General features: G+C 53.9%; 47 protein-coding genes and 1 riboswitch (2 of these 48 running past the window's edge). Of the genes, 28 read left to right on the plus strand and 19 right to left on the minus strand.

Going from position 1 to position 57671, the window contains the following annotated elements; all coding sequences use genetic code 11:
• The 6 genes from L1I42_RS02510 to L1I42_RS02535 form a co-directional block, all read right to left on the minus strand.
• Positions 1-65, minus strand: partial view of an ABC transporter ATP-binding protein gene (locus tag L1I42_RS02510; protein WP_236112925.1) — the 5' portion only. It extends 982 nt beyond the left edge of the window; the window shows 65 of its 1047 coding nt (coding positions 1-65); its start codon is at positions 63-65; its stop codon lies off the left edge, out of view.
• Between the two features lie 2 nt (positions 66-67).
• A complete protein-coding gene (locus L1I42_RS02515) occupies positions 68-904 on the minus strand; it encodes a carbohydrate ABC transporter permease (protein ID WP_236112926.1) in 837 nt (278 codons plus the stop codon).
• 2 nt (positions 905-906) lie between these two features.
• Positions 907-1839 carry a carbohydrate ABC transporter permease gene (locus L1I42_RS02520; RefSeq protein ID WP_236112927.1) on the minus strand — a complete coding sequence of 311 codons (933 nt, stop codon included), beginning with the start codon at positions 1837-1839 and terminating at the stop codon, positions 907-909.
• On the minus strand, positions 1836-3107 hold the full coding sequence (locus L1I42_RS02525) for an ABC transporter substrate-binding protein (protein WP_236112928.1): 1272 nt from the start codon (positions 3105-3107) through the stop codon (positions 1836-1838). The genes L1I42_RS02520 and L1I42_RS02525 overlap by 4 nt, the downstream gene beginning before the upstream one ends.
• Positions 3108-3263: 156 nt before the next feature.
• Positions 3264-4010: a FadR/GntR family transcriptional regulator gene (locus tag L1I42_RS02530; protein WP_236112929.1), complete on the minus strand. Its 747-nt coding sequence runs from the start codon at positions 4008-4010 to the stop codon at positions 3264-3266.
• 187 nt (positions 4011-4197) lie between these two features.
• Positions 4198-6906: a CHASE domain-containing protein gene (locus L1I42_RS02535; RefSeq protein ID WP_236112930.1), complete on the minus strand. Its 2709-nt coding sequence runs from the start codon at positions 6904-6906 to the stop codon at positions 4198-4200.
• Between the two features lie 242 nt (positions 6907-7148).
• On the opposite strand from L1I42_RS02535, the gene L1I42_RS02540 reads away from it, so the two are divergent.
• From L1I42_RS02540 to L1I42_RS02600, 13 genes are all read left to right on the plus strand, one after another.
• A complete protein-coding gene (locus L1I42_RS02540) occupies positions 7149-8396 on the plus strand; it encodes an ABC transporter substrate-binding protein (protein WP_236112931.1) in 1248 nt (415 codons plus the stop codon).
• Entirely contained in the window at positions 8393-10420 is a 2028-nt protein-coding gene (locus L1I42_RS02545) for an ATP-binding protein (RefSeq protein WP_236112932.1), read from the plus strand. The genes L1I42_RS02540 and L1I42_RS02545 overlap by 4 nt, the downstream gene beginning before the upstream one ends.
• Positions 10417-11781 (plus strand): sigma-54-dependent transcriptional regulator, encoded by a 1365-nt coding sequence (locus L1I42_RS02550; protein ID WP_236112933.1) that lies wholly within the window; start codon positions 10417-10419, stop codon positions 11779-11781. The genes L1I42_RS02545 and L1I42_RS02550 overlap by 4 nt, the downstream gene beginning before the upstream one ends.
• 168 nt (positions 11782-11949) lie before the next feature.
• A complete protein-coding gene (locus L1I42_RS02555; protein WP_236112934.1) occupies positions 11950-13284 on the plus strand; it encodes an ABC transporter substrate-binding protein in 1335 nt (444 codons plus the stop codon).
• Between the two features lie 63 nt (positions 13285-13347).
• Complete coding sequence (locus L1I42_RS02560; RefSeq protein ID WP_236112935.1) at positions 13348-15081, plus strand: ABC transporter permease; 1734 nt, start codon at positions 13348-13350, stop codon at positions 15079-15081.
• Positions 15082-15108: 27 nt separating this feature from the next.
• The gene (locus L1I42_RS02565; RefSeq protein WP_236112936.1) at positions 15109-16197 is read left to right on the plus strand and encodes an ABC transporter ATP-binding protein; all 1089 of its coding nucleotides are present in this window, start codon (positions 15109-15111) and stop codon (positions 16195-16197) included.
• The gene (locus L1I42_RS02570; RefSeq protein ID WP_236112937.1) at positions 16187-16855 is read left to right on the plus strand and encodes an HAD family hydrolase; all 669 of its coding nucleotides are present in this window, start codon (positions 16187-16189) and stop codon (positions 16853-16855) included. Before L1I42_RS02565 ends, L1I42_RS02570 begins: the two co-directional genes overlap by 11 nt.
• A 159-nt stretch (positions 16856-17014) precedes the next feature.
• Positions 17015-17338 (plus strand): hypothetical protein, encoded by a 324-nt coding sequence (locus L1I42_RS02575; RefSeq protein WP_236112938.1) that lies wholly within the window; start codon positions 17015-17017, stop codon positions 17336-17338.
• 88 nt (positions 17339-17426) lie between these two features.
• Positions 17427-18092: a L,D-transpeptidase gene (locus L1I42_RS02580; protein WP_439651484.1), complete on the plus strand. Its 666-nt coding sequence runs from the start codon at positions 17427-17429 to the stop codon at positions 18090-18092.
• Between the two features lies 1 nt (position 18093).
• On the plus strand, positions 18094-18573 hold the full coding sequence (locus tag L1I42_RS02585) for a c-type cytochrome (protein WP_236112940.1): 480 nt from the start codon (positions 18094-18096) through the stop codon (positions 18571-18573).
• Positions 18574-18723: 150 nt separating this feature from the next.
• Positions 18724-21216 (plus strand): heavy metal translocating P-type ATPase, encoded by a 2493-nt coding sequence (locus L1I42_RS02590; RefSeq protein ID WP_236114153.1) that lies wholly within the window; start codon positions 18724-18726, stop codon positions 21214-21216.
• Positions 21217-21224: 8 nt separating this feature from the next.
• Entirely contained in the window at positions 21225-22280 is a 1056-nt protein-coding gene (locus L1I42_RS02595) for a saccharopine dehydrogenase NADP-binding domain-containing protein (RefSeq protein ID WP_236112941.1), read from the plus strand.
• 218 nt (positions 22281-22498) lie between these two features.
• On the plus strand, positions 22499-23953 hold the full coding sequence (locus tag L1I42_RS02600) for an Nramp family divalent metal transporter (RefSeq protein ID WP_236112942.1): 1455 nt from the start codon (positions 22499-22501) through the stop codon (positions 23951-23953).
• Here the strand turns inward: L1I42_RS02600 and L1I42_RS02605 are convergent.
• From L1I42_RS02605 to L1I42_RS02630, 6 genes are all read right to left on the minus strand, one after another.
• Positions 23927-24952 (minus strand): serine hydrolase domain-containing protein, encoded by a 1026-nt coding sequence (locus L1I42_RS02605; RefSeq protein WP_236112943.1) that lies wholly within the window; start codon positions 24950-24952, stop codon positions 23927-23929. The two genes, L1I42_RS02600 and L1I42_RS02605, sit on opposite strands and share 27 nt — an antisense overlap.
• A 4-nt stretch (positions 24953-24956) precedes the next feature.
• Entirely contained in the window at positions 24957-25796 is an 840-nt protein-coding gene (locus tag L1I42_RS02610; protein ID WP_236112944.1) for a carbohydrate ABC transporter permease, read from the minus strand.
• Positions 25797-25799: 3 nt separating this feature from the next.
• Positions 25800-26765 (minus strand): carbohydrate ABC transporter permease, encoded by a 966-nt coding sequence (locus tag L1I42_RS02615; RefSeq protein WP_236112945.1) that lies wholly within the window; start codon positions 26763-26765, stop codon positions 25800-25802.
• Positions 26766-26769: 4 nt separating this feature from the next.
• A complete protein-coding gene (locus tag L1I42_RS02620) occupies positions 26770-27861 on the minus strand; it encodes an ABC transporter ATP-binding protein (RefSeq protein WP_236112946.1) in 1092 nt (363 codons plus the stop codon).
• A gap of 106 nt (positions 27862-27967) precedes the next feature.
• A complete protein-coding gene (locus L1I42_RS02625; protein WP_236112947.1) occupies positions 27968-29191 on the minus strand; it encodes an extracellular solute-binding protein in 1224 nt (407 codons plus the stop codon).
• Positions 29192-29410: 219 nt separating this feature from the next.
• On the minus strand, positions 29411-30262 hold the full coding sequence (locus L1I42_RS02630; protein WP_236112948.1) for a MurR/RpiR family transcriptional regulator: 852 nt from the start codon (positions 30260-30262) through the stop codon (positions 29411-29413).
• Between the two features lie 105 nt (positions 30263-30367).
• Between L1I42_RS02630 and murQ the strand changes: the two genes are divergently transcribed.
• The 3 genes from murQ (at position 30368) to L1I42_RS02645 (ending at position 34058) form a co-directional block, all read left to right on the plus strand.
• Complete coding sequence (murQ, locus tag L1I42_RS02635; RefSeq protein WP_236112949.1) at positions 30368-31318, plus strand: N-acetylmuramic acid 6-phosphate etherase; 951 nt, start codon at positions 30368-30370, stop codon at positions 31316-31318.
• Positions 31319-31324: 6 nt separating this feature from the next.
• A complete protein-coding gene (locus tag L1I42_RS02640) occupies positions 31325-32203 on the plus strand; it encodes a glucosamine kinase nucleotide-binding domain-containing protein (RefSeq protein ID WP_236112950.1) in 879 nt (292 codons plus the stop codon).
• A 220-nt stretch (positions 32204-32423) separates the two neighbouring features.
• Positions 32424-34058: a peptide ABC transporter substrate-binding protein gene (locus L1I42_RS02645; protein WP_236112951.1), complete on the plus strand. Its 1635-nt coding sequence runs from the start codon at positions 32424-32426 to the stop codon at positions 34056-34058.
• Positions 34059-34134: 76 nt separating this feature from the next.
• Here the strand turns inward: L1I42_RS02645 and L1I42_RS02650 are convergent, their stop codons facing one another.
• From L1I42_RS02650 to L1I42_RS02665, 4 genes are all read right to left on the minus strand, one after another.
• Complete coding sequence (locus L1I42_RS02650) at positions 34135-34977, minus strand: IclR family transcriptional regulator (RefSeq protein WP_236112952.1); 843 nt, start codon at positions 34975-34977, stop codon at positions 34135-34137.
• Positions 34978-35037: 60 nt separating this feature from the next.
• Entirely contained in the window at positions 35038-36153 is a 1116-nt protein-coding gene (locus tag L1I42_RS02655; RefSeq protein WP_236112953.1) for an NAD(P)/FAD-dependent oxidoreductase, read from the minus strand.
• 92 nt (positions 36154-36245) lie between these two features.
• Positions 36246-39461 carry a 2Fe-2S iron-sulfur cluster-binding protein gene (locus tag L1I42_RS02660; RefSeq protein ID WP_236112954.1) on the minus strand — a complete coding sequence of 1072 codons (3216 nt, stop codon included), beginning with the start codon at positions 39459-39461 and terminating at the stop codon, positions 36246-36248.
• Positions 39462-39623: 162 nt separating this feature from the next.
• Complete coding sequence (locus tag L1I42_RS02665) at positions 39624-40073, minus strand: MarR family winged helix-turn-helix transcriptional regulator (protein ID WP_236112955.1); 450 nt, start codon at positions 40071-40073, stop codon at positions 39624-39626.
• 127 nt (positions 40074-40200) lie between these two features.
• Between L1I42_RS02665 and L1I42_RS02670 the strand changes: the two genes are divergently transcribed.
• The 11 genes from L1I42_RS02670 to L1I42_RS02720 all read left to right on the plus strand — a co-directional run bounded on the left by L1I42_RS02670 (position 40201) and on the right by L1I42_RS02720 (position 51821).
• On the plus strand, positions 40201-41217 hold the full coding sequence (locus L1I42_RS02670) for a TRAP transporter substrate-binding protein (RefSeq protein ID WP_236112956.1): 1017 nt from the start codon (positions 40201-40203) through the stop codon (positions 41215-41217).
• Between the two features lie 3 nt (positions 41218-41220).
• A complete protein-coding gene (locus tag L1I42_RS02675; protein WP_236112957.1) occupies positions 41221-41715 on the plus strand; it encodes a TRAP transporter small permease in 495 nt (164 codons plus the stop codon).
• Positions 41712-43016 (plus strand): TRAP transporter large permease, encoded by a 1305-nt coding sequence (locus L1I42_RS02680; protein ID WP_236112958.1) that lies wholly within the window; start codon positions 41712-41714, stop codon positions 43014-43016. The genes L1I42_RS02675 and L1I42_RS02680 overlap by 4 nt, the downstream gene beginning before the upstream one ends.
• A gap of 783 nt (positions 43017-43799) precedes the next feature.
• Positions 43800-44507 carry a tRNA (5-methylaminomethyl-2-thiouridine)(34)-methyltransferase MnmC2 gene (gene mnmC2, locus L1I42_RS02685; protein WP_236112959.1) on the plus strand — a complete coding sequence of 236 codons (708 nt, stop codon included), beginning with the start codon at positions 43800-43802 and terminating at the stop codon, positions 44505-44507.
• Positions 44508-44529: 22 nt separating this feature from the next.
• A riboswitch (cobalamin riboswitch) is annotated at positions 44530-44745 on the plus strand.
• A gap of 45 nt (positions 44746-44790) precedes the next feature.
• Positions 44791-45840, plus strand: a complete 1050-nt coding sequence (cobW, locus tag L1I42_RS02690) for a cobalamin biosynthesis protein CobW (protein ID WP_236112960.1) — start codon at positions 44791-44793, stop codon at positions 45838-45840.
• The gene (gene cobN, locus L1I42_RS02695; RefSeq protein ID WP_236112961.1) at positions 45840-49553 is read left to right on the plus strand and encodes a cobaltochelatase subunit CobN; all 3714 of its coding nucleotides are present in this window, start codon (positions 45840-45842) and stop codon (positions 49551-49553) included. The genes cobW and cobN overlap by 1 nt, the downstream gene beginning before the upstream one ends.
• Positions 49550-50179, plus strand: a complete 630-nt coding sequence (cobO, locus tag L1I42_RS02700; RefSeq protein WP_236112962.1) for a cob(I)yrinic acid a,c-diamide adenosyltransferase — start codon at positions 49550-49552, stop codon at positions 50177-50179. Before cobN ends, cobO begins: the two co-directional genes overlap by 4 nt.
• Positions 50180-50518: 339 nt before the next feature.
• On the plus strand, positions 50519-50842 hold the full coding sequence (locus L1I42_RS02705; RefSeq protein ID WP_236112963.1) for a hypothetical protein: 324 nt from the start codon (positions 50519-50521) through the stop codon (positions 50840-50842).
• 6 nt (positions 50843-50848) lie between these two features.
• A complete protein-coding gene (locus L1I42_RS02710; protein ID WP_236112964.1) occupies positions 50849-51061 on the plus strand; it encodes a hypothetical protein in 213 nt (70 codons plus the stop codon).
• A 63-nt stretch (positions 51062-51124) separates the two neighbouring features.
• Positions 51125-51418 carry a GNAT family N-acetyltransferase gene (locus L1I42_RS02715; protein ID WP_236112965.1) on the plus strand — a complete coding sequence of 98 codons (294 nt, stop codon included), beginning with the start codon at positions 51125-51127 and terminating at the stop codon, positions 51416-51418.
• 10 nt (positions 51419-51428) lie between these two features.
• On the plus strand, positions 51429-51821 hold the full coding sequence (locus tag L1I42_RS02720; protein WP_236112966.1) for a rhodanese-like domain-containing protein: 393 nt from the start codon (positions 51429-51431) through the stop codon (positions 51819-51821).
• Between the two features lie 362 nt (positions 51822-52183).
• Here the strand turns inward: L1I42_RS02720 and L1I42_RS02725 are convergent, their stop codons facing one another.
• Positions 52184-52669, minus strand: coding sequence for an Lrp/AsnC family transcriptional regulator (locus L1I42_RS02725; RefSeq protein ID WP_236112967.1), 486 nt, complete (start codon positions 52667-52669; stop codon positions 52184-52186).
• Between the two features lie 110 nt (positions 52670-52779).
• Between L1I42_RS02725 and L1I42_RS02730 the strand changes: the two genes are divergently transcribed.
• A complete protein-coding gene (locus tag L1I42_RS02730) occupies positions 52780-56169 on the plus strand; it encodes an indolepyruvate ferredoxin oxidoreductase family protein (protein ID WP_236112968.1) in 3390 nt (1129 codons plus the stop codon).
• 503 nt (positions 56170-56672) lie between these two features.
• Here L1I42_RS02730 and L1I42_RS02735 read toward each other — a convergent pair.
• Entirely contained in the window at positions 56673-57005 is a 333-nt protein-coding gene (locus L1I42_RS02735) for a hypothetical protein (protein WP_236112969.1), read from the minus strand.
• Between the two features lie 255 nt (positions 57006-57260).
• Positions 57261-57671: the final stretch of a 2Fe-2S iron-sulfur cluster-binding protein gene (locus L1I42_RS02740; protein WP_236112970.1), read on the minus strand. It continues 669 nt past the right edge of the window; the window shows 411 of its 1080 coding nt (coding positions 670-1080); its start codon lies off the right edge, out of view; it ends in the stop codon at positions 57261-57263.

Below are 57671 nucleotides of genomic sequence, written 5' to 3' on the forward strand. Positions count from 1 at the left end.
ATATCTTTGAGCACATGCACCGGCCCAAAGCGTTTATTGATGCTGTTTAGCGTAATCGCAGTCATAATCAGCCTTTCACAGCGCCTGCGGTCAAACCTTTGACCAGGAACCGCTGGATAAGAATAAAGAACAAGCAGCTTGGGATTAGGGCGAGGGTGCCGGCGGCCATCATCTGCCCCCAATCCACTGCAAATTTCGATACGAAGGTTTTAAGGCCCACGGGGAACGTCATCTTGTCATCGGAGTTGATGAGCATCAGGGCAAAGAGCAGTTCACTCCATGCGGCCGTGAAGATGAAGCCCAAGGTGGCGGCTAGCCCCGGCAAAGTGAGCGGGAAGATCACCTTGCGCAGCGCGGTGAAACGGGTGCAGCCGTCAATCATCGCCGCTTCTTCCAGATCTTTGGGAATCCCGTCGAAAAAGCCCTGCATCAAGAAGGTGGCAAACGGCACGTTGAACGCGGTATAGACAATGATCAGTCCGGTAAGACTGTCCAGCAGGCGCAGCCCGGCCATGATCTTGTAGATCGGCGCAATGATCATCAGCAGAGGGAACATCTGAGTGATCAGCATCAGCGCAATGATGATTGCCTTGCCGCGAAAGTGAAAGCGGGAGAAGGCATAACCCGCTGCCGTTGCCACCAATGTGGTAAAAAAGGCAGTGCCTAAACTCACAATCATGGAGTTTTTGAAATAAACCAGAAAGTCCGTCAAAAACAGCACGGAGACAAAATTGTCCAGCGTGAAGGTGGAGGGCCAGATTTGAGTGCCTTCGGTATAAATCAGCCGATCAGGCGTCACCGCGATTTTGATCAACCAATAGATCGGGAACAGGGCGAACAGCACATAGAGCGCGATGGCCAAGTAGCGCAATGTGGCGCCAAGGGGGAACGCAGTTTTTTGCATGATTATATCCCCTTCACCAAATGTTTGCGCATTTTCAAAATCAGCATGGCGTAGGCCAGCAACAGCACCAGCAAGGCAATCGCAAGGGTGGAGGCATAGCCGAAATCAAGCCGACGGAATGCGGTGGTGAAAATATAAGATGAGATGATGTGCGTTGAGTTGGCAGGCCCGCCGCCGGTCATGATGTAAATCAGGTCCGCGAAGTTGGCGATCCAGATGGTGCGCAACATCACGGTGATGGCGATGGTTGGTGCCAGAAACGGCACAGTAATCTTGATAAAGCTCTGCCATAGGCTTGCGCCATCAATCGCGGCGGCTTCATAAAGATCGCGTGGGATGGATTGCAAGGCGGCCAGCAATGTGATGGCGAAAAACGGGATGCCAAACCAGATGTTGGCCACAATTGGTCCCCAGAGTGCCAGGTCAGGGTTGGCCAGAATGTTTTGCGGCTTCTCCATGATGCCCATTGCGGCCAGCCAGTGGGGAATGGGGCCGATGATCGGGTTGAACAGCCACGCCCAGTTCAAGCCAGATAGAAAGGCCGGCACCGCCCACGGCAGAAACACCAGACCTTGCACCAAACCGCGCCCGGCAAAGGGCTTGTTCAGCAAAAGGGCGAGACCCAAGCCTAAGAAAAACTGGAAGAATAGAGAACCCAAAGTCCACCAGAAGGTGTTGGTCAAGGCTTTCCAGAACAGGCGGTCCGCCCACAATTTCTCGAAGTTCGCCAAGCCAACCCAGCCGGTTGTAAACGGATCCAATAGGTCAATGGCCTGAAAGGCATAGGAGACGCCGACGACGAGCGGTACCAGCATCACCAGCGCGATCAGGATGATGGCGGGTGACAGATAGAGATAGGGCTCGATCAGCCATTGAAATCTTTTGAGGGGTCTCCCCCGGCCATTGCCGGAGGAGGATGTTTGCGCCATGGTCATTGTGCGGCTTTCCACGCTTGATATTCATTGGTGAGGAATTCAGCCCACTCATTGGCCAAATCTTCAGCTGAACGTTGACCGAGCAAAGCTTCTTGGCTTGAAGCTGTTGCCAACTCTTTGAACACGCCGAATTTCTTCAAATAAACAGGCATGATGGTCGGGATATATTCTTCCCCATTCAGCGTATCGAACCAGCCCTTATATTGTGGCGTGGAGAAGTGAGAGTCTTCTTCCGCACCCTCGTGGATCGGGATAACCCCGACCTGTTTGGTCCAGGTTAAATTCGCTTCAGGTGAAGAAAGGTGCTGCACAAGTGCAACCGCTTCGTTCTGATGCTCTGTGGTGTTAAACACAGACCAGCCCGCAAAGCCGATGGTGGGGAAGGCTTTGCCAGAAGGGCCAACAGGCATTGGCGTCACAGCAAAATCTTCAGGGTCCATGCGCTCAGCAACGGAGATCAACGCATCTGGATCTTGGTCCAAGAAGGCGCAGGTGCCGGAATAAAAGCCTGCAACGATTTCGTTGAAGCCCCAGTTCACGCTGGCATAAGGCGCATACTCGTTCTGATACATATCAATGAGGAACTGCAACCCTTCAATTGAACCGGGCTCATTGATGCGGCTCTGGCCATCTTCGGTGAAGAACTCGTTGGAGCCATTCATGGTGGCCGCATACATGATCCAGGCGTTCAAACCGCCGCCGCCACCGCGCAAGCAATAGCCATATTTACCGTCAAGCGCGGAGACCTTGCGTGAGGCTTCCATGAACTCTTCCATGGTGTGGGGTGGCTCATCTACGCCTGCTTCAGCCAACAATTTCTTGTTGTAGAACATGGCGCGGAGATAGAAGCCGTATGGAATGGTGTAGGCTTCGTTTTCAGCCAAACGAGCCATATCCAGCGTTTTTTGAGCAAGTGTGTCGCCATGTTCCCAATTGGCAATGGTGTCTTCCAGGCTGAGCAACATATCGTTGCCAGCATAGAGCGCCAGCCACGCATCCGGCATTTCCACCACGTCTGGAATTTCGCCGCCTGCAACCATGGTGGAGAGTTTTTCAAATGCTTCGCCCCAAGGCAAAGAGATGATTTCCACATCTACATCGGGGTTGTTGGCTTCATATTCAGAAACCAAATTGTTGAGTGTCTCTGTCCGCGCTGGGCTGGTGATCACCTCTACAAGTTTCAGTTTTGTTTCGGCCCATGCGGTTCCGGCAGACAAGGTGGCTGCAAGAATGGCGCTTGTGGCCACTGTACGGAATAAGTGTTTCACTATTTTCCTCCCTTTAAATTGCGCCGCGCATTTGCGGCGCTTCCCATCCGGTCGAAACCGGAAACTTGTTCAAAGATAAAACGTTATACTTTCGTGATACATCGTTGTACTTAGTGCTTTTTTAAAAAAAACAGCTGGGGCTGCTTCTTGTAAAAGCTAACTCAAAAGCTCCTTTGTTTGCTGTTCGGTGCTGTCGAGAATTTCTTCCATGGCCGCCACGGCCGCAGCGGCATCGCCCGCGATTACGGCCTCTGCCAAGGGCTTGTGCAGCGGGATAGATGGCAAACCGTAACTATCGTCCATAAAGGGTTCGATATAATGTTGGTGAAAGGCGCCATGGACCTGTTCGATCAATTGGGCAAACAGCGGATTGCCTGAAGCGGCATAGATGGCACGATGAAAATTGGCGTCCGCCTGCCGCCAGGGCAGGCCCTTATCCACCACGTCGAACAGGGTGTCGAGCGCGGATTGAATGGCCTCATGATCCTTCTTGCTGGCATGAAGCGCGGCGAGGTGCACCACTTCTTTTTCCAATGCGCGGCGCACTTGCTGGGTCCGCAACAGGCCCTCCGCCTCAAATTGAAGCACCACGGGCACATGCACTGAGTTTGGCACAATATCCATGGCCAAAATGGTGCCCGCGCTGGTCCGCCGTTCCACAATGCCAAGATTTTCCCAAACCTTGAGCGCTTCGCGCACGGTGGATCGACCAACCTGCAATCGTGACGCCAGTTCAGTTTCGGTTGGCAGCTTATCGCCTTCTTTCAGGCCGGCGTGCTCAATCATTACGGCCAGAGCTTCCAGCACTTCCACATCGCGTGTGCGCCGCTTGATCGGACGCAAATATTGCGAGGCGGTGCCCGATGCGGCGCTTGCACTTGTGGATTTAGACTGCGAAGCCATGATTAGCCTTTGATTGTTTATGTGTTTGTCCGACAAACAAGCATAGTCCAAGAAAGCTGTCAAGCGGTCAAACGCGAATATTGCGGAAGCGAAAACCGACAACAATTGTTGGTGCGGCTTGGCTCGAACTCATCCGGGCGCTAGGAGTGCCACAAACAAGCTATGCAAATCATGTTGATGTTTCAGACTAGGCGGTTTCCTCAAGGGGAAGCGTGACGTAAAAGGTTGTGCCTTCATTGTCGTTCGAATGAAAGCCAATCTCTCCTTTCATCGCGTCTACAAGTTCCTTGGAGATATAAAGCCCCAACCCGGCGCCGCTCTGGGCGCGGGTCGTCGAGCTATCAGCTTGCGAAAAGCGTGAAAAGATCTTGGATCGGAACGCTTCTGGAATACCATTGCCATTGTCCTGAATGGAGATTTTGGCGACACCTTCGAGTTTTTCGACCCTTATCCGGACTTCCCCGGGATCAGCCGAAAATTTTGAAGCGTTCGAAATCAGGTTGGTAATCACCTGCATCAAGCGCCCTTCATCCACATTCAAGCTAAGGCGCGGTTCGCAATATTCGATGGCAAGTGTTGTTCGATGCTGATCGGCGTAGGCCGCGTTTAGAGCAACAGACTGCTGGATGAGCGTTTCCAAGTCGACCTTCTTTGGGTGGAGCACCAAATTGCCGGACATGATGCCATTAATATCGAGCAAATCGTCCACCAGGTGGATCAGGCGATTACAGTTGGCGTTGGCGATGGATGCCAGCTCTTGCGCTTGTCGCGGCAGGTCAGCAATGACGCCACCATGCAGAATACCTATAGCCCCTTTGATGGAGGTCAGAGGTGTCCGCAACTCGTGGCTCACCGTTGCAACAAATTCGGTTTTGAGCCGATCGAGCTGGCGCATTTCTGTGATATCTTGCAAAGTACCGATAACGGTTGCGGGGCGGCCCTGCTCTGACAACACTTCAACATGCTGCAAAATGTCCTTTTCTCTGCCCTCACGACAATTGACGGTGTGACTAAAGCTGATGGGCCCTTCCTTTAATTTTTCAAGGCGCAGATTTTGTTGAACCATCTTGCGTTCATTTTCAGGCACGAGATCAACAGTAAAGTCGAGGCCGTGACCTGTTGGGATGTCCTCAAGATCTAGAATGTCCAGCACTTCGGATGAACACCAGATTTTTTCGCCTGACAAATCATATTCCCAACTACCGATCCGGGCGATTTTTTGTGCCTGCTGCAACCGGCGTCGACTTTGTTCCAACTCGCTTGTACGGGCGTCTACAAGTTGATTGAGGCGCTCGTGCCTGCCGCTTAAAACAAGCACAAATATGCCAACAATTGTGGTGAAAAGCAGCCCGGCAAACATGATGATAAATGAGTTTTGATATTGCCACGCGCGGGCCAGAAACTCTCGGCTAGGAACGATTTCTGCAACCCATCTCCGCGTTCCGAACTCAATAGGGTAGCTCTGCGTCATATCGATTTTTTGACCAAAGGGGCCATTGTCGTCAAGCCAACGCACGCCCTCAGCTTCTGATCGATTGGCATAAAGGAATTGTTCCGCTTCCGGCGCAGAGAGATCCTTCATGCTGAGTATAAAAGGCGATCCGTTGAACTCTGAAATGGCTGTTTGGGCAATGTCGCCAACTCGAAAAACGGCAACCATAAAGCCCTTGATCTTTTCACGACGCCCTTCAACAGTCTCAGGGACCTCTCCGCCATGATAGATTGGCATGGTGGCCAGAGCACCATATTGGTTTTCATTTTCCAAAATGAGGATAATGCGCTGGGTGGCAACCATCTCCCCGGTATCAATGGCCCGTTCAAATGCGGCGCGACGGACTGGGTTGAACCCTGCATCAAAACCTAAACCAATTTTGTTTGGTTCGAAGGGCTCTACATATTGAACCACCGCGTGGTCCGCACGATTTGCGGCCGGGATCATTTTTCCATCGGGTCCTGGCTCCACGATCATGAAGTTGTCAAATCCCTCGGCGCGCATCTTGGCTTCGAAAGCCGCGCGCTCATCCGCGCGCAAATATCGCATCCAGGTCAAGGCGGTCAGGCCTTGAGAATTGTCCAGAAAACGTTGGCTGAAATTTGAAAATGCTTCACTTGTAATATCGGTTTTGGTTGCCGCAAATCCTTCAAAATAATCCAGTATTCTTGTGTGATTGGTGAAGGCCTCAGAAATGGCTGTGCCGGCCAGATCTGCCACCGATTGGAATTCAAGTTGCATGCGATGGCGCTGCCAGTTTACGCTCATCGCCACGACAAGAATGGTCAACGCAAATGCAGTCAGGATTGACCCGGAAACCGTTAACGCACGGCGGCGCCAATTGCCGTTCTTCCTTTGGCTCCAAACCGCCAAGATAGGGGCGGCCACCGCCACACCCGCCGCATCTCCTGCCCACCAAATTATGACATTCATGAGATACTCATCTGGCAGGAGTTTGTTCGATTGCAACAAAACGGCTGAAGCCCAGATCGGATTAAGGAGGCATGATATCGCCCCGCCCCAAAGCAAAAACAGCAAAATGTTGCGTTCGTCGTTCAAAGGATTGGGGAAACCAACGAACCGACGGACAGCCCATCCACCCACAAGTGCCTGCAAGGCGGCACCACAGCCGATCAAAATATAGCCGGTCAAAGATTCAAAATTGGCTGCTATTTGCCCGGCAGTAGGCTCGAAATTAACTAGAACGGAACCCAAAACAATGGCCGGCGCCATCCGGTTGCCCCAGTGCAATACGGCCATCAATGCAAGACCGGAGGGGAGCCAGATCAGGGTGGCATGGCTTTCAGGCAAAGCCAACATTGTCCCGAACTTGCCAAGCAAACCATAAACGCTCGCTACCGCAAGCGTTTTAAACAAGAACTCCAACCAGCCTGGCTTTTTCATCGCTTTGTACCTAGATTATTCTCATTCTCGCATCTTATCCGACGAACAATTAATGAAATGCGTAATCAAACAGCAGCATTTGCAGAATAGATGGGATTGTTCGCCGTTCCGTGCGGCTAGGTTAACGATTGCGTTTCAAGCGCTCATTTAGCGGCACGCGAAATGAGTTGCGGCAATTGGCACTTTCGGTACAGAAGATATATGGACTGGCTTTATTGGGGCGCGCCGATTAAATTATGTCGATGAGTAAAACTCTCTTTGCCTTTTTCATGGTTCTGCTGGCTGGTCAGGGCATCTTTAATGCCAGCAGTGCCAATGCCACAAGCCCGACGCAATTGCGGGTGCTGACGTCGATGTCAGGGCGTGTGTTCGAGCCGTATGTTGAGAGTTTTGAGCGCGAAAACCCGGATATTGATGTGTTGGTGCTCAACAAGAACACAAACCATGCCCTTGGCGAAGTCGCATTGGGCAATGGGCGTGCTTTTGATATTTTCTGGGCGTCGTCACCAGAAGCGTTTGTTATGTTGGATGCGTTTGACCATCTGGCCCCCTATAAAGGTAAAAGATATCATGACTTTGCCCTTTCTGCAGTTGGGTGGAGCTGGAAGACTGATCGATTGACCAATGTGCCCAGCAGTTGGAACATGCTGCTCGAACCTCGCTTTGATGGACGGATCGGCATTGCTCGACCCTCCCGCTCCGGCACCACCCATCTGATTGTCGAGCAATTTCTGCAAGATCGCGGATGGGAGGATGGCTGGCAGTTTGTGCTTCAACTCAGTGCTAATTTTGCCACCATCACGTCGCGCAGCTTCGGGGTAATTGATGGCTTGAAGTCCGAACGATTTGATATTGGTCTCAATATTGATTTCCTCGCGATATCTGAAGAAGAATTGAGCTTTCAATATGGTCGCCCTGTTATGTTGGTGCCCGGCCGTATTGCCAAGCTCCGCGGCGGCGGAGCGCCCGACTTGGCGGAGCGATTTATTGATTTTGTACTCTCGCCCCGAGGACAGCAGATATTACTGAACCCAAATATCAATCGGGTGCCGATTGATCCGGAATTGCGCCAAACCTTATCTTACGAAAAATACCCCGCGCTCACAGCCGCCTTGCGCCTGAGCTGGGCCGCTTACGATCCGGAACTGGCCGCACGGCGATACTGGATGGTGAACGAAATATTTGATCAATTCATCACCAACCAGTTTGGGCGCCGCCGTGCCATTTGGCGCGATATTCGCGATATCGAAGCGAACACCGATCTGGCCCAGCGATACCGGTCCAAGATCGACCTGGCCAAAACCTATTTATTGACCATGCCGATCGAAGAGCATGAAGTGGACGTGATGCAGCCTAGCCCTATGCCCGGTCCCGGAACGCGCTATGCACCCATTACCGCGGAGCAAAAGAAGTTTCAGGTGCGTTGGCAGTCCCAAGCCGAGATGCTGCTGACTTTAGCAGAAAACGAACTGCGCGAGATCACACAATGAACGAAGCAGGTTCATTCAAAGACGGTTTTTTAAACTATTTGCCCGGAGCTTACAGTGTTTGGGGCCGCTTATTTGCGTCTTTTCTGCTGATTTCTGCCATTTTGGCGATCATTGCATTTGCCGCTGTATTGCGGTTCACCACCATAAGCCAAGATATGTCTGAGCTGGTGGAGCAGCAGATGCCAGAGATTGTGCAGGTCAATGAAGTCGCCACAGCTGTCACCGAGTTGGCCGCCCAAGCCACCATCCTGAGTGAGCCGCGCCTGCGAAAAGATCGCGCGGCCTATCAAGAAGCGCTCAACGCCCAATTGACCAATCTGTCTGACCGTATCAGCCGGGTGCGTGATCCTGAATTGATCACCGCACGCGATGAAATTGAAGAGCATATCCGCTTGCTGCTGCAATTTTCTGACAGGCAATTCAGCCTTGAGGAAAACTTAATCGCTAAGGGAGCGAGTTTGCGCTGGTTGCAGGCTGATTTCCAATCTGAGATTTCGCCGCTCTTGCTGGATATATCGTTCAATATCGACAATGCCGTTTCGCGCATCGAAGCGTCTCAGGGCCAGGAGGATTTTAGGCAGGCATTCAATTTGCTGAGCACCGAGAGCGCCAAACGCGATTTGGTGCAAGAAATTGGTCGGGAAGGCAGCTTTGCCATCAATGCCATGTTGCAAAGTACCAACGCGCAAAGCGCTGAAAGCCTGGCGCAGTTTGCCGATATTTCGTTGGAAAGCCTTGATCATGCCCGTCGCCTTTTAGATGAGCTAGGTGAAGCTGATACGCTGATTACCCTTGAGCAATCGCTTAACTCACTGCGCGATTTGGCCACATCGCAGTCGGGCATTTTTGCGGTGGCTCGGCAGTTGATCGAAGCGCGCAAGAATGTACTACTTGAGTTGGCCGCTGCGCAGCAAAGCCTATCTCAATTCCAAAAAGAACTGTCAGAAACAGGCGAAACACGGCGTGCAACCGCGATTGGTTTGGCCGATGAAGCCATCCGAGATATGCAGGATGCGAGTTTGCAAATTGTTGCGTTGACCATAACAGGGCTTATGGCCACATCCTTTATCCTGATTTTTTATGTCCGCCGCCGTGTGGTGGCGCGGTTGCAGGCTCTATCTCACGCTTTACGAGCTATCGCTCGTGGGGAGCTCAACCAATCTACCGCAGAGATGGCAGGCACTGACGAGTTGGGCCGCATGGGCAATGCCGTCGAGGTCTTCCGCCAATCGGTCATTGAACGCGAAGAAACTCTAAACCGGTTACAAAGCGAAATTAGAGAGCGCGAACGCACCAATAAAAAGCTGCAGCAAACACAAGTGGAGTTGGTGCAAGCCGGAAAGCTGGCTGCCTTGGGGCGTTTATCCGCCGGGATTTCCCACGAGCTTAATCAACCCATCGCCGCCACCCGCTATGCGGCGCACAATGGGTTGACCCGATTGGAGCAGGGGGCAGATGCAAAAACGCTTGAGAAACCGTTGCAAAAGATTGTGCGCCTGGCAGACAGGATGACGGCACTGGTGAAACAGTTTTCCCACTTTGCGCGCCGTTCAGATTATGACATCAAACCCATCGCTCTTTGGCCCGTGGTCGAACGGTCTATCGAGATTTTCCAGGCCAGACTGGTGGACATGCCTCACATTGAGATAAAAGCAGCCCAATCCAGCTTGGAACAGGATGTTCTGGGCGATCAGTTGCTGGTGGAGCAGGTTTTGGTCAATCTCATATCAAATGCGATAGACGCGATTGAGGACGCCAGGCCCATTACCGGACAGATTTGTATTTCTGGCCGCAATGATGGGTCCTATTTTATGATCGATGTGACCGACAATGGCGCTGGTTTGCCTGACCTTGACCACGACATTTTTGAACCTTTTGTCACGTCCAAAGAAGTGGGCAAAGGCACAGGATTGGGGTTGAGTATTTCTTATACAATCGCGCAGGATTTGGGCGGGGTGCTCTATTTGAAAAACAATGAGCAACAGGGTGCAACCGCAAGTTTGGGGCTGAAGACAGCGAGATGAGTAAAGCTACAAAGCAACATATCATGCTAATTGATGATGATCAGGATTTGCTTGAGGAAATCGCAGACACGCTCGAACTGGCCGGCCATAATGTGTTCAGCTTTGCCCGTGCCGACCTCGCACTGCCCCACATCACAAGCCAGTTTAATGGGGTGATTGTGTGCGATATTCGCATGCCGAAAATGAGCGGCCTCGAACTGCTTGAACATGCGATGCAGGTTGATCCGGAATTGCCGATCATTATGATTACCGGCCACGGGCAAGTCGCTGAGGCGACGATGGCAATGAAGGCCGGCGCTTATGATTTCTTGGAAAAACCGGTAGCACCAGAACAGCTATTGGCCACGTTAAGCCGCGCGCTGGAAAAACGCCAATTGGCACAGGAAGTGCGTGCCTTGAAGGGCATGGTTGGCGACAATGATCTCGCGACCCGTCTCATCGGCAACTCAAAAAAAGTCACTGCACTGCGTGAGCAGGTTACGACCCTGACGCCGCTCAATGTTGATCTGATTGTTCAGGGGGAAACTGGGAGCGGCAAAGATGTGGTGACACGCGCTTTGCACGACCTTGGCCCAAGGGCTGCTGGTCCATTTGTTGCCGTCAACTGTGCGGCGCTGCCTGAGACGCTGGTCGACAGTGCTTTTTTTGGACATGAAAAAGGGGCGTTCACCGGTGCAGACCAAAGCCATGTGGGCTATTTTGAGGCAGCGCATGGTGGCACCCTGTTTTTGGACGAGTTGGAATCCATGCCGCTAAATTTCCAGGTGCGCTTGCTGCGCGTTCTGGAAAATCGCGAGACGACCAGGCTGGGCGGAAACAAAAATATCAAACTTGATATGCGCGTGATCGCAGCGGTAAAAGGCGAGCTGGGTCAGTTGGTCAAAGCTGAGAAATTGCGTGCGGATCTCGTTTTTCGGTTGAACATAGCAGCAATTGATCTCCCGCCACTGCGGGCCCGCAAGAATGATGTGGAATTGCTCTTTATGCATTTTTGTGAGCGGGCTGCGGCGCTGCATCAATGCGAAGTGCCCCGGCTAGACGACAAGCTGCGCCAAAATCTAACCCGCTATAATTGGCCGGGTAATGTGCGCGAATTGAAAAATGCCGCGGAGCGTTTTGTGATTGGTTTGCCTTTGCAATGGTCTGCGGACGAACCGCCAAGCGACATCGCACTATTGAGCGGTTTGCCGCTTGATGATGCGGTCAATGCCTTTGAAAAATCCTATATTGAGGAGGCATTGGCGCGGCATCATGGCAATGTGACTCAAACGGCAGAGGCCCTCTCGATCCCGCGCAAAAAACTTTATCTCCGCATGAAAAAATATGGGTTAAGCAAATCCATTTTTGACACAAATGAGTGAGTCAAAAGTGACGCATTGAGTCATTTTTGACTCATATTTCGATCAAGATATATTTAGATTTATTTATATTTATCAGTAGCTTATATTGCATATCCCTTCTTGGCATACCTCTTGCAGATGTTAGGGCGCGGACTATTCCGTATACCTAGATTTGGGAGGAAAATCGGTATGAATCTATTGCGTAATGCACTGCTTGCCAGTGTTGCCTTCGCGGCGACCGCAGGCACAACGACAGCGATTGCTGCTGAAAAATTGGTAGTTGTCACGTCGTTCCCAAAAACATTGACCACGCCATTTGAGCAAAAGTTCGAGGAGATGTATCCAGACATTGATGTGGAGATCGTCAACAAGTCGACATCGTCGTCGGTGAAATATATTCAGGAAACAGCGTCTTCCAACACATCAGATATTTTCTGGGCGTCTGCGCCAGATGCGTTTGAAGTGTTGAAATCAGACGGTTTGTTGATGAAAAGCGGCGTCACCAACGACAATATTCCGCCAGATGTGGCTGGTTATCCAATGAACGACCCTGAAGGGTTCTATAATGGTTTTGCTGCCGCTGGCTATGGCATTATGTACAATGAGCGCTACTTGAATGCCAAGGGGCTGGAGCCGGCACAACAGTGGATTGAATTGGCCGAGCCGGAATATTTCGGCCATGTGGGGATGTCTGCCCCGTCACGCTCCGGCACGACCCATTTGACCGTTGAGGCAGTGCTTCAAGGTGAAGGTTGGGAAGAGGGCTGGGCCCAGTGGAAATTCATCGCAGGCAATTTTGCCACCGTTACCGAGCGCAGCTTTGGGGTGCCGGACGGGGTGAATTCCGGTCAGTTCGGCCTAGGTATTGTGATCGACTTTTTCGGCCTTGCTTCAAAAGCATCCGGCTTCCCTGTTGATTTTGTTTATCCCAAAACCACCGCGATTGTGCCGGCCAATGTGGGCATCATCAACAATGCGCCAAATGAGCAGGCTGCAAAGGATTTTATCGAGTTCTTGTTGTCTGTTCCAGGGCAGGAATTGCTCTACCATCCTGAAATTCGTCGTTTGCCGGTGAACATTGAAGCTTATGCCAACGCACCGGAAAATTTCCCAAATCCGTTCAATGGCACCATCGAAGCCTCGGTGAATTTTGATGTCGAGAAGTCAGGCAACCGCTACAATGTTGTCAATTCCTTGTTCGACGTGATGATCACTTACCGTTTGGATGATTTGCGCGAAGCCGTGCGTGCCGTTCAGATGGCGGAAGAGAAATTGGGTGACGCGGATAATGCACAAGCCAAGGCGTTGATTGATGAGGCCCGGGCCTTGATCGCAGAAGTGCCAATTGACGAAGCAACAGCTCAAGACCCTGACTTTGCGGCCATCTTCAAGACCAAGCGGAAGAAGGCTGAAGATGTGGTTGAAGGGCGTCAGGCCGAAGTTGAGCAGGAATGGGATGCTCAAGTGGTTGCCAACTACGCCAAGGCGAAGGAACTCGCCGATCAAGCGGCCTCAATGCTGTAAGTGACCAAACACCGGTGTTGGCCCCACGGGCCAGCACCATTTTCGGGACAAAGGTATTCCATCATGACTCATCAAACCGCTGGCGCGGCACCTGCACGCCGCCGCTTGACAGATGTGCTGTTTCCAAAATTCTCAGGCACCGTCTTGGCAGCCATCTTTATCGCAACGCTCTTGTTTGGCTTTTTGATCCTGCCGGTAGCCAAGGTGATATATGTCGCCTTTCTGGACCCACAAACCGGCGGCCTGACTTTGCAGAATTTTGGGGACTTCTTCAGCTCCTCATTATTCAGAGAAAGCTTTTATAACTCATTTTATGTGTCGGCCATGTCTGTTGTTGTGGCCAGCGTGTTTGCTTTGCCGCTGGCGTACATCACTTCCCGGTTTGAGTTTAGCGGCTCGATGCTCATACAAAGCCTGGGCTTTATTCCCCTGATCATGCCGCCCTTTGTGGGGGCCATCGCCATGCAGCTTTTGTTTGGCCGCAACGGCACGTTTAATTTGCTGCTGGCCAATTGGGGGATCAATATCCCATTTATGGAAGGGCTCAATGGGGTGATTTTGGTGCAGAGTGTGCACTATTTCCCCTTTATCCTGATCAATCTTTCTGCCAGCTTGCGCAATATTGACCGGTCTATGGAAGAGAGCGCTCAAAATCTCGGTGCCCACGGCTTGCGCTTGTTCCGTCGCGTGGTGTTCCCGTTGGCCGCGCCAGGTTATTTGGCTGGCGCTTCCTTGGTCTTTATCAAGGTTTTTGACGATCTGGGCACGCCATTGCTGTTGAACGTCAATAATATGCTCGCCCCGCAAGCCTATCTGCGCATCTCATCAATCGGCATTTCCGACCCGATGGGGTACGTGATTTCCTTTATTCTTGTCGCATTCTCAGTGTTTTCTCTTTGGGCAAGCTTCTTGCTGATGCGGGGGAAAGACTATGCCACCACGCAAAAGGGCGGCGGCGGTCTGAGCCGTCGCAAGCTTTCGACACGAGAAAATATCTTCGCGTACGCCATTGTGATCCTCATCCTGTTGATGGTGTTGTCACCGCACATCGCACTGGCGTTGTTGGCCTTTGGCACAATTTGGTCCTATAGCCCGCTGCCCGATGGCTACACGCTGGACAATTTTCAAACCATGTTTGCGCAATCGGGTGTCTACATCAAAAACACCCTGGTTTATGCCGGTTTGGCTGCGTTTATCGATGTGGTGCTGGCCACTGCGATTGCCTACATTGTGCTGCGCACCAAAATCATCGGCCGCCAATGGCTCGATTATATGGCAACTGCCGCGTTGGCCGTGCCGGGCGTTGTTCTGGGTATCGGCTATCTGCGGACCTTCAATGATTTTGAGGTGCCGCTGGTTGGCAAACCGCTTGCTTCATGGTGGGTCATCATCCTGGTTGCGCTCACCATCCGTCGCCTGCCCTATGCTTTGCGGGCGTGTACGGCGGCTCTGCAACAAGTCAGCATTTCGCTTGAGGAGGCGGCTGAGAGCCTGGGGGCTGATCGTTCCAGCACCATCCGCCGCATTGTTGTGCCTTTGATGTCGGGCGGCATTCTGGCCGGCTTTGTTACCAGCTTCGCAACCGCTGCGGTGGAATTGTCGGCCACCATCATGCTGGTCTCTACCGACCAGGATGCGCCGCTGGCTTATGGCATCTACTTGTTCATGCAAAGCCCATCCGGACGGGGGGCAGGGGCTGCTCTTGGCATCTTCGCTGTCATCATCGTCGCGGCGGGTACGTTGCTGGCCCAATATATTATTGACCGTGATCGGAAACACCGGACTGGCGAGCGCTAAGCGCTCGTCCACTGTGGAGGAACTCAAATGACTTTAATTCAAAAAAGCGCAGGGATTTCTATCCAAAATCTGCATCTGTCCTTTGGCAACACCAAAGTGTTGACCGGGGTAAATCTTGAAATCAAGGCGGGTGAATTCTTCGCCTTTCTCGGACCATCTGGTTCGGGTAAATCAACCCTCCTGCGGGCAATAGCGGGCTTCGGCCCGCGCCCAAAGGGTAAAATTCTGGTGGGTGATCGCGACTTGGCGGGCCTGCCTCCCTGGGAGCGTAATGTGGGTATGGTGTTTCAAAGCTATGCGCTTTGGCCCCACATGTCTGTGCGCAAAAACGTGGCCTTTGGCCTGGTGGAGAAAAAAGTTCCCAGCAACCAGATAAACGAAAAGGTTGAGGCGGCCCTATCCCTCGTCGGCTTGCTTGACTATGCCGAGCGCATGCCGTCTCAACTTTCTGGTGGTCAGCAACAACGCGTTGCGCTAGCCCGCACCATTGTGGTGGAGCCCGATGTGCTGCTCCTGGACGAACCCCTGTCCAACCTGGATGCGAGCCTGCGGGTGCAGATGCGGCGCGAGCTATTAGCCTTGCAACGCAAATTGGGGCTGACCACCATTTTTGTGACTCACGATCAGGAAGAGGCCAACACCACCGCCGACCGGATGGCGGTGTTGGATCAGGGTGTGGTGCAGCAAATTGGCAGCCCGCAAATGCTTTACGACCACCCGGAGAATCTGTTTGTGGCCCGCTTTTTGGGTACCGCCAACATTTTGGAAGGGGAGATTACAAGAGCTGACGGTGGCGCACAGATTGAATTGATTACAGGGGAGAAAATAGCCATTGAATCTTCTGTACTTGGCGAAGGCAATTTGGTGTTGCGACCACAAAATATTGTGGTGCGGCCAGACCCGAGCGCCAGTGCGTTAACTGGCAAAATCAGTCACCGCGAGTTTTTGGGCGCACAGGTGCGTTACCTAGTTGATGTCGCCAACACGCAGATGGTTGTTGATCAAAGCCATGCACTTGATCAACCTGTGCTGGACGTCGGGGCGGAAGTCGGCCTCGACATCAACAAAAAAAGCGGTGTATTTCTGCCGAAAAAAGAAGTGAAACATGCCGCTTAAATATCGCGCGATCATTTTTGATCTGGATGGCACGCTGGTGGATAGTCTGGGCGACTTCCACCATGCAGCCAGCATCATGCTTAAAACGATCGGTCACGAGCCAATCCCTGCTGCTGAAGTGAAAAGCTTTATCGGCAACGGGCAAGGAATGTTCATTGCCCGATGTTTGGTACGGGTTGGTGCCAACCTGACTGCGCAACAATTAATTGAAGCAACGCGCGTTTTTGAACAAGCCTATGACGCCGCCGATGGCAGCCAGAGCACTCTTTTTGAGGGTGTGGATGCCTTGTTGGCACAAATCAGAAAAGCAGGAGCCAAAATTGGCCTTTGCACCAATCGCCCGGTTGCCCGCGCCCGCAAAATTCTCGCCGGGTTTGGCATCGATCATTATTTCGATGAGATTGTGGGATTTGAAACGGTGGACAAACCGAAACCTGCGCCGGACCCGATTCTGTATTGTCTTGCGCAGTTTAAGTGTGCGTCGTCCCAAGCTCTGTTTATCGGCGATAGCGACGTGGACGCAGAAGCCGCCCACCGCGCCAAAGTGGAATTTGCATTCCACACCCAAGGATTTGGCAGCCTGAAGTCTCAGCCCTGCCAAATACTGATCGATCATTATAATTTGATTGATCTGTTACCCACACCGGCAAAGGCGTAGCTTCGGCTACGCTTTTGCTATTTCAAACATTTAGATGAGCATATGGCTTGCTCGCGGCATTTTGTCTGAGACGTGCTGATTGGGGTTCGCCGAAAGGCAGGGGGAAGGCATTTCTCTTTTTCACTAGAAATGCCTGCGCGGTAGGGTTAGATTGAAGGTATGTTCAGAATTTTTACCCTTTTGGCCGCTGCATTATTGCTTTTGGGTCAGCTCAACATTGCGAGTAGCGCGGCGCAGGGCGACGGCTTTGCGCTGACCAGCACGCTGGAGCAAGGCGGGGAAAGGGTTCATAAATGCTGCGATGGTGCCATTCCCTCGATGGATGCTGAGGATTGTGCCAGCGAGTGTGTCCATGCCATTTTAGGTGACATCGCTTTGCTACTTCCCAGGAGTTTGGCTGAAACCAAAACGCCCTCTGTGCGGGCAATGCGACCCTTTCAGGAATGGCCAAACGGGCCGCCGCCCATATTAAGCCGCATCTAAATTCACCTTTTGATGTTGGAGGGCCAGCGCCTTGCACGCCTTTGAGGAGGTGTTGTGCGGCTGGCCGAGTAATATATGTGGTTTAAAAATGAGTTCATCTCACTTCTCGCCGGAACGGCGATATCTATTGAAAGCGGCAGGCGCTTTCACAATTACTGGTGTGCTTGCCGGATGCACAACGACGGCTCAGGAAGCTCCAGATTTAAGTGCGGCACAAGCCCTATATGGCCCGATGCCGAAGGAGCGGTTTCCCATTTCAGCATTGCCTGTTGAAAAGATTGATCCGCAGTTCTATCGCCAAACTGTGCGCTACCGTACAAAAGAACCGGTTGGCACCATCATTGTCGATACATCTGATTTTTTCCTCTATCTTGTGCAGCCAACCAACAAGGCGATCCGCTATGGAGTCGGATTGGGGCGTGCCGGATTTGCCTGGTCAGGCCGCGCGGTTGTGCAGTGGAAACGGAAATGGCCCACATGGACTCCACCTGCGGAAATGATCAAACGAGAACCCCATTTGGCAAAATACAGCCATGAAAACGGGGGGATGGCACCTGGCTTAAAAAACCCTTTAGGGGCGCGCGCGCTGTATATTTTTCAAAACGGTAGAGATACCCTATATCGTTTGCATGGTACGCCAGAATATTGGAGCATCGGCAAAGCTGTTTCCAGCGGCTGCGTTCGTCTGTTCAATCACGACATAATCGATCTTTATCAACGGGTCCCCAACAAGACCCCAATTGTGGTGGTGTAATATGAAGCTGATGAACAAAGGTCTCCTCGCGGGAGCAGTATTGTTGGTTCTGGCCGGCGGCTATTGGGGATACACACAATTCAACACTGTCGCAACGGATGAACCGACAGGTTTATTGCCCTATAAAAATGCTAAAGTGATTGATCTTGGGCAGCAAATATATGCGGCCAATTGTGCTGCTTGCCACGGCGACAATCTGGAGGGGGAGGCCGACTGGCAACAACCCAAACCCTCAGGACGTATGCCGGCACCGCCTCATGACGAGACTGGTCACACTTGGCATCACAGTGACGAATTGCTGTTCAAATTGACCAAATATGGCATCGCCCGGCTGAGCAACAATCCAGCCTATCAGACAGATATGCCCGTTTATGAAGAGGTATTGACAGACGACGAAATTATCGCCGTGCTGGCCTATATCAAATCCACTTGGCCTGCCAAGGTGCAGGGACGTCACGACCAAATTAATACTGGCCGCTAGAGCTTAGGCCCAGATAACGGCCCAGACGGCAATCCGTTGTCTGGGTCAAAAAAGTGCGCCAAATTCGGTTTCAAAATAGCGCTTGACCTTCCAATCACTGGAAGGATTAGGGTGAGGTCAGTGTTCAAAAACGAAACCGAAAGTAAGACCATGACTGCCCAGGCAAAAAGCAATGATCAAGTGATCAATCTCGCCATCTCAGGCATGACCTGCGCATCCTGCGTCAAACGCGCAGAAACCGCGATTTCAGGCGTGCAGGGTGTTTCGGACGTATCTGTCAATCTGGCGACAGAAACCGCGCGCATTCAAATGTCGGATCCAAATGGTTTATCCGAAGTTATTCAATCCATCGAAGCCGCTGGCTATGGGGTGCCCACAAAAACCATCATGCTCGACATTGAGGGCATGACATGTGCCTCCTGCGTGAAGCGGGTGGAAGATGCGCTCAAATCCGTTGAAGGTGTGGTCAACGCCAATGTCAATTTGGCCAGCGAAAGTGCGCAGGTCGAAGCCGCTTCCAATGTATCGACACACGAGCTTTTGGCCGCGGCGAAAAAAATTGGTTATCCTGCGACCTTGCGGGACAAATCGACAAATGCGCTGGAAGACCGCGCGGCCAGCAAAGAAGCCGAATATAATGGCCTGAAACGCAATTTTATTATTGCGGCCATATTTACAGTGCCCTTGTTTGTGCTCGAGATGGGTTCCCACTTTATTCCAGGCATGCATGAACTGCTGATGCAGAATTTCGGGCGGCAAAATCTTTATTATTTCTACTTTGTGCTGGCCACCATCGTACAGTTCGGGCCGGGCTTGGTGTTTTACAAAAAGGGCATTCCAGCCCTGATGCGCCTGGCGCCTGAAATGAACGCGCTGGTGGTGCTCGGCTCTTCCGCCGCGTGGGGCTTTTCCGTTGTGGCGACTTTTGCAGCGTTTCTGCTGCCTGAAGGCACGGCCAATGTCTATTATGAAGCCAGCGCGGTGATCATCACGCTGATCCTTTTGGGGCGTGTGCTGGAAGCGCGCGCCAAAGGCCGCACCAGCGAAGCCATCACCAAACTCATGCAATTGCAGGCCAAATCGGCCCATGTGTCGCGCGATGGCAACTTCGTTGAAGTGCCTTTGGATGACGTGGTGGAAGGCGACATTGTGCGCGTTCGTCCCGGTGAAAAAGTGCCTGTGGATGGCGAAGTGATCAAAGGCAGCAGCTTTGTTGATGAGGCCATGATCTCTGGTGAGCCCGTGCCGGTGGAAAAAGAGATCGGCAGCGAAGTTATTGGCGGCACCATCAACAAAACCGGCAGCTTTGAATTCCGCGCCACAAAAGTGGGTTCAGATAGTGCCTTGGCGCAGATCATCAAGATGGTCGAAAACGCCCAAGGGGCAAAACTGCCGATCCAGGCACTGGTCGATAAAGTCACCGCCGTGTTCGTGCCCATCGTGATGCTGGTGGCTGCATTGACGGTTGGCGTGTGGCTGATCTTTGGCCCAGACCCTGCCTTGTCGTTCGCCTTGGTCAATGGCGTGGCAGTTTTGATCATTGCCTGTCCGTGTGCCATGGGCTTGGCCACGCCAACCTCCATCATGGTTGGTACGGGCCGGGCGGCAGAAATGGGTGTATTGTTCCGCAATGGTGAAGCCCTGCAGGATCTGAAAAACACGGACATTGTCGCCGTAGATAAAACCGGCACGCTGACGTTGGGTCGTCCGGCGCTCACCGACTTTACCGTGTTGAACGGTTTTGATGAAGGTGAGGCCTTGGCGCTTGTTGCTGCGGCGGAGAGCAATTCAGAACATCCGATCGCTGAAGCCATTGTGATTGCCGCGAAGGAGCAGGGCTTGGATGTGCCGGACACCACAAGTTTTAACTCCGTTACCGGCTATGGCATTGAAGCAGAAGCCAACGGTCGCAAAATCGAGGTGGGGGCAGACCGCTATATGCGCAAGCTGGGCCATGATTTGACGGCACATGCGGATATCTCCAAAGCGTTGGGCGATGAAGCCAAAACCCCACTCTACGCGGCAATTGATGGCAAGCTGGCAGCAATTGTTGCGGTGGCAGACCCGGTGAAGGAAACCACACCACAAGCCATTGAGGCGTTGCATCGCCTGGGGCTGAAAGTGGCCATGATCACCGGCGACAACCAAGCCACCGCAGATGCCATTGCCAAGAAGCTGAACATCGACACGGTAATCGCGGAGGTGCTGCCCGCAGGCAAGGTGGATGCGATTAAGCAATTGCAGCAAAACGACACCCATGTGAGCTTTGTGGGCGACGGCATCAATGATGCGCCAGCATTGGCCCAAGCCGATGTCGGCATCGCGATTGGCACCGGCACAGATATTGCCATTGAAAGTGCCGATGTGGTGCTGATGTCTGGTGACATGCGCGGGGTGGCGAACGCGATTGGCCTCTCCAAAGCGTCCATCAAAAACATCCACCAAAACCTGTTCTGGGCCTTTGCTTACAATGCGAGCCTTATTCCGGTAGCCGCTGGTTTGCTTTACCCCTTCACGGGCACATTGTTGTCGCCCATGTTGGCCGCAGGGGCGATGGCGCTCTCAAGTGTGTTTGTGTTGGGCAATGCATTGCGCCTGCGGCGCTTTAGCCCGCCCGCCCAGCAGACGCAGGCCGCAGGATAGATCGCAGGATGGCCCGATATTGGATCATTGGCGGGTATGGTGAAGTAGGTGCCGCGGCAACGCGGCGCCTGCATGCCACAGCCCAACATGAAGATGAAATTCTGGTGGCCGGTCGTGGCGGCGAAAAAGCGGCTGAACTGGCACAAAAACTGGGCAAGCCGGTGCGGGCCTTTGAACTGGATGTAACGGGGCCCGTTCGCCCAAAAATTTTCGAACCGGGCGATATCATCATCAATACAGTTGAAGCCATATCCAAGGACTGGCTGATCTCAATGGCTGAGATGGGCGTCATTTTTATCGATGTGTCGGCCACCGACGGCTACCTTAATCGCGTGCGGACCATTTTCTCTGGCCATCCGGACAAAAGCCTGTGTCTGACCGATGTGGGTACATCGCCGGGTTTGACCAATCTGATGGCCGCCCACATGGCCGCTAAATTCCCCAAGCTCGTCTCGATCGAGACCTATATTGAGATGGGCATGGGCAAACATCATGGCCAAGCTGCAACCAAGTGGGTTTTTGAAGCACTCTCGACTACCTATCCCATCGAAAAGAATGGGGCACGGCACATGGTGCATCCGCGCGATCAGATCACAAAAGCAAGTTTTGATCTGCCCACTGAAAGGCAGGTCACAGCGGTCGGCGTGGGTTTTTCGGATCAGGTCACCATAGCACAGCGCCACAATCTGCAAACGGCGCAAACATTTGTCAGCGTTGCCCCAAATTGGATAAATCAGGTTATCGGCGCGCTGCTGCGGCTGCCGCTCAGTCGCCTCATCCATCGACATGCAGGCACATTAGCATCGCTTATGGGCAAGCTTCCGCCCCTTGGCCCGATCCGCACTTCCCTTAAGACGGTGGCATCCGATCAGGCAGGTCAAATAATGGGCAGCATAGAAATGTTGGGGCCCGATCAATCAGAACTGACCGGCGACATCGCTGCCATGGCCGCGCTCCGTTTGCGCCGGAGTGGGCAAAAGGGCGTGCGTTCCTTGCCGGATGTAATGAAACTGAGTCAAATCCGACAACAACTCTCCCACCTGAAGTGGCATGAAAGCCTATAACTAGGTCCGGCGATTTTTGCCAGGCGCGATATGATGATCGCGTTTAGGGGAAACTCGACTGCCCATGAGCGCGGCCGGCTTGATATAGTCGGTCTTAGACCTGCATGCAGGAACAATACGGCTTGTTTCGCATTCAATCTAAACAGGTTCATCCGTTTGTTTTATCCGGGCCTCATCAAGTGGTGTAGCTCGGCGAATGTTTTGCCAGAAGAGGAACCGTGTCACAAAAACCGATTGCCATTCGTTCATATGTGCCTGAAGCCCCGGCCGGTAAGGAGCGCATAAAGTGGTGGGGGCCCGGCATATTGTGGGCGATTTCTTCGGTTGGGTCCGGTTCAATCTTGTTCACGCCGCGTGTCGGGTCTGAATATGGCTATGAGTTTGTTTGGCTTTTGTGGCTGGTGTGCCTGTTGATGTGGGTGATGATCCGCGAGGCCGGTCGATTTTCCGTCGTGACCGGTCGCACCGTGCTGGACGGATTTCGAACCTTGCCCGGGCCAAAAAATTGGCCGTTATGGCTGATCTTTATTCCGCAGCTCTTTGCCGCTTCCGTCGGTGTGGCCGGTCTGTCTGGTCTTGCGGGAAGCGCCATCAAAACCATTCTGCCCGGTGGGCTATTGCTCTGGTCTAACGTCCTGCTTTGGGCGTCTGTCCTCCTTGTTGGGTTTGGGGGCTACAAATGGGTGTCCCGTGTGGCTCAGATTTTTGCGCTCTTCATGGTTGTGGTTACGTTTCTTGCCGCCCTCCAGTCCAAGCCTGATATGGCCATGTTTGTTGAGGGGGTAGTGCCCGGGCGTCCACAAAACCTCAATATTCCTTTCATTCTGCCGTGGGTTGGCACCATCTTGGCGGGGTCAATGGGCATTTTATGGTATTCCTATTGGGTCAGCACCAAAGGATATGGCGGCGCCGTGGGCGAACTCCACAAGGGCGAAGATGTCGACGAGGTCGAGGAGCAGGATCGGGCGCCACAAGATCGTCAAACGGCCGTCAACCGGCTGCAAAGTTGGATGGGCACCATGTCGAACACCGCTTTGGTCGGGGTGCTTATCGGCACACTCACCATCACCAGTTTTCTGGTTCTCGGTGTTGAATTGCTGAAACCTGCCGGCATCGTACCTTCCGGGGTGGATGTGGCGTTGCAACTCACCAAATTATTGTCCGAGATTTGGGGTAGCTTGGGCTATTGGATCATGATGATGGCCATCATTGTGATTTTGGGCGGCAGCGTGATTGCCAATCAGGATGGCTGGTCGCGCTCGTTCGCTGACATTACCTTGTTGATCCCGCTAAAGCCTTACGAGCAAGGTGGGGACGCACAGGCCAAATATAAGGAAACGCCCCGCTGGATGAAGCCAATGGTGTTTTGGCGGCCGCCATCCATGACCTGTCGTCAGGCCCTTAAAATATTCTATCTGGTGGGGGTCACCGGCATAACATCCACAATGCTGATTCTGATGATTGGCGATCCGGTAAAAATCATGTCTTTCTCCGGGATCATCGCCGCGGTGCACACGCCCTTTATTGTCTTCACCACTTTTGCGCTTAATCTGAAATTGCCGGAAGAGGTTCGCCCGAATGGGGTGTTCAACTTTTTGATGCTGGCTGCCGGCTTGTTCTATGGCGTGTTTATGGTGCTCTATGTGCTAAATTTTCTGAGCGGCAGCATGTAAATCAATGCGGAACTGACGCATGGCCGGTATAGACTCTCGGTAAGAGGCATAAACCCGATTGGTTAAGGCGATAACGATCAAATCTGATTTCGGGTCAAGCCATAATGATGTGCCCGTGAAGCCCGTGTGGCCGATGGCACCGGGGCCAAAATGATCACCACAGCTGGCACCCGCATATTTTAAATCATGATATTCAAAGCCGATGGTGCGGGGGGTGAGACCTGCACGATTACCATTTTCAAAGAACAGCGGATCATGTTGCGCCAGCAAGTGGCACGCCATTTTATGCACCTCTTCGGCAGTGGAGAACAGTCCCGCATTTCCCACTTTGCCCCCAAGGCAGCGCGCCGTGCTGTCATTCACCATGCCGCGAATATAGCCGCTGCGGCGAATGGTGGGCACCGTCGGCACAATTGGGGGCCGTCTTCCACTTACTTCCAAAGGGGTGAACATTGTTTGCCTGAGCCCCAGTGGCTCGGCGATCAAAAGTGCGAAGGCTTGATCAAGGGGCAGACCGGTCACGCGTTCAATGATTTTCCCCAGCAGTAAGTAGCCGAGACAGGAATAAACCATTTGTGTGCCTGGGGGATAGGCAAGCCCAATGTCAAACAATGCATGCCAGGCCGCATCAATATTTTCCGCGTTTTTGGCAAAAGGGTCGTCCGCAGCAAAACCTGCCTGATGTAACGCCAATTGCCGGACGGTGAAGTCATGATGCTGCGCGGCCCTTAAGTCGGGCAAATATTGGCGTACAGGTGCATCAAGCGCAATCTTTCCTTTGTGGGCTAAGGTCACCAATAATTGTGCGGTGGCCAACGGTTTGGTCAAAGAGGCGAGGTCGAACAACGCGCCTTTATGAAGTGGTGCTATGTCACTGCCCTCCATAAAGCCATAAGCTTTGTGCAGTCGCACCCTTTCGCCATGGGCCACCAGCACCTCCGCGCACGGGAAAGTGCCGCTGGCCATATGGGTATGCACCAATCGGTCAATGCGATCCATTGGATTACTTGATGGCGCCGGCCGTCATGCCGGCAATAAACCGGCGAGACTGCACAATGAACACCAGCATGATGGGCAATGCGGCAAGCGTTAGCCCGGCATAGAGCACACCATAATTGATCGAGTATTCGCCAAAGAATGCCGTGAGACCTTGCGCCAATGTTTTCCATTCCGGCGATTGGATGAAGATCAACGGGAAGAAGAAATCGTTCCAGATCGGCACGGCATTATAAATACCGGCAATCACCATGGCCGGGGTGATCAGGGGCACCATGATTTCCACCATAATGCGGAATTCACTGGCCCCGTCCATGCGGGCGCTGTCTTCCAATTCCGATGGCAAAGAGCGCAAAAATCCGGTCATGATGAAAACAGTGGCGGGCAGGGACATGGCGGTATAAATGCAAATCAAACCCAATAGATTGTCCACCAAACCAAGGGCTTTGAGCTGAATGAAAAGCGGAATAATCGCCAAACGCAAAGGCAGCATAAGGCCGCTCAAAAAGAACAGCGAAATCATAATATTGCCTTTGAACTTATAACGCGACAATGCATAGGCCGCCATGGTGCCCACCACCAACAACACCAAAACCGACAGACCGGTCACAATGGTGGAGTTGATGAAATAGCGTGGCACATTGGTTTGCGACCAGATGATCGCAAAATTATCAAAGCTGAAGCTTTTCGGCAGGCTGAAAGGCGAGGAGAAAATCTCCTGATTGGTCTTAAAGCTCGAAAGCGCCATCATAATGATGGGGTAAAGCATAATCACGGCATTTACGCCGAGAAAAATATGCATCAGCCAAGTGCCCAGATCTCCTGATTTCTTGTTCAATGTGCTCATGATTTAGCTCAGCTCCACTTCGCGGCTGGTGAGATAGCGCGTGGCAATGGTTGAAAAAGTGAAAATGAAGATAAAGATCAGCACCGCAAGGGCGGAACCCGTGCCGAAATCTGAATTGCCTGCGCTTACAGAACCGAAGGCCGTGCGGTAGAACAACAGGCCAAGCATATCAGTTGAGTAGGCTGGGGACCCTTCAAGACCGCCCATAATATAGGGGATTTCGAACCAGTTGAACGACCCGATAAACGTCAACACAACGATGATCGTAACCGCGGGGGCCATGAGCGGCCAGATAATATCACGGGCGATCATCCACTCGCTGGCGCCATCAAGGCGTGCGGCTTCAATCAAATCTTTGGGAATGCGGTGAATGGCAGCGAGGAACACCAGGGTGGGAAACCCAACCCAGTGCCAGGCATTGACCAAAATCATCGCGCCCAGCGCCGTTTCAGGCAAGCCAAGCCATGGCATGGCCCAGTCACCCAAGCCCACGCTACGCAGCAATGTGTTGACCAAACCAAAAATCGGGTTGAGGAACAATTTCCACTGAAAGCCGATAATCACGGTCGACAGGATGACCGGCAAAAAGAACGCGATTTGATAAAAGCGATAGCCTTTGGGTTCTCGCGCCAGAAACAGGGCCAAGATCAGTGCTAGCCCGTTTTGAACAAGCATCAGGGCGATAAACACCTTCACATTGTTAAAAAAGGCGTTGATCAGAAACTGATTGTTGCGCGGGTCGAGCAAGACCTTTTGGAAATTCCCTAGGCCAATAAACTCGCCGCGGACAAGCCCATCCCATTCATAAACCGAATAGAGAATGGCCGAGGCCATCGGCAAGAACACGAAGGTGAGGAGAATGGCGATTGCTGGAAACAGCAAAAATACAAGCCAAAGTTTGCGCAACTGTCTTCGTCGCGCCAGCGCATTTTCAAATGGGGTTTTGATCGTTGCGGTGCGTTGTGCCATCAGTTTACCCCTCAAACTCGATGCGTTGTTCATCCGGGCCGAACAAGTGGCAACTGTCGAGGTTAAAGCTCACCTCGATTTCCTCACCCGACTGAATGTCTAGGTCGCCGGCATAGTGGATGATCATGTTCTCATTGATGGGGGAACTCAGATAGGCATAGGTTTGCGCACCCAACCGTTCCACCGCGGTGGCTTTGCCCATCAGGGTGCCCGCCCCGGTATTGCCGGGTTGTAAATCCTCAGGTCGCACGCCGAGGTCAATGCTGTCTTGCACCGTCAAACGCCCCGCTTGGGCCTTGAACTTGAACTGCGTGCCATTATCGAGTTGCGCTTCATAAGTGCCTTCATCTGCGCTGATGATCTGGCCTTTGAAGAAATTCATTGCTGGTGAGCCAATAAATCCCGCAACAAATTTATTGACCGGTTTGTTGAACAGATCCAGCGGTGCGCCAACCTGCTCAATATGGCCGCTGCGCATCACCACAATTTTGTCGGCCATGGTCATCGCTTCCACTTGATCGTGGGTGACGTAGATCATGGTGGATTGCAATTGCTTGTGCAAATTGGTCAACTCAATGCGCATCTGCACCCGCAGTTTAGCGTCAAGGTTAGACAATGGTTCATCGAACAGGAAAACGCTGGGGTCTCGCACAATGGCCCGCCCGATCGCCACCCGTTGACGTTGCCCACCTGAAAGGGCCTTCGGTTTGCGATCCAGCAATTCGGTGAGCTGCAAAATCTCCGCCGCTGCGCGCACCTTTTCTTCAATTTCCTGTTTGCTTTTGCGCGCTACCTTAAGCGCGTAAGACATGTTTTGATAAACCGTCATGTGCGGATAAAGCGCATAGGACTGGAACACCATGGCCAGGCCACGGCGGGCGGGTGGCAAGTGGTCAATGCGCTCACCGTCGATATAGATTTCGCCTGCGCTCAGTTCTTCTAGCCCGGAAAGAAGGCGCAGCAAAGTTGATTTGCCGCAGCCGGAGGGGCCGACAAAAACCACAAACTCATTGTCTTCGATAGACAAGTTCGCGCCATGAATAACTTGTACACCGCCAAAGTCCTTGGTCACGTCGCGCAATTCGATTGTTGCCATTTTAGTCGCCCTGAAATTCTGAATTGGATTGGGGTGGCTGCCGCAATTGAGGGATCAGCCAACGGGGCCAAAGGGGGAGGTCCCCCTCTGGCAAACTTAGATTGAACTATTCGGCGCTTTTGATGCCAGCGCTGATATCAGCCGCAACTTCTGCCGCGGTCTTTTTGTCGGTAAACAATTCCTGCAGACCATTTTGCAGCAATGTCGATCCCGTCGGCTTGTTAAAGCGGAAGGCCACCAACATGATGTATGGTGTCGCTTCAGCGTGGAACTCAGACACCTTTGCCAACATTGGGTCAGAAATCTTAGCGCCGTCCACTGCAGGCACGTTCGCCAATTTGTCAGTCAACATTTGAGCAAAGGGCTGTGTTGCCGTGAACTGAATGAACTTAAGCGCAGCTTCTTTATTCTCAGAAGCCGCATTCACACCATAGCCACCATCAAGCCATGTGGCCACCATGCGCGGGCCACCTTCTTCAGCAGCAGGGCCTTGCATAATGTCAAAGTTCACACCGGCGGAAACAAATGTGGGAATGTCGAATGACCCGCCCACGAACATGGCGGCCTGACCCGCGCTGAACAATTGTTTCATCGTGGCATAGTCAACGCCTTCATAGCCCTGAGGCATATAGTCTTTGAGGGCTTCGAATTTTTCGAGGGCGTTTACAAAGCGCTCATCTTCAAAATCCGTTGCGCCGGATGTGACGTCACCAAAGAAGTCTTTGCCATAAAAGTTTGGCAAGAACGCCCCTGACATGATTTCCATGGTCCATGCATCAGCCAGACCGTTCGCCAATGGGATCACGCCTGCATCTTTAAACTTTTGCGAAGCAGCCAAAAATTCGTCCCAGGTTTCTGGCAGGGCAACATCGTGCTGTTCAAACAAATCTTTGTTGTAGAAAATCACAATGGTTTGTGACGCAAAGGGCACAGCATAAACATGCCCGTCAGACCGCAAAGTGGTGCCCAAAAGTTCGTCGTCGCTCAAAGCTGACAAATCAATTTTGCCATCTAGGGGTTCCAAATAACCTGGAGCCGCAATTGCTTCCAAAGAACCGTAGGAGCGGGTGTGCATGATGTCAGGACCTGCGCCGCCTGCCAGGGCAGTTGTCAGGATGGTGTTATAGCTTGTTGCTTCGTGGGCCGTGAAAGTCACCTTAATGTCAGGATTTTGCTCTTCAAAAGCAGCAATGATCTCATTATAGGCTTTCACATCTTCTTGACGCCAAGACCAGAAGTCCAGCTCGGTTTGGGCCAAGGCTGTACCAGCATAGGCAAAAGTTGCGGTGCTGAGCACGGCCATGCTGGCAAATTTACGAATTGCATTCATTTCGGGGTCCCTCCCTCATTTTGATGTTTGACAGATCGCGCCAATTTCGGGGTGAAGAGAAAGGCCAGTTCTGGCGGCTTGCGGTATATGTGGAATAATTATTCCACATTGTTGGGCTTGCCGACGTCTGGAGCTCCCAATTCCTCCTGATAGGAATATTAAATTCTTATTTTGTTATGTCAATAATAAAAAATCACTGACACGTTGGATGTGGAATTTTCATTTGATCCGATTGACCAATGCTTGGCTGTCTTGGATCTTGCTCGGCATGTCTTCAGCGCGTTGTGCTTGAAGAATGAACAAAAGGTCCGTGATCGCCAATTGCGCGGTGCGGGTGGCGATGGAAGACGAGCGCACCAAATTCTCGCTGGCGATGCAGCGCAATTCCAGCTCGTGCGGCTCCGGTGCGACGTTGGCGCTGGGGCCAACAAGATAGATGGTGGGAATGGCATGTTGCCGGGCAAATTCCGCCGCCGCCAGCACCTCTTTGGATTTACCGGAATATGAAATCAGCACCAGCAGGTCTTTTTCCGTGAAGCGGGCCAGATTGGCCAAATGCACATGTGCGTCCATGCCCTGCAACACCGCTTTGCCTAGCTTTGTAAGCTTTGACGCAAAATCCATGGCCACCAAGGCGGAGCCGCCAACCCCCAAAATGATGATTCGCTGTGCGGCAACAAGTCGATCCACAGCCTGGCTCAATTGTGCGCTGGAATTGCCTTTTAAGGTTTCTGAAAGGGCGGCCACCTTGCTGTTATACATTTTCTGGGCCACTTCGCTTAGCGGATCATCGCTGAAAATATCGCCATGAATTTGCTCCGCATCCTGCGCGCGTGCCACATCGGCACTCAACGCGATTTTCAAGGCAGGAAAGCCGGAAAGCCCGATTTTTTTGCAAAATTTGATGATGCTGGATTGGCTGACACCACACTCCTGGGCCAAATCCTGAGAGGTCATGGTGGTCACTTGAGACGGATCGTTCAAAATCCAATGTGCGATGCGCTGTTCATTCTGCGACAAATCCTCAACAATGGCGTTGAGGTGGGAAATCAGATTTTGCGCATTTTGCATGAAACCCGTGCTTTCATTTCTTTTGTGTTGACCCAAATGAGCAAAAGAGGCATTTAAGAATAAATAATTCTTGACCTATTTTATACAGGAATACATAATTCCATCATGACTGCTGACCATAACAAAAACACTAAAGATAATCTATTGCTTCTGTCGTCGACCCTGGAAGGGCTGACCTCGGAGGGCATTAATGCCCGCTCTGCGCGGCTGGATCAAATGTCGGCGCTGGAAATCGCACAAGTGATGAACAGCGAGGACCAATCGGTGGCCAGCGCGGTGGAAAAAGTGCTTCCGCAGGTGGCCGAAGCCATTGATCGGGCCCACGCTGCCTTGCGGGCAGGCGGGCGCATTATTTATGTCGGCGCCGGCACCAGCGGTCGACTTGGCGTCCTTGATGCGTCTGAAATTCCGCCAACATTTTCGGCGCCGCCGAGCCTTTTTCACGCGATTATTGCAGGGGGGCAACAAGCAATTTTTCAAGCGCAGGAAGGCATTGAAGATGATCGGGCGCAGGGCGCGCTAGATCTGGCTGAGGCGCAGGTGAGTGAACATGATCTGGTCATCGGTTTGGCCGTTTCAGGCCGCACACCCTATGTGCTTGCCGCTTTGGAAGAGGCGCACGAGCGCGGGGCAGACACTGTGGGGGTGTCGTGCAATCCCGGCAGTGCCTTAGAGGAACTGGCCACAATCGGCATCACCCCGGAGGTTGGCCCTGAAATTCTTGCGGGCTCGACCCGGCTGAAATCGGGCACTGCACAAAAAATGGTGCTGAACATGATCTCCACTGGCGCGATGGTGCGCTTGGGCAAGTGCTATCAAAACCGCATGGTGGATCTCAACATCACCAATGAAAAATTGCGGGCCCGTGCGCTCAATTTGGTGCGCGAACTCACAGATGCGGATAAGGAATCGGCCTTGCATGCCTTGGTGGAGGCGAATTGGGACGTTAAGGTAGCCATTGTAATTTGCAAAACCGGCATAGACGCTGCGGCGGCCCGCGTTCGGATTGAGGATGCTGGCGGCCATTTGCGCCAAGCTTTGGACGAGGCCAACTAGACCTTTATGACGCGCTCAAATTCATGCGTGCTGTTGATCGATGGCGGGGGCAGCGGTGCCCGCGCCCGCTTGTGCTCGCTTTCGGGTGATGTGCTGGCCACTGGGACAGCAGGCCCTGCCAATATCAGCACAGATTTTGAAGCGGCAGCGACCAATCTTTTGGGGTTGGCCCATACAGTTTACACGAAAGCCGGTCGCGACATCGCGTCCTTCGCCCAAGATTATGCCTTTGTCGCCTTGGCTGGTGCAGGGGCAAGCGCCCAGCGGCAAGAACTGATTGATCGTTTCGGCTTCAACAAGATGGTGTTGGCCACCGACATTGATGTCACTTTGGCGGCTGCATTGGGCACAGTGCAGGATGGTTTGGTGGCCATGTTGGGCACCGGGTCTTTCTTTGTTTGGCGTGAGCAGGGCAAGGTCCGTCGCGTTGGCGGCTGGGGCTTTATTCTGGGTGATGAAGCGGGCGGGGCATGGCTGGGGCGTGAATTGCTGCGCGATACAATCAAAGCCTATGATGGCGTCGCGCCTTCAAGCGCGCTGACCCAAAAAACATTGGATCATTTTGGCGGCACGCCGAAGAAAATGGTGCCGTTTGCGCGTGACAGCAAGGCCGCGGATTTTGCGCAGTTTGCCCCCTGGGTCACCAACGCGATATCAACTGATGACCCGGTCGCCCAAAGGATCGTAAAACGGGCCGTGGACCATTTATGCGCCACCCTAGGTCCGGCAGATCAAGTGCCCGCACAACACCTTTGTTTTCTGGGTGGCCTTGGCCGTTTCTATCAAAGCCAGATGCCAGCTGACTACCAGGCCATCTGCCAGCCAGCAAAAGGTGAAGCCTTGGATGGTGCTTTTTGGCTGGCGCAACAGGCATTCGATTTATAGCTGATCTCACTGCGGTTTGACGGCGCGCGCAACGCTGCGCCGTTGAGAATTTCTCCATCATGTCTGCAGACTTGCCGAACATGCCCCGCCAGCATGCCGTCACCAGATGGTACAAATCGCTCTTGCCAGCCTCTCAATATTTAAATACAATAGCATATATTGCAATATAATATTTTCTATTAAGTGCTGATATAAAGCGCGTATATAATTGGAGGGATAAATGATTTTTTCAAAACTGTTGAAGACAGTGTCGCTGGGGGCATTGTTGGCCGCTGGCCTGACGATGGCGGGCCATGCGGCTGGCACTCTTCCTGAAACGGGGGAACAACTTGCTGAGGAACAAGTGTTCACTTACCGTCTGCTGGATGGCATTCCAACGCTCGATCCACAAATGATGGAAGAGGTAATGGGCTTCGCCATCGCCCGTGACCTATTTGAAGGGCTGCTCAATCAGGATGAGAACGGCAATCTGGTGCCTGGTGTTGCGAAAAGCTGGGAGGTGAACGACACGAACGACGTGTACACATTCCATCTGCGCGAAGATGCCAAATGGTCCAATGGGGACCCGGTCACCGCACATGATTTTGTCTATGCGTGGCAACGTTCAATCGATCCCGAATTGGCCTCACCCTATGCTTGGTATGTGGAATTGATGTCGCTGGAAAACGCCAGCGAAATTTTGGCCGGTGAAAAGGACAAGTCGGAACTGGGCGTTCGTGCAGTAGACGATTATACGTTCGAAGTGCGCCTCACCACGCCGCTACCCTACTTCGCGTCAATGACCGTGCTGGCCACCGTCTTCCCCGTGCACAGGGCAACAGTTGAAGCCCATGGCGCCGACTGGACGAGGCCGGGAAATATGGTCTCGAACGGGGCCTACAAGCTGACCGAATGGGTGTTGAACGAACGCACTGTGCGTGAGCGCAATCCCTATTACTGGAACAATGACAAAACCATCATCGACAAGGTGGTCACCTATGTGATCAGCGAAGAAAATGTGGCATTCACCCGCTACAATGCCGGCGAGTTGGATATGACAGCGGTGCCGTCCGGTCAGTTTACCCGGTTGAAAGAAGAGCGGCCGGATGAAACCTTGTCCCTGCCTTATCTTGGCTCCTATTATTACAGCTTCAATCTGGCAGACAGCGGCCCCGAAGCGTTCAAGGAGGTGAAGGTGCGCAAGGCCTTGTCTTATGCCGTGGACCGCAGCGTGATTGTGGACAATATTTTGCAAGGCGGCCAGCGCGAAGCCTACAACGTGGTGCCTTTGGCCACGGCGGACTTCACCGATCCGGACACAGATTATGGCAACTGGACCCAGGAAGAACGGGATCAAAAAGCACGTGAACTGATGGCCGAAGCCGGGTACGGGCCTGACAATCCACTTGCGTTCAAACTGCTCTACAACACCTCCGAAACCCACAAGAAAATCGCCACTGCGATTTCACAAATGTGGAAGCAAAAACTGGGTGTGGATGCAGAGCTGAACAATATGGAATGGCGGACCATGCTGACCGAGGCGCGCAACGATAAGTTCGATATGGTACGTTATGCGTGGATCGGCGATTATAACGAAGCCTCCACATTCCTTGACCTTTACACATCCGACAGCCCGCAAAACTGGGCGAACTATGACAATCCGGAAGTGGATCAAATGATGGCTGAGGCGAAAACCTCGTCAGATCCGGGCCCGATTTACACGGAAGTGGAAAAAATTCTAGCGCGGGATATGCCTGTCATCCCAATCTATCACTACACGTCAGTTTTGATGCTCAATCCGCAGGTTAAAGGTTGGCCAATGAATAATATCCAGCAGAACTGGTACAGTCGCAACCTTTACAAAGTGGCCGAGTAGCCACGCTATCTCCCAAGGGGGCGACCCTTAAACGAACCCCCAAAGGGGCCGGTCTTCGGACTGGCCCTTTTTTTGCTCAGCCAAAATTGGGGTTGTTCGACACGGCTTCTGAAATCTGTCGCGCTGTGTGCAACAGCAAATCGCCATAGGTTTTGTCGACCTTGGCCATGGTCCAGTCATTGCCGTAGACACAGATGTTCATGGACGCGATCACCCGGCCGAACCGATCATATATCGGCGCACCAATGGTGCGTTCGCCCACAATGCATTCCTGGTCTGCGCTGGCAAAGCCGCGTTGGCGCGCCTGTTCCAGCGAGGCATGAATATCGTCAAGCTCAGTCAGCGTATAAGGCGTGAAGGGTTGCAATGGCGATTCTGCCAAAATGGCATCACACTCTTCCTTCGGCAAAGCCGACAGATAGGCGCGCCCGCTTGCAGTGCAGAACATGGGGACCCGTCCGCCCACAGGCGGGTTGCCATAAGGGCTGTCCTCATAAGTCTGCCGCATCACATAAACCACATCGGTGCCACGTGGCTGCGCCAGATTGACGGCCTTGTTGGACTTTTCCCGCGCCCGCAACAAAAACGGGGCGGCGGCGGAAATAATTGGCTCGGAAATAGAATAGCTGAAGCCCAGTTCCAAAAGTTTCAGCGCCGGCTTAAGTTGGCGGCTGCGCGGATCACGCTTCAAATAGCCCAACTCCACCAGCGTGTGGCAGAACCGTTGCGCTGCACTTTTGCCCAAGCCCGTGGTGATGGCCACTTCCGACAGGCTCAGCGAACTATGCCCCCGAAAGGCCTCAAGCACCATAAAGGCTTTTTCCACCGATCCCACAAAAAGCGCGTCCCGCGCTTTGCCGGATTGGTTCGGTTGTTGTGATGCTGTAAGCCTGTGAGACAGACCGTCAGAGTTGGTCATATGTACTTCCTGATCTTCAATTATGTGACCTTACCACATATAAAAAATATGCCGCAAACCCTAAGAGGCAAGTCGATGGCGCGGGGCAAATTCATCGGGAATGGGCCGCGCCTCCACATCAGCGCAAATCTCGCCCAAGACGCTTTGTGCCATCAAATGTGCTATGCCAAAACTGATCTTAAACCCGCCCGTGGCCACATACAGCCAGTCGCTGTGCGGCAGCGCGCCCAAAAGCGGATCGCGCCCCTGGGCTTGTGGCCGCACCCCGGCCCAGCGCTCAATCACCGGGGCATCTTTGATCAGCGGGCTCAGCGCGCGTGCTTTCTCCACCACTTCATCCAGCAAATGGTCGGTTTTCCGCCCATCGGTAAACTCTTTTTCGCTGGTTGAGCCAATCGCTGTCGTGCCATCATCATGCACAATCAGATAGACACCGTCGGAATAGATAATCGGCAAATTGGGGTCGAGATTGGTGTCCAGCACCGCCGCTTGCCCCTTCACCCCGCGCCCGGAAATCTCCGGCGCATAAGGCCGTAGCATATCAAAACTGGCCAGACCGGCGCTCACCAGAATCTTGTCACCATGCAGCACGCTGCCATCACCAAGTGTCACTTGCCGTTCGCCCAAAAAGGCGGCGCGGGTGCCAAAGCGCAGATCAATGCGGCCATGCAGGGCGCCGGCCAGGGCCATGATCAATTTGCGCGGGGATAGACGTGCACTCAGATTATCTACCGCCACCCCATAAGGCATGGCCTCAACTGCAGGCCAATCTTTTGCCGGACCGGCGTCCATATGCTGCATCGCAAAGCCGCCATCGTCCACTTGCCAAAAATCCTGCGCTCCTGTGGCACGCGCGGCCACATCCTTGACATGATGGTCTTTGAGCAGCGGCGCCACACGTCCCACCCGGCGATAGCCAACGTCTTGCCCGGTGCGGCTTTCCAGCTCGTCCACAAGACCCGGCAGTTGAGTCAGGGCCTCAAACTGAAACTGCTTTTTCGCATTCCAGCGATCCGGGCTGTGGGGCATCAATGCGCCCAAAAGCCCGCCGCTGGCCCCGGCCGCAATGCCATGCTCTTCCACCAACACGGTGTTTAAGCCGCGTTGGGCGGCAAAATAGGCGCTCCAAAGCCCCACAATGCCACCGCCGATAATGATCAGGTCAAATCTTTCCATAGCCTCAGGCAATGACCAGAATTTTGCGCAAATGACAAGGCTTCATTGGGCCAAGCTGCGCATTTGTGGGCAGGGCAGAGGTCATTGGTGCCTTATAGGTCAATTTCCAACACGCCATCCGGGTCGGCCGCACGTGATTGGCAAAGGATAATACTGTCCTCCTTTTGTTTTTTCGACAGCACAAAATCCCGATGCTCCACCTCGCCCGAAACAATGCCGCATTTGCACACGCCGCAAATCCCGTCCGCACATTTCACATCAATCTGAATGCCATTTTCCTGCAACACATCAGTGGCCGACTTGTCCGCCGGCACCTCAAATTCGCGGCCCGACTTGGCCAGTTTCAAGGTGAAGGGATGGTTTTCATAGTCTGGCAGCTCGGGCACATTGAAATATTCAAGATGCCGCTCTTCCTCTGCAAAACCTTGCCGCTCGGCGGCTTCCATCACCCCAGCCATAAAGCGGTCGGGTCCGCAGCAATAAACATGCTGCCCCGGCTGATAGTTGCGCAAAATCGCATCAAGGTCGGCGCGCGCGCCCTCATCACTAAAGTGATAATGCACCCGATCCGCCCATTCAAACTGCGCCAGATCGTCCATAAATCCTGCATTTTTACGTGACGAGCAGCAATAATGCAGCTCAAAATCAGCGCCGATCGCATGCAGCCGATGGGCCATGGCAATCATCGGCGTCACCCCTATGCCGCCGCCCATCAAAAAGCTTTTGCTGGCCCGCTCCTCTAAGGGGAAATGATTGATCGGCTTGGAAATAAAAATCTTCCGCCCTTCTGTGAAAATACGATGCAGCAATTGCGAGCCACCGCGACCTTCATCTTCGCGCAACACGCCAATTTGATATTTCGAAGTGTCTGCCGGATCACCAGACATGGAATATTGCCGCAAAAATTCCGGCGCGACCACAATGTCCAGATGCGCGCCCGTAGTCCAGTCGGGCAGGGGGCTGCCATCCAGCGTTTGAAACTCATATTTGGTGACGCTTTCGGTCATGGCTTCGGCCTTGGTGATCTGCACGCGGATAACAGGCGCGTCGCCCTCAATGCGATATTCGTGCGCCAGCCCTTCCGTCTCGCCCCGCGCCAGCTTTGCCTTATATTGCGCTGCCGTGATCATCGCCTGATAGGCCTCAATGCCTTTTTCCCGATCCATGGGAAACGGGAAGGGCCAAGGGTGCGGCGCCAGATTGGCCGGATAGACCGCCAAAGTCTGGTCCTCATATTTCAGGTCTAGATCCTTTTGTAGGTCGCGCTCGTTCACCTTGTGCGGCGTCGGGCGATAGCCGCCATCTTCGTGCAGCTCAAGGTCCCACCACCATTTCTTGATCAAATTGCGTTCGCCATTGCCCAATGCGTCATCCAGTTTGGCCAGGGCCGGTGCGGCCTTAGGGATATTCATTGCCGCCCAGCGGAACGGCGCTTCGGCAAATATGCCTTCCAAATTCCAGGGGCAGGTTTTCATGCAACGGCCACACATGGCGCCGCCCTCATTGGTGATGCGATAGGTGGTACATTTCTGGCTATCTGATTTCCAGATCTCATAGCCATTGAACATCAGCTTCGGCCCGGCGGTAATTGCCCCAGAGGGACATTCGCGGGCGCATTTGTTGCAGCTTTCACAAAATTGCTGCAGCCCAAAGGAGATGGGTTTGTCGTGGGTCATGGGCATGGTGGTGGTTACCACGCCGGATTTGAGCCGTGGCCCCAAAAACGGGTTGAGGATCACTTCGCCAATGCGGCTCACCTCGCCCAGGCCAGAGAGCAGCAGGAGCGGTGGCTGCAACACTTCGCCATCCATCACCGTGTGCGCTTTGGCGCCATAGCCGAGCGACCTTATTTGCTTGGCAACAATGCTGCCCAAGATCGAAAACCGCAAATAAGCCCGCATGGACTGCGACACAGCGATCCAATCATCCCCGGATGCGCCTTCCATCGTGTCATAGCCCTGGTCGATCACCATGGAAATGGCCTGATCATGCGGTGGATCAATTGGTTCGCCAAACGCATCATGCGAATACCAGGTCCAGTCCGGGCAGCGCGATAGGCCCACCGCATCCACGCCCAAAAAATAGGACATGGCTTTGATATTGTCCGCGTTCTTCTGCGCGTCGAGCGTGCTGGTGCTGGGGGCCGCTGCAGGCTCGCCATCTTGCAACAACACAAAGGCACCCAGCGCACGCCGCTGCGCCATCGAGGGCGCGGACTTGCGCACATATTTGCCGCCAACAGATGCCTCCTGGTTGCGCTTGCCCATATCGCCAAACAGCGAGCGGGCAAACATATCGGTGCGCTTGGGCACCCGCGGCACCCGGTCTTCGTCAATAAAAGTGGTCGGCTCATCCACCCGCTTCAGCGTTTCAAACGGATGCGCCCCATCCATAAAGCGACGCTGGGCATAGGGATCGGCATTTTTGGCGCTTTTGCCGGTGCCATAGCCCAGCTTCCACGCCCAGCCTTTCAATTGCGCCCTTGGCTGTGCAGCAAGCGGCGCCAACGGCTGATCATGAGCAAACTCAAAATCGGTCGTCACCGCCGCGATGGAAAAATGCGGCCCCAAAAACGGATTGTGCAAGCAGCCATTTTCAATCGTCGCCAGTCCGGCGTCCACCGCCAGCCAGTGCAAATCCACATCGCTGGTCGAATGGGAATGGGCGCGGGCATCATGACCCAGCAACCGCATATATTGCGCCAACACCACCGCCGCCTCATTTGCCCTGAGGGCAGAGCGGTGTGCCTGCGCCCCGTCCAGCCAGTCAGCCCCTGGCTCATCTGCCCAGATTTTACGGGGATGTTCCACAATGAACACCAGTGCGTTGGTGTGATGGGTCATCTCCCGCGGTGGCGCATTCATCGCATCGCGCAAATCCGCCATGATCATATCCACGCCCGAGGCCAGCGATTTGGTCTGGTCCGTGCGCAGCTTTTGCGCCAGCCGATCAATATCCGGATTGCGGAACGGCGTCTCCAGCATCATTTCCGGCGTGAACGCACAGGTGCCCGCCATCGCCACATCACTAAAATAGCCAAACGCCTTCAGATGGTTCTGCCGTTCAACCAGATCGTCAGGCACCTCGGCCTTGGCTTTGTTGACCAACCCGTCGCGAATGGCATCCAGCATCGCCTGGCCCTCGGCCATGGCATTGATGATATTTTCAGGTACCGCCTCATAGCGGAAACGCATTTGCTCAAACGTTGGCAGGCACTCAAGATTGGCCGCCTTATCCACGCGTTTCAGCCGCTCCAGCGGAAAAGTGCCCAGGTGAAATGGTCGGTTCTTATTGGAAAAGTACTTCAACTCAATCGTCCTTTACGCCGCGCAAGGGCGCGGCTGATGGGGCTTTACAACGGTCTAAATTGTCCACCCGGAAGTCCCCCGTATAGCCGGCCGCCATGCGGGTGCGTTATTAAAACAGTTCTTATCTGGCACGTTCGATCATCCCCCCCTTCAAACATCGCCTTAAAGTCGCATCAATTTCACATCTTCACCTTCGGTCATCTGGTCGACCGCCTTCATCACAATGGCATAGGTCTCATCATCCAACTTGCTGGCGAAATGCTCGTTCAACTCGCGCACCAAAACATGGCACGCTTTCATCTTCTCTTCCCCGAGCGGGGTCAGCACCACATCGCGATAGCGCTTGTCGTCGTCAATGCCATTGCGTTCGATCAGCCCGCGCTTTTCCATGTCGCGCAGCAACCGCGAAACCGCGGGGCGGGCAATGCAGATATAGTCCGCCAGGCCCGAGGGCGAGTTCACATCTTCCATGCCCACACCCCGCAACACACACCACATCAGGCGAGTCACACCATGCTCGGAAAGCTGCTTTTCCAGCCTTGCCTCCATAATCCGCGCCAACCGGGTCACCTTGAACCCGATGCGGTTATGCAATGTAAATTCTTCAGCCAATGATTGCCCTCCAAAACAAACCAGTTGACTCACCTTATATCATATTCTTTTATTTAGTTAACATGGATAACTATCTATGTTAAGTACTAAAGCGGAGACAATCAAAATTCAATTGAGGGGGAGAAAAATGAGAGTTGAGTTTGAACGTTTTAAAGGCCTTGTGGCCGGGGGGATTGCGGCGGCTGGCCTGATATTTGGCGCCGCCGTAGCACAAGCCGAAGAATTGAAGATGGCGCATTTTATGCCGTCGATGCACCCGATGGATCAAGGCGTGATGACACCATTGGCCAAACAGGTTGAAGCCGCCACGAATGGCGCGCTGACGATTCGCATTTATCCATCAGGCGAACTGGGCAAGGGGCCGGTGCAACAATATAAGCGCGTGGTCACTGGTGTGGCCGATATTGTGTTTGGCATTCCTGAATATACGCCGAAGCGTTTCAGCAAAACCGCCATGGTGCATATGCCGGGCCTGTTCCCGGATGGCACCGCCGCCACCCATGCGCTTTGGGACAATATGGATCTCGTTGAGGATGAATATAGCGAGGTCAAACTGCTCGGCCTTTGGGCCAACAACCCATCGGTGCTCGTGACGCGGGATAAGGCCGTACGTACCGTTGCTGACATGAAAGGCATGAAAATTCGCACCCCTAACCCGGTGATGACCGAATTGGTGAAAGCCTGGGGCGGCATTCCGGTCTCCATGCCCACAACCGACACTTATAACGCCATGAACACCGGCGTAATTGATGCGGTGATGATTGGGCCATCTGGCATCCGGTCCTATAAGCTCAATGAAACCGCCAAATATGTCACCACCAATATCCCGTCTGCGCTCGACAGCTTCTACCTCTTGATGAACAAATCGAGCTACGACAATCTGAGTGCGGAGCATCAGAAAGTGATTGACGAGGCCACAGGCCGCTATCTCAGCCTGCGTGGTGCAAAGGCCTTCTATGATGCCGGGCAAACTGGCCTTGAACTGGCGCGCGAAAGTGGCGTCGAATTGATCCAGATCGATGCGGATGCCGATGCAGAGTTCCGTGCAACAATGAAGGAGACGCTGGATCAGTTCATCGATAAGGTTGGTGAAGAAAAGGGTGTCGACGCGCATGCGATCGTTGACGCATTGGCTAGCAACTAAGCTATGAAAGAGCCAAAGATGGAGGCGCCAGCGCGGCAAGATGCTGCCTGGCGCCGCTGGGTTGAGCGGCCATTGGTAATCTGTGGCGCGGCCCTGGTATTCGTGCTGATGGGGCTTTCTTTCTCAGATGCCCTGTTGCGGTCCCTGTTCAATATGCCCATTTTCGGCGCCAATGATTATGCGCAAATTCTTCTTTCTTTTGCCGTTGCGATCAGCATGCCGCTTTGTGTCATTTCCGGTCGCTTGATCGCCATTGATACCATCACGGATATGTTGCCCGAACGGGCGCAAATCTTCCTCGATTGGCTGACCACTTTGATGGGAGTCGTGATTTTGGCTTATCTCGCCTGGCGGGCTTATTCCAATGCGCTGGAGGCGGCGAGTTTTGGCGAAAGCACTTTGCTGCTGCAATTGCCCTTTGGGCCCTCATATTATGCGGTGGCGGCGGGTAGCGCTTTGAGTGCGATTTTGCTGCTGGTGGAAAGGCTGGTGCGATGAGCCCTGAGATTTTTGGACTGCTGGGCTTTGTTGCCCTATTTGCGTTTCTGGCCATGGGCACACCGGTGGCGATCGCCTTGCTGGTGGTTGGCTTTGTCGGTACGACTCTTTTGTCCGGCTTTCAGGCCGCCGCCTTCACCTTGAGTGGGCAGGTATTTGCAACGGTCACCGTCTATGAACTCACCATCATTCCGCTTTTTATCCTGATGGGTAATCTGGCCTCAGCCGCCGGATTAAGCCGGGATTTGTTTGAAGCGGCCCATAAAATGATTGGCCGGTTCAAAGGCGGCTGGGCGGGTGCCACCATTGTCGGCTGCGCCGGTTTTGCAGCGCTCTCGGGGTCGTCCATCGCCTCGGCGATCACCATGGGCAAAGTCGCCTACCCCGAAATGCGGCGTTATGATTATGGCGCCAAATTGGCCACCGGCTCCATTGCGGCGGGCGGTACTTTGGGCATATTGATTCCGCCCTCTACCGGCTTTGTGATCTATGCGGTGCTGACCGAAGAATCCATAGGCCGTCTGTTTATGGCGGGCGTCCTGCCGGGCATTTTGCTCACCACCATGTTTTTGGTGGCCATTGCAGTTGTCACCTTTTTCTGGCCAGAGGAGGGGCCGCGTGGGCCTAAATTCACAGCAAAGGAAAAACTCTCCAGCCTGATGCGAGCTACCGGCATCGCTGGCATTGTGCTCATCACCATTGGCGGCATTTACACCGGCCTGTTCACCCCGGTGGAGGCTGCGGGCGTGGGCGCATTTTTCGCCCTGTTTATGCTGATCATTCGCCGCAAATGTACGGTGGCAACCCTTTATGATGTCAGCGCCGAAACCTTGAAAACCACCGGCATGGCCTTTTTCATCTTGATCGGCGCCAATGTCTTTGCCCCGTTCGTGGCCCTGTCGCATTTGCCCGCTACCATTGCCGAAGGCATGGGGGCACTGGCGCTGGGCACCTATGGCACCCTGGCCCTGATCCTTTTGGGTTATGTGATTCTGGGCATGTTCATCGAAGGGCTTTCCCTGCTGGTGATCACCTTGCCCATTGTGTTTCCACTTGTCGTCGGCTTGGGCTTCGATCCGATCTGGCTTGGGGTCGTAATGGTGATTGTTCTGGAAATGGGCCTGATTTCGCCACCTGTGGGGGTGAACGTGTTCATTGTGAAAAGCGTGGTGCATGATGTGAAAATCGAAACCATCTTTGCGGGCATTATGCCCTTCTGGCTCGCCATGATCGCCACTTTGGCACTGATCGTGATCTTCCCGGAAATCGCGCTTCTCCTGCCCAACGCCATGTTCAACTAACCTGAGCGGAAGGCCCTCCCCTAGTTGGGGAGGGCAATCGCAACGTGTGGGGTACAGAGTGTACGGCAAATGCGTCTTGGAGTTCTCTGCGGCGAGCAATCCACTTTTACGTCATTACCGGGCTTGACCCGGTAATCCATGTCGCTTTTCAATCCGCCACTACGCTGGTGTCAATCGCCAACACTGCTTGGACCCCGGATCAAGCCCGGGGTGACGCTGTGGGGTTGAGCGGCGCTAAGCCCATCATCAATGCCGCAAAATCCCTCCCCACCCCCTTGTGCCAGGGCAATCGCATGTGGAAATGCGGTAGTCAGCGTTGCGCAGCCTAAGCACATTTTTAGCGCCTCGGCGTAAGCGGTGACGCCGCGGGACCACCTCCTCGGGGGCCTCCCCGGACTTGATCCGGGGTATATGCAGCGCTTTTGGTCACCTTTTACGTCTGTTTTGTCTGATAGTTTGATTGAACAAGAACCGATTACAGCCCTATGCGATTGCTCTGTACTTAAGGGGAGGGATTAGGGGTGGGGTGCAATTGACATGTCTACTGGCGAAGAAGCCGCGCCTTGCTCACAAGCGCTTCCACATGCAGAAGGCTCAAATGGATTGCAAGATAAAGTCTTGCAAAGACGGAGAGGGTGGAGAAGCGTTGAGCAAGGAATGCTGGTGCTGCATTGACCCCAGGATCACACTCGGGACAGCCCGGAACAAAACTTTAGGTCGACCACGACGCGTGCAAAATTTTATGCTAAGCGTCCGCCCAACTTAAGGTGCAGGATTGCAAGCATGACCAAACCACCCCATCTCGAATGGCATGAAAATGACATGCCCTTTTCGCCCGAATTTGGCGACCATTTCTATTCCCATGCCGATGGGCGGCTGGAATGTGATTATGTCTTTATCCAATCCAACAATATCCCAGATCGTTGTACGCAGAACGATCAATTCTCAATCGGCGAACTCGGTTTCGGCACCGGGTTGAATTTTCTCGAAACGTGGCGGCAATGGCGCAAGGTGCGCGGCGAAAGTCAGATGCTCCGTTTCACCTCGTTCGAGCTTTACCCAATGGCAGTTGCACAAATTGAGCGCGCGCTCGAACCCTGGCCGATGCTGGCGGAACTGCGCGATCTCATGCTGAACCATTGGGATCAAATCGCTATTGGCGACGCGGTGGAGATTGAACCAGGGATTGTGCTTCAGTTGCAAATTGGCGATGTCACCCAAACCCTGCCCCAATGGCAGGGCATGGCGGACGCATGGTATTTGGACGGTTTTGCTCCGGCCAAAAATCCGGCCATGTGGGGGGAAGACTTGATGCAAGCACTCGCAGCGCACACTCACCCCAAAGGCACCTTCGCCACTTACACAGCAGCAGGCTGGGTGCGACGCAATTTGCAGGCGGCAGGTTTTGACGTGACCCGCAAAAAGGGTCATGCGGGAAAGCGGCAAATGATGTGCGGTCAATTAAAAGCCACTGACCAATTGAATGATTGACGCTTATTCGCGCACATGCCATTCATAAGGCTCATGCGACGGTCTTATGGGTGCAAAAGCACCTCATAAGTGAAAAGGGAACGTGGTGAGTTCGACCCAATTCGGGGAACGAATCCAGGGCTGCCCCCGCAACTGTAAGCGATGAGATTGCAACCAATGTGCCACTGAATTTTCGGGAAGGCTGGTTGAGATCGCTCGAATCGCGAGCCAGGAGACCTGCCGACGCCAACATAACTCGAATGCCGTCGGGTGGACGGTGAGGCAAATGCCTCAAGGAGCAGAGATGAAAAAGATTCCAGCAACGGTGATCACCGGTTTTCTTGGCGCGGGCAAAACAACCCTTGTGCGCCATGTGTTGAACAATGCCAAAGGCAAGCGCATCGCGCTGATCATCAATGAATTTGGCGATGTCGGTGTGGACCGCGACGTGCTGCAAGGCTGCGGCGATGAAGCCTGCAGCGAAACTGATATGGTCGAGCTGGCCAATGGCTGCATCTGCTGCACCGTGGCCGAAGATTTTATTCCCACCATCACCGCGCTACTGCAAAGCGACAATCGCCCGGATCACATCGTGATTGAAACCTCCGGCTTGGCGCTGCCGCAACCGCTTGTACGCGCCTTTAACTGGCCCGAAATCAAAGCCGACGTCACCGTCGATGGCGTAGTCACCGTGGCTGACGCGTCAGCCCTTGCAGCGGGCCGTTTCGCCTCAAACGAGGCGGCGGTAGATGCCCAGCGCCTGCAAGACGAAATGCTCGACCATGAAACCCCATTGGGCGAATTGTTCGAAGATCAATTGATCTGTGCCGATCTGGTGTTACTCAATAAATCCGACCTTGTGTCGCCCGACGATTTGGAAAAAGTCGAAGCCGCTATCCGCAAGGAATTGCGCGACGGCGTAAAGCTGGTGCGCACCCATAAGGGCGAAATTGATATGGCCGCCTTGCTCGGCATTGAAGCGGGCAGCGAACTGGATATGGATGGACGCAAATCTCACCATGAACATCACCATGAAGATGGCCACCACCATCACGAACATGATGATTTTGACAGTTTCTCCATCCGTTTGCCTGCCGCAACAGACAAGGTGCAATTGGGCAATGCGATCAGCAATGTGATCAAGGATTTCGACATTCTGCGCCTCAAAGGCTTCGCCGCGATTAAAGACGCGCCAGCTCGGCTTTCCGTGCAGGCGGTTGGCCCGCGGGTCGACACTTATTTTGATCGGCCTTGGACCAGCGATGAGGAAAAACAAACCTCGCTGGTGGTGATCGGCCAGTCTCCGCTGGACCGCGCAGCAATTTCAGAACGGCTCGAAAAAGCCTTTTCCTGATGCATTTATTATCAGCCCAAGCTGGGGCCATCCAGCAAGAGGGGGAGGCGATTGACTTAGGCCAATCGCCTGCGCCGCTGCTCATCCTGTCGGCAGCCGATAGCGAACTGGCCGCCTTCGCAGGCGCCATCGATGCACAAGGCGCCGATGATGTGCGCCTCGCCAACACCATGCGCTTGAGCCACAATTATTCCATCGATCTTTGGCTCGATGACACGGCGCAGCATGCCAAATTGATCGTGGTGCGGGTGCTTGGTGGCCGGGCCTATTGGACCTATGGCGTTGATCAGCTCACCGCCCTGTGCGCCGATCGCGGCATCGAACTGGCACTTCTGCCCGGCGATGCCAATCCGGACCCGGATTTGAAGAGCCGCTCGACCATTAATGGCGAGATTTACGACCAATTGCATCAAGCCTTTATCGCGGGCGGGGCGCAAAATCTAAGCAGCTTGCTCACCTTTCTGCGTCACCGCGCCAAAGGCGAAACAGCAGAATTACCGGCACCGCAACCGGCTCCCAATGCCGCCATCTGGCACGAGCGGCAATTGGTCAGCAATCTCCATGAAATCACCTTCGACCCCGCGGCAAAATATGCCCCCATCATCGCCTATCGCGCCCTGATGGATGGCGGCAATCTGCGCCCCATCGAGCGCATGGCAAGGGCCGCGCACAAGGAAGGGCTGACCCCGCTGATCTTGCTGGTGACCAGCTTGAAACAGTCGGAACCCGTGCAGTTTGCGCAAAAGCTGTTCGCACGGTTTGACCCGCAAGTGATCCTCAATGCCACCGGCTTCGCCTTGGGCATCAATGATCTCAGCGATGAAGATAATCCCTTCGCCTATACCGATGCGCCGATCCTGCAATTGGTGCAGGCGGGCCGGGCTGAGGAGGTGTGGCAGGAGGATATTCAGGGCCTCAACGCCAAGGATTTGGCAATGCAAATCGTATTGCCGGAACTGGATGGTCGCGCGGGTAATATCCTGATTGCCCACAAGGCACAAAACATCTGGCACGATGCCAGCGAGTGCCCGCTATCGGTCAACGAACCCCATGTGCCGGGCATAGATGCCGCCGCCAAGCTGGCGAAAAACTGGGTCACCCTGCGGCAAAAGCAAGTCGCCGAGCGCAAGGTTGGTATTGTGTTGGCCAACTATCCAATTCGCGATGGCCGCTTGGCCAATGGTGTCGGCTATGACGCCCCGGCCTCAACGCTCAATATTTTGCAGTTTTTGCAAGAGGAGGGGTACGCGCTTGATCATTTGCCCGAAAGCGGCAATGCGCTGGTCGAAATGCTGCAAAATGGCCCCACCAATGCCGCCCCAAAACGCGGCACCAGTCAGGCGACTATAACTTTAGAAAATTATAGAAAACTCTATGAAATTCTGCCTGAAACTCTAAAAAATTCTATTGAAGAAAGATGGGGAACTCCAGAAAGTGATCCCTTCTTCCGCGAGGATCATTTTGAGCTGCCCGCGATCCAATTCGGCCATGCCGCGATTCTGATCCAACCCGCCCGTGGCTATGATTTGGATGAAGAAGCGATCTATCACGACCCCGATCTGGTGCCACCTCATGGCTATCTCGCCGGCTATTTCTGGCTGACGCACCAGTTCGCCGCCGACGCGCTGATCCATAATGGCAAGCATGGCAATCTGGAGTGGTTGCCGGGCAAAGCCGTCGCGCTTTCTGACGAGTGTTACCCGCACATGCTGTGGGCGCAACTGCCGCATTTTTACCCCTTCATCGTCAATGATCCGGGGGAGGGCACCCAAGCCAAACGCCGCACAGGGGCGGTGATTATCGACCATTTAACGCCGCCGCTCACCCGCGCCGAAACCCATGGCCCGCTCAAAGATTTGGAAGCGCTGGCGGACGAGTTCTACAACGCTTCCGGCATGGACCAACGCCGCATCAAGGATTTGAAGCAGCGCATTTTCGACCTGTGCGCCGATACCGGCTTGGCCGCCGATATGGGGCTGGGCGACGCGCAAGATGATGATGCTTTGCAGACCATCGACACCTTTTTGTGCGAGCTGAAAGAAGCGCAAATTCGTGATGGATTGCATATACTTGGCCAAGCACCAGAGGGGCGGCTGAAGCACGACCTGCTGGTGGCGCTCACCCGCGTGCCGCGCGGCAGCGAGCGTGATCAGGACCACTCCATCATCCGCGCCATGGCTGATGATTTGGGCCTTGGGTTTGATCCTTTGTCGGCCGAGCTGGGCAAAGAATGGACCGGCCCGCGCCCTGCGATTTTGCAATCCCAACTGGACGAGAGTTGGCGGCATACGGGCCACACGGTGGAACGGCTGGAACAGCTCGCCTTTGCGCTGGTCGCTGGCGAAATTGATGCCAAGGCGGACTGGACCGCCACCCGCGCCATTCTCGACACGATCCAAAGCGACATTGCGCCGAAGCTCGACCAGTCGGGCGCATTGGAAAAAGCCAATTTGCTGCGCGGGTTAGACGGTAAATTTGTGCCCCCGGGCCCGTCCGGTGCACCAACGCGCGGCCGGTTAGATGTGCTGCCCACAGGCCGCAATTTCTATTCGCTCGACAACCGCGCGGTGCCGACGCAAACCGCATGGGAGCTGGGCGTAAAGTCGGCCGAGAATCTGGTCACCCGCCATTTTCAGGATCATGGGCTTTATCTCAAATCCATCGTCCTATCGGTGTGGGGCACCGCCAATATGCGCACCGGTGGCGATGATATTGCGCAAGCGCTGGCGTTGATCGGCGCCAAGCCGAAGTGGGATTTCGGCTCCACCCGCGTCAGCGGTTATGAGATTATTCCACTGGCGAAAATGAACCGCCCGCGCGTCGATGTGACCTTGCGCATCTCCGGTTTTTTCCGCGATGCCTTCCCGGCGCAGATTGAATTGTTTGACCGTGCTATCCGCGCCATTGGGGCGCTGGATGAGCCGGAAGATTTGAACCCGATTGCTGCCCGTATGCGCAGCGATGCGCTGGAGCTGATGCAGAGGGGGCGCGATGAGGACGCCGCCGCTATGGAGGCAGGCTATCGCATCTTTGGCTCTAAACCCGGCAGCTATGGCGCCGGGCTGCAAGGCATCATGGATTCAGGCCGCTGGAACGAGCTGGGCGACATTGCTGAAACCTTCATCAATTGGGGGCAATATGCCTATGGCACCAAAGCCAATGGCACCGTGGCCCGCGGCGCACTGATCAACCGCCTGAAAAATATTGATGCGGTGGTGCACAATCAGGACAATCGCGAGCATGATCTGCTGGACAGTGATGATTATTACCAGTTTGAAGGCGGCCTAAGCGCCACCGCCAAACATTTGCAGGGCGTGGCCCCGGCCAATTATCACAATGATCATTCACGCCCCGAACGTCCGGTGGCCAAGACGCTGGAGGAAGAAATCGCCAAGGTGATGCGTTCCCGCGTGGTGAATCCGAAATGGATCAATGGCGTGATGCGCCATGGCTATAAGGGCGCGTTCGAAATCATCGCCACCACCGATTATATGTTCGCCTTTGCCGCCACCACAGGCGCGGTCAAGTCGCACCATTTTGATCTGGCTTTTGAAGCCTTTGTGCTCAATGATGAGGTGCGCGATTTTATTCAGGCCAACAATAAATATGGCTATGATGAGTTGATTGATAAATTTAACGAGGCGGTTCGGCGCGGTTTTTGGTCGCCAAAACGCAATTCGACCTACGCATTTCTCGATGGAGGGAACGAATGAGCAAAAAAACTGACAATATGACAGAAGAAGAATTGAACGCCCGCCACGCGGAAAAAATGAAAAAGAAAAAAGCGGCGCGCGACAAAATCATCGCCACCAAAACCATCGAAAAAGGCCTCACCATCGTCCATACCGGCAAGGGCAAAGGCAAATCCACCGCCGCCTTCGGCATGGTGTTCCGCGCGCTGGGCAACGGCATGAAAGTGGCCGTGGTGCAATTTGTAAAAGGCAAATGGGGAACGGGCGAACGCAATGTGCTCGATAAATTCCCCGATCAAGTGTCCCTCGCCACCATGGGCGAAGGCTTCACCTGGGAAACCCAAGACCGCCAACGTGATATCGACGCCGCCCGCGCTGCCTGGGAACAGGCGAAAAACTTCATCCTAGATGATGAGCACGATATGGTGCTGTGCGACGAGCTGAACATTGTGCTGCGCTATGACTATCTTCCCATCGAAGAAGTGCTTGAGGTGCTGGAGCAAAAGCCCGAAATGAAGCATGTGATCATCACCGGCCGCAACGCCAAAGATGAACTGGTCGAAGCCGCTGATCTGGTCACCGATATGACGCAGGTAAAACACCCGTTCCGCTCTGGCGTTAAGGCGCAAGTCGGGATTGAGTTTTAGACGGCTTGGCAGCGAAGAGTCACTTCGTTTTGGTGAAGGCTCCCCCAATGGCACCACCCCGCACTTGATGCGGGGTCAGGTCCCGGATCAAGTCCGGGACGGCCAAAGGTGGGTTCCGTCCCCAGCGCAAAGGCTGTCCCCCCCCACCCTTGATCCCTCCCCACGGCGGGGGAGGGAAAGGGGTCGTGCATGATTTGATGGGCGAACACCTTAGCCAAGCGCCCTCTTCTCCCTCCCCTTGATGGGGAGGGCCGGGGTGGGGTGCTCCAAAGTGATGGCGGGTCTTGCGCGAGCCCGGACAATGTCCCAAAGTTCAAAAATCATTAATAGGAAATAAATATGCGCATCCACATCATTGCCTTGGGTGACAGCCTGGAAGCCACCACGATGCGGACGGTGCTGGAGGTGCAGACACACCAAGTTGTGCTGAGCTTTGTGGCAACACCGGAACAGTTTTTCGCCGCCTGCACGCAGAGCGCGGGAAGTGCTGATGCGCTCATCATCTCCGCTCATGGCGATGAAGCGGGCTTTGTCTTTCCCCTATTGGCTGAAGGGGTAAGCGATGTTGCGCTGGATGATGATATTTTGACACCCGAAAAGATGGCGGCGCAAATGACACAAGCGCCGCCGCTGGTGTTTTCCACCGCCTGTTTCACCGGGTAGCGCAAGATGGCAAACGCCTATTTGTCCGTTGGTGCGCGTGAGTTTCTTGGCCCTACTCATGAACCGGAGGGCGCGGACATTGCTCTGATTGTAGGGCTTGTATTTCGCCCGCAAAGTGCAGGCCTGCCGATCAAGGATCAGCTCGAAAAAATTGCAGCTCTCCTGCCGGAGGCGGCAATGTTTAGGTGTTATTCACAAACCGAAGCCCAACAAATGTGATGCAACATCTGGCGGGCCTATGCATTATGATACTGAGAATAGTGATCATTCACGGAGTATATTATGGCCGATTTGGAACATGACGTGCAATTTGAACAGTCCGGCAATCGCGGCCGCTTCTTTATCAATCTTGGCGGCGGGCAGGAGGCGGAAATGACCTTTTTGGACCGCGATGGTACCTTTGTGGTTGACCATACCGGCGTGCCCAAACCCTTTGAAGGCAAAGGGATTGCCCTTGAACTGGTGAAAGCGGGCGTTCAATATGCCCGTGAACATGACAAAAAAATTGAGCCGGTGTGCCCCTATGTGGTGATGCAGTTTAAGCGCCATAAAGAGTGGGATGACATCGCCGCATAGAGGGGATGTGATGAAAACCGTCAAAGAACTGGTCGACGCCGCGACGGCAGAAATTGAAACCATGTCCGTCGACGCGGCCGAAGACGCCGTTGCAGCGGGCGCAGCTCAGTTTGTCGATATTCGCGATATACGCGAACTCAACCGGGAAGGGCGCATCGCCGGGGCGGTGCATGTGCCCCGCGGCATGCTCGAATTCTGGATTGACCCCACATCGCCCTATCACAAGCCCGAACTGGCGACCGACAAAAAGCTCATCTTCTTTTGCGCTGCCGGTTGGCGCTCGGCCTTGGCCACCAAAACGGCCAAGGATATGGGCTTTGAAAATGTCGCCCATCTGGAGGGCGGATTTGGGGCGTGGCGCGAGGCGGAAGGTGAGATTATTGCGCCGAAGAATAAGGCTTAGCTGGATTGTAGCAAAGAAGTTTTCTGCGGCGACACGTTAATCTCGACTTGAGTCGGTGAAAGGACGTACCCGCACCCCTCGTCATTGCAAGACTCGATCTTGCAATCCATTTGATCCGTCAACTTTTGGGAAGGCGGGCGAGAAACCACTATTGCTTCGACAAGTGGAAAGTTGAATTGGACCCCAAGATCAAGTCTTGGGGTGACATCCGAAGGGTGGGCAAATTTCGTGGGAAACACTAAATTCAGGCACCAATGGCGGGGGTGCCGGGGTAGTGAGCGCAGCGAACGACGGCGGCGCGAAAACTGGCGGGGGTGCCGGGGACGGGAGCGAAGCGACCGGTGGCGGCGCGGAAAAAAGCCTCACCCCTTCTTCACAACCGCCGGAATGGCCTTTTGAAACTTGATCTTATCCATCACCACCTGGCTGTAGGTTTTGGAAATGAAGGGCTGGCGCATCAGGCTGTTGCGGACGAAGCGGTGGAAGGCGCGCATGTCGGTGGCCAGCACTTTCAGCACATAATCATATTCGCCCGTGGTGGCGTAACATTCCAAAATTTCCGGGATGGATTCCACGAGATGGATAAACTGCTCAATATAATCATCGCTATGCCGCTGCAGGCTGATTTGCAGTAAAATGGTTTCCTGATAGCCCATTTTCTCTGGCGAAACGGTCAGGCCGTAACCTTGAATAACGCCCGCTTCTTCGAGCGCATTGATGCGACGCCAAACGGAGGAAACGGAGCTGCCCACCTGGTTGGCGATCTCTTGGTTGGAGATGCGACTATTCTTTTGCAACAGCTCGAGTATCTTTCCATCAATTTGATCGATTTTGAGTAAGTTATTCAAATTCCGGCTCCAAAGTGAAAAAATTGTGCAATTACCATGTCAATCACCTGCAAATCTGATCAGCTTTGTCAAGCAAAATAAGCGATAATACCTCTAGATTAGAGGGGGACATGATGGATTTAACAACGCTTGATCGCGATATTTTTGCTTATCCTGATTATGAATTGCGCCACGGCATGGTGCGCGAGCGGGTCTTTTTGTCTGGCACCGACATTCTGGTGCGTATTCCCATTGAGCAGGCGAAAATTGACCAGGCAAATGGCCTGAATACCGCAGGCTTTATCTCCGGCTATCGCGGCTCCCCCCTCGGTGCCTATGATCAGGCGTTGGGCAAAGCCCAAAAAGTGCTGGATGAGCATAAAATCGACTTCCTCCCCGCCATCAATGAAGATCTGGCCGCAACGGCACTGATCGGCACACAAGAGGTGGCCAGCGATCCGGAGAAAACCGTCGACGGCGTGTTTGGCATCTGGTACGGCAAGGGCCCGGGCGTTGACCGATCTGGCGATGCCTTGAAGCATGGCAACGCCCTCGGCGCATCCAAACAAGGTGGTGTGATTGCGTTTTTCGGCGACGATCATGGCTGCGTTTCCTCCTCCATGCCGCATCAATCGGATCAGGCGGGCGAGCACTACATGATGCCCGTGCTGCACCCGGCAGGCGTGGCTGACTATATTCCGTTTGGCCTTTATGGCTTCGCCGCGTCGCGCTACACGGGCGCATGGATCGGCTTTAAAACCATCTCCGAAGTGCTGGAAAGTAGCGCCGCCATTGAAGTGCCGGAACCACGTCGCTTTAAAGACCCAGAAGACTACACCCCGCCGCCCTTTGGCCTCAACCATGACCCGGCCACAAGCTTTGGCCCGGTGCTGGAGCAAAAGCTGCTCGCCCGGCTGGACGCGATGCGCGCTTTCGCCAAAGCTAACCCGATTGACGAAGTGGCGTTTGGTGCCAAACAGCCAAAAATCGCCATTGTCGCGGTAGGCAAGGCCTTTGCCGATTTGATGCAGACCTTGCGCGATTTGGACATCAGCGAAACCAAAGCCAAGCGCATGGGGCTTGGGGTTTATAAGGTGGGGTTGGTGTGGCCGATTGAGCCAACGGGCTATCAACGCTTTTTGGCGAAAGCCGAAAAACTGCTGGTGGTGGAAGAAAAACGCGCGGTGGTGGAAACCCAGCTGAAAGAGCTGTTTTTCAACCAACGCAACTTCACCATTATCGGCAAAAAAGACCTTGAGGGCGCCCCGCTTATCCCTGAAGCGGGTGAGTTGCGCCCCTCCATTTTGGCGCAGGTTGTTCATGAATATTTGGACCTTGAAGGCCTTCCTCCTTCCGCCTCACCTGCGCCAACTCTTGACGAGATCGATGTGGCGCGCCGGGTGCCTTATTTTTGCTCCGGCTGCCCGCACAATCGATCCACCAAATTGCCCGAGGGCAGCACCGCGCTGCCCGGCATTGGCTGCCATTATATGGCCTCCTGGATGGGCCGCGACACAGGCGGCATCGTGCAAATGGGCGGCGAGGGCGTCAATTGGATTGGCATGGAAAGCTATACGGGCAAAAAGCATATCTTCCAGAATTTGGGTGATGGCACCTATTTCCATTCCGGCATGATGGCCATTCGCCAGGCGATTGCCGCCAAAGCCAATGTGACCTACAAAATCCTTTATAACCACGCGGTGGCCATGACTGGCGGTCAGGATGTGGATGGCGAGCTGAGCGTTGAAGCCATCGTGGCGCAACTTAAGGCGGAAGGCGTGGAGCGAATTGCGTTGGTAAGCGACAAGCCTGAACGGTTTGCCGCCGGCTTGATGCGCGGCAAAGGCTTGAGCCTCGACCACCGCAAAAACTTGGATGCGATCCAAGCCGAACTGCGCGATATTGAGGGCGTTACTGCTTTGATCTATGATCAGGGCTGCGCTACGGAAAAACGCCGCAAGCGCAAACGCGGGCTGATTGAAGACCCGAAAAAACGTGTCTTTATCAACCCCGATGTGTGCGAAGGCTGTGGCGATTGCTCGGTGCAATCAAACTGCATTTCCGTCAGCCCGGTGAAAACCAAATGGGGCGTGAAGCGCACGATCGACCAATCCTCCTGCAATAAAGATTTTTCCTGCATTGAAGGCTTTTGCCCCAGCTTTGTCACCATCGAAGGCGATGAGGAAAAAGAAACCGGCGACCAACATCGTCGCGACCATTTGCTCACCCATATTGCCAGCCTGCCAGAGCCCAAATTCGCCACAACCGGCGAGGTGTTGATCACCGGCGTTGGCGGCACCGGGGTGGTGACCGTGGGGGCCGTTTTGGCCATGGCCGCACATCTGCAAGGCAAAGGGGCTTCGGTGCTCGATTTTATGGGCTTTGCGCAAAAAGGCGGTGCGGTGATCTCTCACCTCAAAATTTTGGAAAAGCCGGGGCTGGATACACCGGTGCGGATCGACAAGGGCGATGCCAATGCGGTGATCGCGTGCGATTTGGTGGTGGCGAATATGCCCGAGCCGATGGCCTGCCTGGACCCGAACAAAACCCACGTAATCGCCAACACCAAAATCCTGCCCACTGCAGATTTTGTGCTGCGTGGCCTAGCCGATTTCCAGGAAGAAATGCGCCTCAAAAAACTGAAAGAGGGCGCGCGGCAGGTTGTTTATTTCGACGTGACTGATCTGTCCGTGGCCCTGTTTGGCGACAGTGTCTTCTCCAACATGATGCTGACCGGCATGGCGTGGCAAAAAGGGCAAATCCCACTGGATGGCGATGCCATCCGCCGCGCGATCGAGCTGAACGGCAAAGCCATTGAGGCCAATTTAGATGCGTTTGAATTGGGGCGCTTGATCGCTGATCAACCAGAACTGTTTGCTGAAGACCAGGACGCTGAATTTGAGCAAACATTGGAGCAATTGATCGCGGATCGTGCCGACTTCCTGACCCGCTATCAAAACGCTCAATATGCTGATCGGTATAAAGACGTGGTGGGCGAAGTGCAGGCCGCGGAAAATGCGTGGGGCAAAACTGGTTTAAGTGAAATAGTCGCGCATCAATTGGCCCGGGTTATGGCCTATAAGGATGAATATGAAGTTGCCCGCTTGCACCTTGAAACAGCCCATCTCAATGAGATGAAAGGGCGGTTTAAAGACGGCGCGAAAATGACCTTCCATATGGCACCGCCGATGCTCAACTGGATCAAGGAACCAAATGGTCGCCCGAAGAAGTTCGCCATTCCGGGGGCTGTCGCTCTGCCGAGCTTGAAACTGCTGAACGCCATGCGCCCCTTGCGCGGCACCGCCTTCGACGTATTCGGCCTCAGCAAAGACCGCCGCGATGAGCGCAAACTGCGCGATGATTATATCGCCATAGTGGAAGATCTAGCGGCTAATCTGACCGCGGATAACCATGCCGATGCGATGAAAAAGGCCAAGCTGGTCGATATAGTCAAAGGTTATGGCGTGGTGAAAGAGCAGGCGCTGGAGAAGTATCACAAGGCGTTGTCAGAACTGGCCTAGGGGATAGGCGTGAATTTGGGGGCGATAGCACCCCACCCTTAATCCCTCCCCATCAGGGGGAGGGAGACGAGCGTGCAGGGCACTTCCATTTGCACAGCGTTTGCATTTGAGAGAGAGCAAGCATTTCGCCATACACAACGTCATCCTCGGGCTTGACCCGAGGATCCAAGCAGCGCCAACCAAGACGCACAACACCCAAAATGTACGGCCTAGAAAGTCCCAACTGGATTCCCGTCTGCGCGGGAATGACGATGGTGAGTTGGGTGCCTGAAAGAGCCCGGCCCCGGATTAAGTCCGGGGTGGTTTGGGGAAAGGCGCGATCTCCAACTGACCATCCCGGCCTTGAGCCGGGATCAAACCTAACTTGCACAACGCTAAAGATGCTGTGCCGCCGCATTGCGTCAGAACTACATCCACCACCTGCTCAAGGCAGTAGGGTTGCATAAAAAGCTAGCCGGTCACTGGTGTGAGGAATTGGCAAAGATCGGACGAGAAAGGCTTTCTCATTCACTTGTAAGAAGCAAAACGACGCCAGCTGGATCGGAAGTCCAATGGGCATTTAAATTGCCTAATGGCTCCAGTTCGTCACGTTTCGGACTTTCAAGTACTCGAAGGGCGTCGTCGGGATCATCGGTGGACAATTCTAACCAAACATCAGTCTGGCTCTGTTTCTCGACCTGATCGATCCATAAGGTCATCTCACCAAACTCAAATGCGACACTGTTGGCCTGTTCTTGAACGGGCTTTAGGCCGACGCGATCTCGATAAAAGGTGACGGTTTCTTCCCATTTATGCAATGGCACTTTGATGGCGATGTTCTTGCCCGGCTGGATCATCGGTTGCTCCTCACCTAATGAAAACCCTACCTTTAATTTTAGACATTGTCGGATGAATAGTCATTTGGTTTTCTGGAGGGCGTGGGCACAACGAGACGGCGCGCCAAGCAGTTGAGTTTGAAATCAATTATTCTCAGACCATGCCGGACAAGCAAGTGGCGTTCACGCCACGCGGGCTGAACCGGGATCAATCATATAGGTGACCCCGGATCAAGTCCGGGGCGGCCATGCAGATTGGCTTTTCAGATCAGCGATCTAGCTCTCATCGAAATCCAGCGTCAGTTCGTCGCTGGTGGGGCGGGTTTGGCAGGCGAGGGTAAAGCCGGCTTCAATTTCCCAGGGTTCGAGTGAATAGTTCACATCCATTTCGGCGCTGCCTTTGGCCACTTTGCAGCGGCAGGTGCAGCACATGCCGCCTTTGCAGGAGAAGGGCAGTTCCAGCCCGTGCTTACGAGCGGCTTCCAGTACTGTGTCTTCCGGATCGGAGAGGGTGAAGCTGCGGGTGGTGCCATCCAGCACCACTTCAACTTTCACGCCCTGTTCTGCCGCTTCGCGTTGTGCTTTGGTGGGCGCTTTGCGTGGGGTCTGGCCATCGGCGGGGGTGAACAATTCATAGTGGATTTTGTCGTGCGCCACGCCCATGCCTTCAAGGCTTTGACGGGCCAC

Source organism: Maritalea mediterranea (genome assembly GCF_021568695.1).
GTDB lineage: Bacteria > Pseudomonadota > Alphaproteobacteria > Rhizobiales > Devosiaceae > Maritalea > Maritalea mediterranea.

Excerpts from the sequence above, each read along its gene's own strand:
- L1I42_RS02675 (WP_236112957.1), top strand. The coding sequence starts at position 41,221 with ATGAAAGAGCCAAAGATGGAGGCGCCAGCGCGGCAAGATGCTGCCTGG.
- L1I42_RS02570 (WP_236112937.1), top strand. The coding sequence starts at position 16,187 with ATGCCGCTTAAATATCGCGCGATCATTTTTGATCTGGATGGCACGCTG.
- L1I42_RS02530 (WP_236112929.1), bottom strand. The coding sequence starts at position 4,010 with ATGGCTTCGCAGTCTAAATCCACAAGTGCAAGCGCCGCATCGGGCACC.
- cobN (WP_236112961.1), top strand. The coding sequence starts at position 45,840 with ATGCATTTATTATCAGCCCAAGCTGGGGCCATCCAGCAAGAGGGGGAG.
- L1I42_RS02605 (WP_236112943.1), bottom strand. The coding sequence starts at position 24,952 with ATGGATCGCATTGACCGATTGGTGCATACCCATATGGCCAGCGGCACT.
- L1I42_RS02540 (WP_236112931.1), top strand. The coding sequence starts at position 7,149 with ATGAGTAAAACTCTCTTTGCCTTTTTCATGGTTCTGCTGGCTGGTCAG.
- cobO (WP_236112962.1), top strand. The coding sequence starts at position 49,550 with ATGAGCAAAAAAACTGACAATATGACAGAAGAAGAATTGAACGCCCGC.
- L1I42_RS02560 (WP_236112935.1), top strand. The coding sequence starts at position 13,348 with ATGACTCATCAAACCGCTGGCGCGGCACCTGCACGCCGCCGCTTGACA.
- L1I42_RS02515 (WP_236112926.1), bottom strand. The coding sequence starts at position 904 with ATGCAAAAAACTGCGTTCCCCCTTGGCGCCACATTGCGCTACTTGGCC.
- L1I42_RS02580 (WP_439651484.1), top strand. The coding sequence starts at position 17,427 with ATGAGTTCATCTCACTTCTCGCCGGAACGGCGATATCTATTGAAAGCG.
- L1I42_RS02710 (WP_236112964.1), top strand. The coding sequence starts at position 50,849 with ATGGCAAACGCCTATTTGTCCGTTGGTGCGCGTGAGTTTCTTGGCCCT.
- L1I42_RS02555 (WP_236112934.1), top strand. The coding sequence starts at position 11,950 with ATGAATCTATTGCGTAATGCACTGCTTGCCAGTGTTGCCTTCGCGGCG.
- L1I42_RS02625 (WP_236112947.1), bottom strand. The coding sequence starts at position 29,191 with ATGAATGCAATTCGTAAATTTGCCAGCATGGCCGTGCTCAGCACCGCA.
- murQ (WP_236112949.1), top strand. The coding sequence starts at position 30,368 with ATGACTGCTGACCATAACAAAAACACTAAAGATAATCTATTGCTTCTG.
- L1I42_RS02595 (WP_236112941.1), top strand. The coding sequence starts at position 21,225 with ATGGCCCGATATTGGATCATTGGCGGGTATGGTGAAGTAGGTGCCGCG.
- L1I42_RS02735 (WP_236112969.1), bottom strand. The coding sequence starts at position 57,005 with ATGATCCAGCCGGGCAAGAACATCGCCATCAAAGTGCCATTGCATAAA.
- L1I42_RS02705 (WP_236112963.1), top strand. The coding sequence starts at position 50,519 with ATGCGCATCCACATCATTGCCTTGGGTGACAGCCTGGAAGCCACCACG.
- L1I42_RS02640 (WP_236112950.1), top strand. The coding sequence starts at position 31,325 with ATGACGCGCTCAAATTCATGCGTGCTGTTGATCGATGGCGGGGGCAGC.
- L1I42_RS02610 (WP_236112944.1), bottom strand. The coding sequence starts at position 25,796 with ATGAGCACATTGAACAAGAAATCAGGAGATCTGGGCACTTGGCTGATG.
- L1I42_RS02545 (WP_236112932.1), top strand. The coding sequence starts at position 8,393 with ATGAACGAAGCAGGTTCATTCAAAGACGGTTTTTTAAACTATTTGCCC.
- L1I42_RS02575 (WP_236112938.1), top strand. The coding sequence starts at position 17,015 with ATGTTCAGAATTTTTACCCTTTTGGCCGCTGCATTATTGCTTTTGGGT.
- L1I42_RS02615 (WP_236112945.1), bottom strand. The coding sequence starts at position 26,765 with ATGGCACAACGCACCGCAACGATCAAAACCCCATTTGAAAATGCGCTG.
- L1I42_RS02565 (WP_236112936.1), top strand. The coding sequence starts at position 15,109 with ATGACTTTAATTCAAAAAAGCGCAGGGATTTCTATCCAAAATCTGCAT.
- L1I42_RS02650 (WP_236112952.1), bottom strand. The coding sequence starts at position 34,977 with ATGACCAACTCTGACGGTCTGTCTCACAGGCTTACAGCATCACAACAA.
- L1I42_RS02630 (WP_236112948.1), bottom strand. The coding sequence starts at position 30,262 with ATGCAAAATGCGCAAAATCTGATTTCCCACCTCAACGCCATTGTTGAG.
- L1I42_RS02720 (WP_236112966.1), top strand. The coding sequence starts at position 51,429 with ATGAAAACCGTCAAAGAACTGGTCGACGCCGCGACGGCAGAAATTGAA.
- L1I42_RS02620 (WP_236112946.1), bottom strand. The coding sequence starts at position 27,861 with ATGGCAACAATCGAATTGCGCGACGTGACCAAGGACTTTGGCGGTGTA.
- L1I42_RS02655 (WP_236112953.1), bottom strand. The coding sequence starts at position 36,153 with ATGGAAAGATTTGACCTGATCATTATCGGCGGTGGCATTGTGGGGCTT.
- L1I42_RS02715 (WP_236112965.1), top strand. The coding sequence starts at position 51,125 with ATGGCCGATTTGGAACATGACGTGCAATTTGAACAGTCCGGCAATCGC.
- cobW (WP_236112960.1), top strand. The coding sequence starts at position 44,791 with ATGAAAAAGATTCCAGCAACGGTGATCACCGGTTTTCTTGGCGCGGGC.
- L1I42_RS02520 (WP_236112927.1), bottom strand. The coding sequence starts at position 1,839 with ATGACCATGGCGCAAACATCCTCCTCCGGCAATGGCCGGGGGAGACCC.
- L1I42_RS02730 (WP_236112968.1), top strand. The coding sequence starts at position 52,780 with ATGATGGATTTAACAACGCTTGATCGCGATATTTTTGCTTATCCTGAT.
- L1I42_RS02585 (WP_236112940.1), top strand. The coding sequence starts at position 18,094 with ATGAAGCTGATGAACAAAGGTCTCCTCGCGGGAGCAGTATTGTTGGTT.
- L1I42_RS02590 (WP_236114153.1), top strand. The coding sequence starts at position 18,724 with ATGACTGCCCAGGCAAAAAGCAATGATCAAGTGATCAATCTCGCCATC.
- L1I42_RS02680 (WP_236112958.1), top strand. The coding sequence starts at position 41,712 with ATGAGCCCTGAGATTTTTGGACTGCTGGGCTTTGTTGCCCTATTTGCG.
- L1I42_RS02550 (WP_236112933.1), top strand. The coding sequence starts at position 10,417 with ATGAGTAAAGCTACAAAGCAACATATCATGCTAATTGATGATGATCAG.
- L1I42_RS02645 (WP_236112951.1), top strand. The coding sequence starts at position 32,424 with ATGATTTTTTCAAAACTGTTGAAGACAGTGTCGCTGGGGGCATTGTTG.
- mnmC2 (WP_236112959.1), top strand. The coding sequence starts at position 43,800 with ATGACCAAACCACCCCATCTCGAATGGCATGAAAATGACATGCCCTTT.
- L1I42_RS02535 (WP_236112930.1), bottom strand. The coding sequence starts at position 6,906 with ATGAAAAAGCCAGGCTGGTTGGAGTTCTTGTTTAAAACGCTTGCGGTA.
- L1I42_RS02670 (WP_236112956.1), top strand. The coding sequence starts at position 40,201 with ATGAGAGTTGAGTTTGAACGTTTTAAAGGCCTTGTGGCCGGGGGGATT.